General features: G+C 70.3%; 54 protein-coding genes, 2 pseudogenes and 1 riboswitch (1 of these 57 running past the window's edge). Of the genes and pseudogenes, 25 read left to right on the plus strand and 31 right to left on the minus strand.

Annotated elements, in window-relative coordinates; translation table 11 throughout:
* The 5 genes and pseudogenes from RUMESO_RS16770 to RUMESO_RS16790 form a co-directional block, all read left to right on the plus strand.
* A protein-coding gene (locus RUMESO_RS16770; protein WP_051521414.1) for a hypothetical protein crosses the window boundary here: on the plus strand, positions 1–126 show its 3' end. The gene continues 675 nt to the left of window position 1, outside the view; the window shows 126 of its 801 coding nt (coding positions 676–801); its start codon lies beyond the left edge, outside the window; its stop codon occupies positions 124–126.
* Positions 127–190: 64 nt separating this feature from the next.
* The gene (locus RUMESO_RS16775; protein WP_156362993.1) at positions 191–370 is read left to right on the plus strand and encodes a ribosome modulation factor; all 180 of its coding nucleotides are present in this window, start codon (positions 191–193) and stop codon (positions 368–370) included.
* Between the two features lie 121 nt (positions 371–491).
* Complete coding sequence (gene rpmB / locus RUMESO_RS16780) at positions 492–788, plus strand: 50S ribosomal protein L28 (RefSeq protein WP_037281712.1); 297 nt, start codon at positions 492–494, stop codon at positions 786–788.
* A gap of 98 nt (positions 789–886) precedes the next feature.
* Entirely contained in the window at positions 887–1,237 is a 351-nt protein-coding gene (locus RUMESO_RS16785; RefSeq protein ID WP_037281714.1) for an MmcQ/YjbR family DNA-binding protein, read from the plus strand.
* Positions 1,238–1,256: 19 nt separating this feature from the next.
* Positions 1,257–1,594: pseudogene (locus RUMESO_RS16790) on the plus strand (YnfA family protein).
* A gap of 47 nt (positions 1,595–1,641) precedes the next feature.
* Here the strand turns inward: RUMESO_RS16790 and purD are convergent.
* The gene (gene purD, locus RUMESO_RS16795) at positions 1,642–2,892 is read right to left on the minus strand and encodes a phosphoribosylamine--glycine ligase (RefSeq protein ID WP_037281715.1); all 1,251 of its coding nucleotides are present in this window, start codon (positions 2,890–2,892) and stop codon (positions 1,642–1,644) included.
* Positions 2,893–2,964: 72 nt separating this feature from the next.
* Here purD and xseA point away from each other — a divergent pair, with 72 nt between their 5' ends.
* A complete protein-coding gene (xseA, locus tag RUMESO_RS16800; protein ID WP_037281716.1) occupies positions 2,965–4,581 on the plus strand; it encodes an exodeoxyribonuclease VII large subunit in 1,617 nt (538 codons plus the stop codon).
* A gap of 136 nt (positions 4,582–4,717) precedes the next feature.
* Here the strand turns inward: xseA and RUMESO_RS16805 are convergent, their stop codons facing one another.
* The gene (locus RUMESO_RS16805; RefSeq protein WP_051521415.1) at positions 4,718–5,113 is read right to left on the minus strand and encodes a hypothetical protein; all 396 of its coding nucleotides are present in this window, start codon (positions 5,111–5,113) and stop codon (positions 4,718–4,720) included.
* Positions 5,110–5,511, minus strand: a complete 402-nt coding sequence (locus tag RUMESO_RS16810; RefSeq protein WP_037281717.1) for a hypothetical protein — start codon at positions 5,509–5,511, stop codon at positions 5,110–5,112. Before RUMESO_RS16810 ends, RUMESO_RS16805 begins: the two co-directional genes overlap by 4 nt.
* Positions 5,512–5,592: 81 nt before the next feature.
* On the opposite strand from RUMESO_RS16810, the gene ftsY reads away from it, so the two are divergent.
* A complete protein-coding gene (gene ftsY, locus RUMESO_RS16815; protein ID WP_037281719.1) occupies positions 5,593–6,717 on the plus strand; it encodes a signal recognition particle-docking protein FtsY in 1,125 nt (374 codons plus the stop codon).
* On the opposite strand, the gene RUMESO_RS16820 is transcribed toward ftsY, so the two are convergent.
* A complete protein-coding gene (locus RUMESO_RS16820) occupies positions 6,714–7,196 on the minus strand; it encodes an MgtC/SapB family protein (RefSeq protein WP_037281795.1) in 483 nt (160 codons plus the stop codon). The two genes, ftsY and RUMESO_RS16820, sit on opposite strands and share 4 nt — an antisense overlap.
* 107 nt (positions 7,197–7,303) lie before the next feature.
* Between RUMESO_RS16820 and RUMESO_RS16825 the strand changes: the two genes are divergently transcribed.
* Entirely contained in the window at positions 7,304–7,909 is a 606-nt protein-coding gene (locus tag RUMESO_RS16825) for an inner membrane-spanning protein YciB (protein ID WP_037281721.1), read from the plus strand.
* A gap of 1 nt (position 7,910) precedes the next feature.
* On the opposite strand, the gene RUMESO_RS16830 is transcribed toward RUMESO_RS16825, so the two are convergent.
* Positions 7,911–8,492, minus strand: a complete 582-nt coding sequence (locus RUMESO_RS16830; RefSeq protein ID WP_037281722.1) for a chorismate--pyruvate lyase family protein — start codon at positions 8,490–8,492, stop codon at positions 7,911–7,913.
* Between the two features lie 53 nt (positions 8,493–8,545).
* A complete protein-coding gene (locus RUMESO_RS16835; RefSeq protein WP_037281723.1) occupies positions 8,546–9,259 on the minus strand; it encodes a glutathione S-transferase N-terminal domain-containing protein in 714 nt (237 codons plus the stop codon).
* 88 nt (positions 9,260–9,347) lie between these two features.
* Positions 9,348–9,424: riboswitch (SAM riboswitch) on the plus strand.
* 33 nt (positions 9,425–9,457) lie between these two features.
* Between RUMESO_RS16835 and metZ the strand changes: the two genes are divergently transcribed.
* Both metZ and folE2 read left to right on the plus strand, forming a co-directional pair.
* Positions 9,458–10,666: an O-succinylhomoserine sulfhydrylase gene (metZ, locus tag RUMESO_RS16840; RefSeq protein ID WP_037281724.1), complete on the plus strand. Its 1,209-nt coding sequence runs from the start codon at positions 9,458–9,460 to the stop codon at positions 10,664–10,666.
* Positions 10,667–10,736: 70 nt separating this feature from the next.
* A complete protein-coding gene (folE2, locus tag RUMESO_RS16845; RefSeq protein WP_037281725.1) occupies positions 10,737–11,840 on the plus strand; it encodes a GTP cyclohydrolase FolE2 in 1,104 nt (367 codons plus the stop codon).
* Positions 11,841–11,925: 85 nt separating this feature from the next.
* Here the strand turns inward: folE2 and RUMESO_RS16850 are convergent, their stop codons facing one another.
* Positions 11,926–13,665 carry a trypsin-like peptidase domain-containing protein gene (locus RUMESO_RS16850; protein WP_037281726.1) on the minus strand — a complete coding sequence of 580 codons (1,740 nt, stop codon included), beginning with the start codon at positions 13,663–13,665 and terminating at the stop codon, positions 11,926–11,928.
* 162 nt (positions 13,666–13,827) lie between these two features.
* Here RUMESO_RS16850 and RUMESO_RS16855 point away from each other — a divergent pair, with 162 nt between their 5' ends.
* Genes RUMESO_RS16855 through glyS form a run of 3 tightly spaced genes read left to right on the plus strand, consistent with a single transcriptional unit; the run spans position 13,828 to position 17,596 of the window.
* A complete protein-coding gene (locus RUMESO_RS16855; RefSeq protein WP_037281728.1) occupies positions 13,828–14,760 on the plus strand; it encodes a glycine--tRNA ligase subunit alpha in 933 nt (310 codons plus the stop codon).
* Positions 14,757–15,290 carry a DUF6446 family protein gene (locus RUMESO_RS16860; protein WP_037281730.1) on the plus strand — a complete coding sequence of 178 codons (534 nt, stop codon included), beginning with the start codon at positions 14,757–14,759 and terminating at the stop codon, positions 15,288–15,290. Before RUMESO_RS16855 ends, RUMESO_RS16860 begins: the two co-directional genes overlap by 4 nt.
* Positions 15,290–17,596: a glycine--tRNA ligase subunit beta gene (gene glyS, locus RUMESO_RS16865; protein ID WP_037281797.1), complete on the plus strand. Its 2,307-nt coding sequence runs from the start codon at positions 15,290–15,292 to the stop codon at positions 17,594–17,596. The genes RUMESO_RS16860 and glyS overlap by 1 nt, the downstream gene beginning before the upstream one ends.
* A 316-nt stretch (positions 17,597–17,912) precedes the next feature.
* Here the strand turns inward: glyS and RUMESO_RS16870 are convergent, their stop codons facing one another.
* Complete coding sequence (locus RUMESO_RS16870; protein WP_037281732.1) at positions 17,913–18,536, minus strand: hypothetical protein; 624 nt, start codon at positions 18,534–18,536, stop codon at positions 17,913–17,915.
* The gene (locus RUMESO_RS16875; protein WP_037281734.1) at positions 18,533–19,990 is read right to left on the minus strand and encodes a DEAD/DEAH box helicase; all 1,458 of its coding nucleotides are present in this window, start codon (positions 19,988–19,990) and stop codon (positions 18,533–18,535) included. Before RUMESO_RS16875 ends, RUMESO_RS16870 begins: the two co-directional genes overlap by 4 nt.
* Before the next feature lie 187 nt (positions 19,991–20,177).
* Here RUMESO_RS16875 and RUMESO_RS16880 point away from each other — a divergent pair, with 187 nt between their 5' ends.
* Together RUMESO_RS16880 and RUMESO_RS16885 are read left to right on the plus strand one after the other, a co-directional pair.
* Positions 20,178–20,609, plus strand: a complete 432-nt coding sequence (locus tag RUMESO_RS16880; protein WP_037281735.1) for an OsmC family peroxiredoxin — start codon at positions 20,178–20,180, stop codon at positions 20,607–20,609.
* Positions 20,610–21,597: 988 nt separating this feature from the next.
* Positions 21,598–21,927, plus strand: coding sequence for a hypothetical protein (locus RUMESO_RS16885; RefSeq protein ID WP_037281736.1), 330 nt, complete (start codon positions 21,598–21,600; stop codon positions 21,925–21,927).
* A gap of 173 nt (positions 21,928–22,100) precedes the next feature.
* Here the strand turns inward: RUMESO_RS16885 and RUMESO_RS16890 are convergent, their stop codons facing one another.
* Together RUMESO_RS16890 and RUMESO_RS16895 are read right to left on the minus strand one after the other, a co-directional pair.
* Positions 22,101–22,601 (minus strand): nucleoside deaminase, encoded by a 501-nt coding sequence (locus tag RUMESO_RS16890; RefSeq protein ID WP_051521416.1) that lies wholly within the window; start codon positions 22,599–22,601, stop codon positions 22,101–22,103.
* A gap of 219 nt (positions 22,602–22,820) precedes the next feature.
* A complete protein-coding gene (locus RUMESO_RS16895; protein ID WP_037281737.1) occupies positions 22,821–24,422 on the minus strand; it encodes a peptide chain release factor 3 in 1,602 nt (533 codons plus the stop codon).
* Positions 24,423–24,545: 123 nt separating this feature from the next.
* On the opposite strand from RUMESO_RS16895, the gene RUMESO_RS16900 reads away from it, so the two are divergent.
* The 3 genes and pseudogenes from RUMESO_RS16900 to RUMESO_RS16910 all read left to right on the plus strand — a co-directional run bounded on the left by RUMESO_RS16900 (position 24,546) and on the right by RUMESO_RS16910 (position 27,126).
* A complete protein-coding gene (locus tag RUMESO_RS16900; RefSeq protein ID WP_156362994.1) occupies positions 24,546–25,130 on the plus strand; it encodes a HupA family protein in 585 nt (194 codons plus the stop codon).
* A 62-nt stretch (positions 25,131–25,192) separates the two neighbouring features.
* Positions 25,193–25,972, plus strand: a complete 780-nt coding sequence (locus tag RUMESO_RS16905) for an SDR family oxidoreductase (protein ID WP_037281739.1) — start codon at positions 25,193–25,195, stop codon at positions 25,970–25,972.
* A 52-nt stretch (positions 25,973–26,024) separates the two neighbouring features.
* Positions 26,025–27,126: pseudogene (locus RUMESO_RS16910) on the plus strand (ABC transporter ATP-binding protein).
* On the opposite strand, the gene RUMESO_RS16915 reads toward RUMESO_RS16910, so the two are convergent.
* Positions 27,108–27,776 (minus strand): helix-turn-helix transcriptional regulator, encoded by a 669-nt coding sequence (locus RUMESO_RS16915; protein ID WP_037281740.1) that lies wholly within the window; start codon positions 27,774–27,776, stop codon positions 27,108–27,110. The pseudogene RUMESO_RS16910 and the gene RUMESO_RS16915 overlap by 19 nt on opposite strands.
* A gap of 133 nt (positions 27,777–27,909) precedes the next feature.
* Here RUMESO_RS16915 and RUMESO_RS16920 point away from each other — a divergent pair, with 133 nt between their 5' ends.
* The 4 genes from RUMESO_RS16920 to RUMESO_RS16935 are packed head-to-tail and all read left to right on the plus strand — an operon-like array spanning position 27,910 to position 30,390.
* Entirely contained in the window at positions 27,910–28,125 is a 216-nt protein-coding gene (locus RUMESO_RS16920) for a twin-arginine translocase TatA/TatE family subunit (RefSeq protein ID WP_037281800.1), read from the plus strand.
* A 26-nt stretch (positions 28,126–28,151) separates the two neighbouring features.
* The gene (gene tatB / locus RUMESO_RS16925) at positions 28,152–28,661 is read left to right on the plus strand and encodes a Sec-independent protein translocase protein TatB (RefSeq protein WP_037281741.1); all 510 of its coding nucleotides are present in this window, start codon (positions 28,152–28,154) and stop codon (positions 28,659–28,661) included.
* Positions 28,658–29,542 (plus strand): twin-arginine translocase subunit TatC, encoded by an 885-nt coding sequence (gene tatC, locus RUMESO_RS16930; RefSeq protein WP_037281742.1) that lies wholly within the window; start codon positions 28,658–28,660, stop codon positions 29,540–29,542. Before tatB ends, tatC begins: the two co-directional genes overlap by 4 nt.
* Positions 29,539–30,390 (plus strand): ATP-binding protein, encoded by an 852-nt coding sequence (locus RUMESO_RS16935; protein WP_037281743.1) that lies wholly within the window; start codon positions 29,539–29,541, stop codon positions 30,388–30,390. The genes tatC and RUMESO_RS16935 overlap by 4 nt, the downstream gene beginning before the upstream one ends.
* 81 nt (positions 30,391–30,471) lie before the next feature.
* On the opposite strand, the gene RUMESO_RS16940 is transcribed toward RUMESO_RS16935, so the two are convergent.
* The 15 genes from RUMESO_RS16940 to RUMESO_RS17010 all read right to left on the minus strand — a co-directional run bounded on the left by RUMESO_RS16940 (position 30,472) and on the right by RUMESO_RS17010 (position 44,832).
* Positions 30,472–31,671 (minus strand): M23 family metallopeptidase, encoded by a 1,200-nt coding sequence (locus tag RUMESO_RS16940; RefSeq protein WP_037281744.1) that lies wholly within the window; start codon positions 31,669–31,671, stop codon positions 30,472–30,474.
* 53 nt (positions 31,672–31,724) lie between these two features.
* Positions 31,725–32,369, minus strand: a complete 645-nt coding sequence (locus tag RUMESO_RS16945; protein ID WP_037281745.1) for a protein-L-isoaspartate(D-aspartate) O-methyltransferase — start codon at positions 32,367–32,369, stop codon at positions 31,725–31,727.
* Positions 32,366–33,157: a 5'/3'-nucleotidase SurE gene (surE, locus tag RUMESO_RS16950; RefSeq protein WP_037281747.1), complete on the minus strand. Its 792-nt coding sequence runs from the start codon at positions 33,155–33,157 to the stop codon at positions 32,366–32,368. Before surE ends, RUMESO_RS16945 begins: the two co-directional genes overlap by 4 nt.
* Before the next feature lie 61 nt (positions 33,158–33,218).
* Positions 33,219–33,857, minus strand: a complete 639-nt coding sequence (locus tag RUMESO_RS16955) for an SDR family NAD(P)-dependent oxidoreductase (protein WP_037281748.1) — start codon at positions 33,855–33,857, stop codon at positions 33,219–33,221.
* A 73-nt stretch (positions 33,858–33,930) separates the two neighbouring features.
* Positions 33,931–34,296, minus strand: coding sequence for a hypothetical protein (locus tag RUMESO_RS16960; protein WP_037281749.1), 366 nt, complete (start codon positions 34,294–34,296; stop codon positions 33,931–33,933).
* Positions 34,297–34,495: 199 nt separating this feature from the next.
* Positions 34,496–35,716, minus strand: a complete 1,221-nt coding sequence (locus RUMESO_RS16965) for a hypothetical protein (protein WP_037281751.1) — start codon at positions 35,714–35,716, stop codon at positions 34,496–34,498.
* Positions 35,717–35,786: 70 nt separating this feature from the next.
* Positions 35,787–37,259 (minus strand): amidophosphoribosyltransferase, encoded by a 1,473-nt coding sequence (purF, locus tag RUMESO_RS16970; RefSeq protein WP_037281753.1) that lies wholly within the window; start codon positions 37,257–37,259, stop codon positions 35,787–35,789.
* Between the two features lie 107 nt (positions 37,260–37,366).
* The gene (locus RUMESO_RS16975; protein ID WP_037281755.1) at positions 37,367–37,963 is read right to left on the minus strand and encodes a CvpA family protein; all 597 of its coding nucleotides are present in this window, start codon (positions 37,961–37,963) and stop codon (positions 37,367–37,369) included.
* Between the two features lie 15 nt (positions 37,964–37,978).
* Entirely contained in the window at positions 37,979–39,334 is a 1,356-nt protein-coding gene (gene radA / locus RUMESO_RS16980) for a DNA repair protein RadA (RefSeq protein WP_037281801.1), read from the minus strand.
* A gap of 63 nt (positions 39,335–39,397) precedes the next feature.
* On the minus strand, positions 39,398–40,198 hold the full coding sequence (locus RUMESO_RS16985; RefSeq protein WP_211262908.1) for a DNA repair protein: 801 nt from the start codon (positions 40,196–40,198) through the stop codon (positions 39,398–39,400).
* 158 nt (positions 40,199–40,356) lie between these two features.
* Positions 40,357–41,097 (minus strand): ABC transporter ATP-binding protein, encoded by a 741-nt coding sequence (locus RUMESO_RS16990; RefSeq protein WP_037281756.1) that lies wholly within the window; start codon positions 41,095–41,097, stop codon positions 40,357–40,359.
* On the minus strand, positions 41,094–41,876 hold the full coding sequence (locus tag RUMESO_RS16995) for an MlaE family ABC transporter permease (RefSeq protein ID WP_037281757.1): 783 nt from the start codon (positions 41,874–41,876) through the stop codon (positions 41,094–41,096). Before RUMESO_RS16995 ends, RUMESO_RS16990 begins: the two co-directional genes overlap by 4 nt.
* Positions 41,873–42,907, minus strand: coding sequence for an alanine racemase (gene alr / locus RUMESO_RS17000; RefSeq protein WP_037281758.1), 1,035 nt, complete (start codon positions 42,905–42,907; stop codon positions 41,873–41,875). The genes RUMESO_RS16995 and alr overlap by 4 nt, the downstream gene beginning before the upstream one ends.
* Before the next feature lie 132 nt (positions 42,908–43,039).
* The gene (locus RUMESO_RS17005; protein WP_037281760.1) at positions 43,040–43,249 is read right to left on the minus strand and encodes a hypothetical protein; all 210 of its coding nucleotides are present in this window, start codon (positions 43,247–43,249) and stop codon (positions 43,040–43,042) included.
* A gap of 92 nt (positions 43,250–43,341) precedes the next feature.
* Entirely contained in the window at positions 43,342–44,832 is a 1,491-nt protein-coding gene (locus RUMESO_RS17010) for a replicative DNA helicase (protein ID WP_037281762.1), read from the minus strand.
* Positions 44,833–45,238: 406 nt separating this feature from the next.
* Here RUMESO_RS17010 and RUMESO_RS17015 point away from each other — a divergent pair, with 406 nt between their 5' ends.
* On the plus strand, positions 45,239–46,558 hold the full coding sequence (locus RUMESO_RS17015; RefSeq protein WP_169791192.1) for a glycosyltransferase family 61 protein: 1,320 nt from the start codon (positions 45,239–45,241) through the stop codon (positions 46,556–46,558).
* Between the two features lie 16 nt (positions 46,559–46,574).
* On the opposite strand, the gene RUMESO_RS17020 is transcribed toward RUMESO_RS17015, so the two are convergent.
* From RUMESO_RS17020 to RUMESO_RS17035, 4 genes are all read right to left on the minus strand, one after another.
* Positions 46,575–47,243 carry an orotate phosphoribosyltransferase gene (locus RUMESO_RS17020; protein ID WP_037281764.1) on the minus strand — a complete coding sequence of 223 codons (669 nt, stop codon included), beginning with the start codon at positions 47,241–47,243 and terminating at the stop codon, positions 46,575–46,577.
* A gap of 161 nt (positions 47,244–47,404) precedes the next feature.
* Positions 47,405–48,511 (minus strand): dihydroorotase, encoded by a 1,107-nt coding sequence (gene pyrC, locus RUMESO_RS17025; protein WP_051521418.1) that lies wholly within the window; start codon positions 48,509–48,511, stop codon positions 47,405–47,407.
* A 57-nt stretch (positions 48,512–48,568) separates the two neighbouring features.
* Positions 48,569–49,507, minus strand: coding sequence for a hypothetical protein (locus tag RUMESO_RS17030; RefSeq protein ID WP_037281765.1), 939 nt, complete (start codon positions 49,505–49,507; stop codon positions 48,569–48,571).
* A 115-nt stretch (positions 49,508–49,622) separates the two neighbouring features.
* Entirely contained in the window at positions 49,623–50,852 is a 1,230-nt protein-coding gene (locus RUMESO_RS17035) for an acyl-CoA dehydrogenase (RefSeq protein ID WP_037281766.1), read from the minus strand.
* Positions 50,853–51,046: 194 nt separating this feature from the next.
* Here RUMESO_RS17035 and RUMESO_RS17040 point away from each other — a divergent pair, with 194 nt between their 5' ends.
* Positions 51,047–51,496 carry a peptidase S1 gene (locus tag RUMESO_RS17040; protein ID WP_037281767.1) on the plus strand — a complete coding sequence of 150 codons (450 nt, stop codon included), beginning with the start codon at positions 51,047–51,049 and terminating at the stop codon, positions 51,494–51,496.
* A gap of 206 nt (positions 51,497–51,702) precedes the next feature.
* The coding region (locus RUMESO_RS25300) for a hypothetical protein (protein ID WP_211262909.1) at positions 51,703–52,601 on the plus strand (899 nt) is incomplete at its 3' end.

Genomic DNA, 52,601 nt, shown 5'->3' on the forward strand with positions numbered 1-52,601 from the left:
GAGTCGAAGGGATGGTGGACCCGTCTGGCGGGTCGTGCCGGGGCGGGCCACCGGGCTCTGGCGAGCAGGGCCCGCGACGTCGCGGCGCGGCTGCCGGAGCGGGCGGGAGACCTCGATGGGCCTTGAGGGCTGCTGAACCCGGGCCCGACCCGTGCTATGCTTGCGTCCAGCATCAGGGGAGGGCATGGCCATGGGGCCGAGACGCGGCGATCCCACCGAGGAGGGGCGCATCGCCTGCGAGGACGGCGTGCCCCGATCGGACTGCCCCTATCGCCTCGACACGCCGGAATACCGGGCCTGGATGGAGGGCTGGGACGAGGCCGAGGAGGTCAAGGTCGTCGGGGGCGAGGAGGAGGGGGAGGAGCCCTGACCGGCTTGACCCGGCGCGAGAATCCCCCTAGAGGCTGCGGACCCGAATTGGGCGCCCCTGGGCGGGGTGCCGCTCATGACGCGCCGCGCGCCCCGCGGCCAGAAGCCAAAGGACGAACGCCATGTCGCGCAAGTGCGAACTGACCGGGAAGGGCCCGATGGTGGGCCACAACGTTTCCCACGCCAACAACAAGACCAAGCGCCGTTTCCTGCCGAACCTGCAGGACGTGACCCTCGAATCCGAGGCGCTGGGCCGTTCCTTCCGCCTGCGGATCTCGAACCACGCCCTGCGGTCGGTGGACCACCGCGGCGGGCTCGACGCCTTCCTCGCCAAGGCCCGGGACGAGGAGCTGTCCTCGGACGCGCTGGCGATCAAGAAGGAGATCGCGAAGCTGCAGGCCGCCGCTCCGGCCGCCTGAGGGTTTCGGGACGAGTTTTGCAGGGGCCTCGCCGTCGGCGGGGCCTTTTGCGTCACAAGAGGGTTCTCCGACTCGGCGGGGCGTGCCAGCCTGGGCTCATGGGCCGTGAGCTGGTGAATGCGATCTGCGCGGGGCTGCCGGGGGCGGAGGTGTCCGATCCCTGGGGCGGCGGGCACGACTGCTGGAAGGTCGGCGGCAAGATGTTCGCGGTGGTCGGGGCGCGGCTGGCGGGCGTCTCGGTCAAGACGGACGGGATCGAGACGGCGGAGATGCTGATCGCGGCGGGCGTGGCGGAACGGGCGGCGTATCTGCACCGGTCCTGGGTGCGGCTGCCCGAGGCTGCGCCGGCGGACGAGGTGCGGCATCGGCTGGTCACGAGCTACCGGCTGGTGCGGGCCGGACTGCCGAGAAAGGTGCAGGCGGCGCTGGGAGCGGTGGACGAGGCGTAAGGGCCATGTCGCGGCGGCGTTGGCCGAGGTCGCGGGCTGTTGTTGCGTCTGGGTCTGGCTGCGGCTTGGGGCGTCGGGCTATGGCTGATGGCGGGGCTCCTGTCGCTGGCGGGCTTCGCTGGGGCGTTGGTGCTGAGCCCGGCGGATCAGGCGGGGCGAGCCTGTGCGGCCGGTGGGGCCGTCCACATCGCAGCGTCGCTGCTCTGGCTCTGGGCCGTGAGGGGGGCGGCCGGACGGGGTGGGACTCGCTGGCCGGGGCTATGCTTCTTGGGAGCGGCGGTGATCCTCTGCGCCGCGCGGGGGATGAGGGTCGAGATGCGTAGGGGGGTTCACCCTACCATGGAGTCGTTCCCCTAGGATCGCCCTGGACGGTGGGGTGAAAGCCCCAACCTGCGAGGTGGCCTTCAGAGGGCCCGCCAGCCGATGTCGCGCCGGCAGAAGAGGCCGGGCGCGTCGATGCGGTCCACCATGGCATAGGCGCGGTCGCGGGCCTCCTGAAGGGTCTCGCCACGGGCGGTGACGTTAAGGACCCGGCCGCCGTTGGCGACGAGCTGGCGCTCGCGCTCGGCGGTGCCGGCATGGAAAACCATCTCGGAGGAGGTCTCGGGAAGGGCGTCGAGGCCGCGGATCGGTGTGCCCTTCTCCGGCGTGCCGGGATAGCCGTTGCCGGCGAGGACCACGGTCAGGGCATGGTCGTCGGCCCAGTGGGCCTGGACCTGCGCGAGGCGGCCCTCGGCGCAGGCCTGAATGAGGTCGAGCACCTGGCCGCCGAGGCGCATCATCAGAACCTGGCACTCGGGGTCGCCGAAGCGGACGTTGTATTCGATGAGCTTGGGGGCGCCGTTTTCGATCATCAGGCCGGCGTAGAGGACGCCCTGGTAGGGGGTGCCCCGACGGGCCATCTCGGCCAGCGTAGGGGCGACGATCTCGTCGAGGGCGCGCTTCTGGACGGCGTCGGAGAGGACGGGGGCGGGCGAGTAGGCGCCCATGCCGCCGGTGTTGGGGCCGGTGTCGCCCTCGCCCACGCGCTTGTGGTCCTGGGCAGTGCCGAGGGGGAGCATGGCGGTGCCGTCGCAGAGGACGAAGAACGAGGCCTCTTCGCCGGTCAGGCATTCCTCGATGACGACGCTGCCTTGGCCGTCGGAGAACACCGCGTCGAGCGCGGCGAGCGCCTCCTCGACGGACTGGGCCACGGTCACGCCCTTGCCGGCGGCGAGGCCGTCGGCCTTGACGACGATGGGGGCGCCCTCGCGCCGCACATGGGCGCGGGCCTCGGCGAGGTCCGAGAAGGCAGCCCATGCGGCGGTTGGGGCGCCGCAGGCATCGCAGACATCCTTGGTGAAGGCCTTGGACGCCTCCAGCTTGGCGGCCTCCTGCGAGGGGCCGAAGACGAGGACGCCGGCGTCGCGGAGGCGGTCGGCGACCCCGGCGGCGAGGGGGGCCTCGGGGCCGACGATGACGAGGTCCACCGCGTTCTCGCCGCAGAAGAGCGCCACCGCGTCGCCGTCGAGGATGTCGAGGTCGGCGCATTCGGCGATCCGGGCGATGCCGGGGTTGCCGGGCGCGGCGATGAGGCGGTCGCATTTCGGGTTCTGCTTGACCGCCCAGGCAAGCGCGTGCTCTCGGCCGCCGGAGCCGAGGATCAGGACGTTCATGGCGGCGACTCCGGTTGGCCTTGTTCGCGAGGCGTTCTAAGGTCACGCACCCGACCCCGCAAGGATGCGCCGATGGACCTCCTCGACGACGATGACGCCCCGCCACGTCGGTCCAACGCGCCGGAGTTCTCGGTGTCGGAGATCTCGGGCGCCGTGAAGCGCATGGTGGAGGGGGAGTTCGCCTTCGTCCGGGTGCGGGGCGAGATCGGGCGGGTGTCGCGACCGCCCTCGGGGCACATCTACTTCGACCTCAAGGACGGGAACGCGGTGCTGGCCGCCGTGAGCTGGAAGGGGCAGGCGGCGCGCCTGACCGCCCGGCCGGAGGAGGGGCTGGAGATGGTGGCCGTGGGGCGGCTGACCACCTTTCCGGGGCAGTCCAAGTATCAGATGATCGTGGACGACTTGGTGCCCGCCGGGGCCGGGGCGTTGATGGCGCAGCTCGAGGCGCGGCGGAAGAAGCTGGCCGGCGAGGGGCTGTTCGATCCGGCGCGGAAGAAGCCGATTCCGTATCTGCCGGAGGTGATCGGGGTCGTGACCTCGCCCTCGGGGGCGGTGATCCGGGATATCCTCCATCGACTGCGGGACCGCTTTCCGCGCCGAGTGATCGTCTGGCCGGTCGCCGTTCAGGGGCAGAACTGCGCGCCCGAGGTGTCGCGTGCCGTGATGGGGTTCAATGCGTTGCCCGAAGGGGGGCCGATCCCGAGGCCGGACCTGCTGATCGTGGCGCGGGGCGGGGGGTCGATCGAGGACCTCTGGGGCTTCAACGAGGAGATCGTGGTGCGGGCCGTCGCTGGGTCGCGCATCCCCGTCATCTCGGCCGTGGGGCACGAGACGGACACGACGCTCTGCGACTTCGCGGCGGACCTGCGGGCGCCGACGCCGACCGCCGCCGCCGAGATGGCGGTGCCGGTCAGGGCGGAACTGGTGGAGAGGGTGGCGACGCTGGGCGCGCGGGGCTCGCGGGCGCTGCGGCTGGGCGTGGATCGGCGGCGGCAGAGGCTTGGGGATCTGGCGCGGGCGCTGCCAAGGGGGGACGCGATCCTCGCGGGCGTGCAGCAGCGAGTGGACTTCCTGTCGGCCCGGCTGCCCGCCGCGCTGAGGGGGGTCACGTCCCGGCAACGGGTGAAGCTCGCGGACCTGCGGATCGGTACGGGGGTGCTCCAGCGGTCCTTGCAGGATGGCAAGAGGCGGGTGGCGGAGGCGGAGCGGAGCCTGGGGCCGGCGCTGGCGCGGGTGGCGCGGGATGCGGGGCGGGAGCTGCAGGACCTCTCGGGGCGGCTGGAGCTCGCGCGGGATCGGCGGGTCGCGGGGGCGGGGGAGGCGCTGGCGCGGCTCGGACCCCGGCTCGATCCGCTGGCGGCGCGGGCGGCGGCGGAGGGGCGGGAGGACTTCGCGCGGGTGGCCCGGCGGTTCACGGCGGAGCTGCCGCTCGGCCGGATCGGGCGGCTGCGGGACGCCCTGGCGGCGCTCGACCGGTTGAACGAGTCGCTGAGCTACAAGAGCGCGCTGGAGCGGGGCTTCGCGGTGGTGAGGAGCGAGGGGCAGGTAGTGACGCGGGCCGAGGCGGCGGCGCGGGCGGCGAGCCTGGAGATCGAGTTCGCCGATGGGCGGGTCATGGTGGGGAACCGGCCTGCTGCCCCCAAGAAGCCAGGGGCCGAGCCACCGCCGGAGCAGGGAAGCTTGCTCTAGGACATTGGCCGAGCAGGTCGGATCGGCGCAGGGGGGCTTCAGCCCGCCAACCTCCATCGTCCGACGCCGTGCCCATGTCAGACGGGGCATGGTGCGCTGAAGCCCACCCTACGGGTCCGTCCTGGCCCGACCCGGTTCACACCCCCAGCCAGGCGCAGCCGAAGTTCGCGACGTCGAGGGGCGCGTCGGTGGAGGTCTCGGGCTCGCTGCCGTCGGGGTTGGTGGAGAGGATCGAATCCCCGTCGTGGTAGTAGAGGAAGCAGAAGGGATCGGGCTCGCCGTCGTAGGAGAAGCAGATCTGCGGGCCCTTGGGATACCAGCGGCCTTCCATGCAGGTACCGTCGGGCTCGGCCCAGGTAACGCGGCGGTCGGAGTAGTAGCGCTCATAGCCGCGGGGCGGCTGGCCCTTCGCGCCATAGGTTAGGGTGCGGCCCTGGACCAGCGCCTCGAAGGCACTGCCCTTCAAGGCCTCCTGCGCAGGCGCGGGACAGGCTTGGGTCGCGAGGAGGAGCGCGAGGAGGACGGTCCTCATACGCCGACCCCGCCGCACACGAGGCCGTTCTCCTCATCCTTGAGCTCGTAGAGCGTCAGGCCCCCGCCCTCGCCCAGGAACTCGGCCCGGAGACCGTCGCCGTCGCGGAAGAAGCGCCAGCACTGCGGGCCCAGGTCGTCCTCGTAGTCGAAGCAGATGGCGGGGGACTCGGGCGGGCCCTTGGCGTGCCAAGTGCCTTCGAGGCAGTCGTCGCTGCCCAGGAAGGCCCAGATGACGCGGCGGTTGGGGAAGTAGTGCTCGATCCCGTAGGGCGGCTGGCCGGGGGCGCCGTAGGTGAGGGTCCGGCCCTCCACGTGGGCCTGGAACTCGTCGGCGGTGATGGCGTCCTGCGCCCGGACGGGCGTGGCGAGCGTGAGGAGGAGAAGGAGCGCGCGCATTCGGGCAGCCTGCCCGCGAGGGGGCGCCTTTGCAAGCCGAGTGGAAAGGCTTACCTGAGGGCCACGCAACTCGGGGGTTCCATGTCCTTCTTCGGCAAGCTCAAGGACCGGCTGTTCAAGACCTCGTCGAAGCTCGACGAGGGGCTGGCCGACATCGTGGGGCAGGGCGAGGCCGCGCCGCCGGAGGAGGAGGCGCGGACGCCGGAGCCTCAGCCGACGCTAATGACGCCCGCTCCGGTGCCGCCGGCGCCGGTTGCGCCGCCTCCTGCAGCAGCGCCGACCGCTCCTGCCACTCGGGAACCCGCGCCGCAGCGGGGGGGACTCTTCGGGCGGCTCTTCGGGCGAGAGGGCGAGGTCACGATCGAGGGCCCGCGCCGGACGCTGGATGACGCGATGCTGGAGGAGATCGAGGACCTGCTGGTCGCCTCGGACATGGGGGTCGACACGGCGCTGCGGGTGACGGCGAACCTCGCCGAAGGGCGGATGGGGCGGCGGCTCTCGGTGCCGGAGATCAAGGGCATCCTGTCCGCCGAGGTCGCGCGGATCATGGAAGGCGTGGCGCGGCCGATGCCGCTGTTCCCCAGGAAGCCGCAGGTCGTGCTGGTCGTGGGCGTGAACGGGTCTGGGAAGACCACGACCATCGGCAAGCTCGCCTCGCAGTTCCGCGCCGCCGGCAAGTCGGTGGTGATCGCGGCCGGCGACACGTTCCGGGCGGCGGCGGTGGAGCAGCTTCAGGTCTGGGGGCAACGCGCGGGCGTGCCGGTGATGACGGCGGCGCAGGGGTCGGACCCGGCGAGCCTCGCCTTCGACGCGATGGAGCGGGCGGGGCGGGAGGGGGCGGACCTGCTGCTGATCGACACGGCCGGCAGGCTCCAGAACCGTCAGGACCTGATGGAGGAGCTGGCCAAGATCGTCCGGGTGATCCGCAAGAAGGACCCCACGGCGCCGCACAACACGATCCTGGTGCTGGACGCGACGACGGGGCAGAACGCGCTGCAGCAGGTGGAGATCTTCCGCAGGATCGCGGACGTGACCGGGCTGGTGATGACCAAGCTCGACGGGACGGCGAAGGGCGGCGTCCTGGTGGCGCTGGCCGACAAGTTCGGGCTGCCGATCCACGCCATCGGCGTGGGCGAGCAGATCGACGACCTGTCGCCCTTCGACCCGGAGGAGTTCGCGCGCGCCCTGACGGGGGCCGAGGCCTAGTCGTCGTTGCGCTGCACCACCGAGGCGAGCCCCATCATCACCACCAGCACCACCACCGTCGTGAGCGCGGCGAGCGGGATCTGGCCCGCCCCGCAGGCCAGCCCGATGGCGCCCGCGAGCCAGAGCGACGCGCCGGTCGTGACGTTCAGCACCTTCCCGCCCGAGGTGATGACGATGCCGGCGACGAGGAAGGCCACCCCGGCGGTGACGGCCTCGATCAAGTGGATGGGGTCGACGCGCATCTCGCCCCGCGCGCCCACGAAGTCGACGTTCACGAGCTCGCGCCCGACGATCACGTAGAGGCAGGCGGCTAGCGAGACGAGCATATGCGTGCGCAGGCCCGCGGGCTTGCGGCGCCATTCGCGCTCGGCGCCGACCAGGCCGGCGAGGATGACGGCCGAGAGGATCCGCAGGAAAGCCACGGGGAAGGGCACCGCCCGGAAGGTGTCGCGCAGCTCGTGGACGATCAGCTCGGTCACGGTCACTCCATCTTGTATTCACGAGTCCTTGTGCGGGCGACGTCGCGGCGCCACACTGTCCCGTCCGTCTAGAATGGCGGCAGTCCCGAAACTGTTCCGAAGCCGCCATGAGCCCCAGACCCATCAACCCCGTCCTGAAGCAGGCATTGGAGCTCGGGCCGACGATCCTGTTCTTCGTGATCTACCTGCGCCTCAAGGAGCGGAGCTTCGAGATCGGGGGGACGACCTATTCGGGCTTCATCGTCGCGACGCTGGTGCTCGTGCCCTTGCTGCTGGCGGCGATGGCGGCCTTGTGGTGGCTGACGGGACGGCTGTCGCGGATGCAGGTCTTCACGGCGCTGATGGTCGTGGTGTTCGGCGGGCTGACGGCGTGGTTCAACGACGAGAGCTTCTTCAAGATGAAGACGACGATCGTCTATGGGACCTTCGCGGCGCTGCTGGGCGGTGGCCTCCTCTGGGGCACGAGCACGCTGGAATGGGTGATGGGCGAGCTCCTGCCGATGCGGCACGAGGGATGGATGATCCTGACCCGGCGGCTCGCGGCGATGTTCGCGGTGCTCGCGGTCGCCAACGAGGCGATCTGGCGGACGCAGAGCACGGAGCTCTGGGTCACTTTGGAGACCTTCGCCTTCCCGGCGGCCCTGGTGCTGTTCCTCTGGGTGCAGATCATGGCGCTCCAGGCGCACATGATCGAGGACACGCCGCCGAAGTGACCTAGCCCGCGCGACGGGTCCGCTCGGGGGGCGGTTCCGTTCGGGCCGCGGCGAGGTGGACCAGCTCGGGCAGCAGGACCTCGGTCACGAGGAGCGGCTCGCCGAAGAGGCGATAGAGCGTCCGGCGAGCCCAGTAGCCGCCCGCGATCCCCGGGTGTCTTTGGCGGACCAGGCCAAACAGCGGCGCCCCGGGTCCGAGCAGGGCGACCTGGCGGGCGGTCCAGGCCGGCGGGCCATCGACGAACAGGAGCGAGCCCAGGGCGCGGGTGCCGAGGTTCCGGATCGTCGGATGGGCCTGGAGCCTCCGGGAGGTCAGGACCGTCCGGGCCACGAGCAGCGGGCGGCCCCGGACCGAGAGGCAGACCTCCCGCACCGTGGCGGGGCCGATCGCGCCGGGGAAGAAGTGGCGCTCGTCGGGAAGGAGGCGACCGGGACCCTGGCGGAGCACCTCCACGTCCACGGGCCCGCCGGCGGCGAGGGCGACCTGCGCGGTCATGGAGCTCCCGAGCGCGAGCCAGTCGCGGATGCGCGGCGGAAGCGCCAGCCGCGTGCGGCCGTCGAGGTCGTGCCAGGCTTCAGTCACTCGGGATCCTCGATTGGCGGGCGGAGCCTCCATGTCCCGCCGTCGCGGCGGGATCAAGGGCGGGCGGCCTGCCCGAAGAGGATGCGCTGGGCATCACGGTCCATGGCGGCGTTGCTCCGCGCCTCGGCACCTACGGCGAGGCCGCGCTGGACGGCGGGGCGCGACGCCATCTCGTCGAGCCAGCGTCGCATGTGGGGCTTGTCGTCGAGGGCCTGCTCCTGCGTCTCCCAGCCCTTGGCCCAGGGATAGATCGCCATGTCGGCGATGGTCATCTCGTCCAGGGCGACGAAGCGGCTGTCGGCGAGGCGGCGGTCGAGCACGCCGTAAAGACGGCCGACCTCGCGGCGGTAGCGGTCCTGCGCGTAGGGGAGGACCTGCGGCGGGTCCATCTGCGGAGCGTAGCGGAGGAAGTGGTTGGCCTGGCCCGCCATGGGGCCGACGCCGCCCATCTGCCAGAAGAGCCACTGGTCCACGGCGACGCGTTCGCGCTCCGTCTTGCCGTAGAACATGCCGGTCTTGCGAGCGAGGTACTGGAGGATCGCCCCCGACTCGAAGACGGAGATCGGCTGGCCGTCCGGCCCCTGCGGGTCCACGATGGCCGGCATCCGGTTGTTGGGTGCGATGCGGAGGAAGTCGGGCTCGAACTGCTCGCCCTTGTTGATGTTCACGAGGCGGACCTCGTAGGGCAGCCCCATCTCCTCGAGCGCGATGCTGATCTTGTGGCCGTTGGGCGTGGGCCAGTAATGAAGCTCGATGGGCGCGGGCATGGGCTCTCCTCGGGTCGGGTCGGGCGCTAGGATGGCGCGGCGTTCGGCGAGGGCAAGGGCGCCTTGACCCTGCGCGGGGGGAGGCGTAGTGCGGCCCCGTGGCGATTTGGGCGACCCTGATTGCGGGCCACGTTAAATAATCCGCTAAAGTGGGGACCGTCCCCCATTTGCCGCCGCTGCTAGGAGTGGGGAACGACCATGACCGACTGGAAGAAGCGCACAAAGGCCGTCCATGCAGGCGTCCGCCGGAGCCAGTACAACGAGGTGAGCGAGGCGATCTTCCTCACCCAGGGTTTCGTCTACGACACCGCCGAGGACGCCGAGGCGCGGTTCATCCAGGCCGGGCCGGACGAGTTCATCTATGCCCGCTACGGCAATCCCACGACCTCCATGTTCGAGCAGCGGATGGCCGTGCTGGAAGGGACCGAGGACGCCTTCGCGACGGCCTCGGGGATGGCGGCGGTGTCCGGCGCGCTGACCTCGATGCTGCGGGCGGGGGACCACGTGGTCAGCTCGCGCGCGCTGTTCGGGTCCTGCCTCTACATCCTCGAGGAGGTGCTGCGGCGCTACGGGGTCGAGGTGACCTTCGTGGACGGGTGCGACCTCGACCAGTGGCGGGCGGCGGTGCGGCCGGGGACGAAGGCCGTGTTCTTCGAGACCGTCTCGAACCCGACGCTGGAGGTCATCGACATCGCGGGCGTGGCCGAGATCGCCCATGCGGCCGGCGCGGTTGTGATCGCGGACAACGTCTTCGCCACGCCGGTGTTCAGCCGGGCGGCGGAGCTCGGCGCCGACGTGGTGGTCTATTCGACGACGAAGCACGTGGACGGGCAGGGGCGGGCGCTGGGCGGCATCGTGCTGGGGACGAAGCAGTTCGTCCGCAAGACCCTGGAACCCTACATGAAGCACACGGGCGGGGCGATGTCGCCCTTCACGTCGTGGATCATGCTCAAGGGGCTGGAGACGATGGACCTGCGGGTGCGGGCGCAGGCGGCGACGGCGCTCGCGCTCGCGAAGGCGCTGGAGGGGCATCCCCAGCTTGCCCGCGTGATCTATCCGGGGCTTGAGAGCCATCCGCAGCACGCGGTCGCCATGGCGCAGACGGGCTCGGGCGGGACGGTGCTGAGCTTCGACGTCGGCTCGCGCGAGGCGGCCTTCGCGTTCCTCAACGCCTTGGAGATAGCGGTGATCTCGAACAACCTGGGCGACGCCAAGACCATCGCCACGCACCCGGCCTCGACCACGCACCAGCGGCTCCCCGACGAGCAGAAGGCGAAGCTGGGCATCACGCCGGGGCTGATCCGGTTCTCCTGCGGGATCGAGGACACCGACGACCTGATCGCCGACGTGATGGGGGCGCTGGACGCCGCGCAGGCGTCGCGTTCGGCGCGGGACGCAGCCGAGTAAGAGGCTATCGTTGCGCCGGCGTTACACAGGCCCCATATGTGGGGCCTGCGTGACCTAGGGGGAAGCGCTCATGAACGTCCACTCGCCCGAACTCGACCGGGATCCCGCGCGGTCCGACGCCGCCGAGGCCCTGGCTCTGCTGCGCCGCTGGGCGGCCCGGGCCACGCCCGAGGAGGTCGCCGACCTCGACCCCGCCGTCGCCCGGCTCCTGCCGGGGCGCGAGGTGTCGAACTATCCCGACCTCGCCCGCGCCTATCCCGACGAGTTCGCGCCCGACGCGCTCTATCGCGCGACGCTGCCGGACCTGCAGAACGGGCCGGAATCGCTGATCCGGGGCGCCAGGGCGCCGATCCAGCACGTCGGCATCTCGGGCTTCAGGCTGCCGATCCGGTTCCACAGCCGCGACAACGGGGACGTGACGCTCGAGACCTCCGTCACCGGGACCGTGAGCCTGGAGGCGGGGAAGAAGGGCATCAACATGTCCCGGCTGATGCGCAGTTTCTACCGCTTCGCGGAGGAGACCTTCTCCTTCGACGTGATGGAGCGGGCGCTGGACAGCTACAAGGCCGACCTCGGGTCCTGCGACGCCCGCATCCAGATGCGCTTCCGCTTCCCGCTCAAGGTGGAGTCGCTCCGGTCGGGGCTCTGGGGTTACCAGTACTACGACATCGCCCTCGAGCTCGTGGACCAGGAGGGGCTCAGGAAGAAGATCTTCCACCTCGACTACGTCTACGCCTCGACCTGCCCCTGCTCGCTGGAGCTTTCGGAGCACGCGCGCCAGACCCGGGGGCAGCTCGCCGTGCCGCACGCCCAGCGCTCGGTGGCGCGGCTGTCGGTGGAGGTCGTGCCCGGCCAGGGGAAGCTCTGGTTCGAGGACCTGATCGACATGGCCCGCCGCGCGGTTCCGACCGAGACGCAGGTCATGGTCAAGCGCGAGGACGAGCAGGCCTTCGCGGAGCTGAACGCCGCGCATCCGATCTTCGTGGAGGACGCGGCCCGGCTCTTCGCGGCGGAGTTCCTGAGCGATTCGCGGATCGGCGACTTCCGGGTGGTGGCGAGCCACCAGGAGAGCCTGCACAGCCACGACGCCGTCAGCCTGCTGATCGAGGGCGAGACCTTCCGGGCGGAAAGCCTCGACCCGCGCCTCTTCGCGTCGCTGGTGCACCTGCCGTAAGGTGGGGTTCATCCCCCGCTCACGGGTTTCCCCGTGAGGCGGTCGGGTGGCGCTCCAGGCTACGGGACCCTGCGAGGCAGGGTCGTCACCAGCAGCTCACCAGCACGGTCAGGCCCGCCACGTCGCGGGTGAGCTTCTCGGCGCCGAGGCTGGCCGTGTCCTCGGAGACGCTCCCGGTGATGCCGGCCTGCGCGAGCTCGGCCTGGATCGTCTGGGCGTCGAGGGCGTAGCTCACGTCATCGGGCAGGACCTGGGCGCCGGTCCCGCGCGGCAGGAGCATCCCGATCACCGCGCCGGATTCGTCCAGGACCGGACCGCCGGCGTCGCCTGCCTGCGCCGACAGGTCGAGCCGGCGCACGGCCTCCTCGCCATTCAGGCCGCGCACGTCGGCCAGGGTCCCGAAGGTCAGCGCCGGAAGCGCGAGGGCGCCGCCGTAGGGGTAGCCAGCGACGGCGACCTCGGTGCCGATGCGTGGGATCGTGGCGCGGAAGCCCGCGACGACGCGCGGCGCGAGGGCCGACTGCGGCTGCAGGACGGCGAGGTTCAGCGCGGGATCGGTGCCGAGGACCCGGGCCGGGGTGGCCTCGTCCAGCGTGATCTCGGAGCATTGGCCCACGGCGTCGGCGGTGGTGACCACGGTGCCCTGGGCGTCCACGTAGAAGCCCGTTGCCGTCCGCTGCGGCTGGCGCACCTGGAGGCCCGAGACGAGATCCGCGGCCTGATCCTCGCCCGGGTCGCCAGCGGCGGGGTCGAGCACGCCGGGCAGGCGCCGGAAGCTCGCCCGCATGGTGTCCACGAGGCGGGCGCGCCGGTCCTCGTCCCCCGCGGGCCAGACCAAGGTGAAGCCCTTGATCTGCCCGTCCACCAGCCAGGCGTAGGTGGTGGAGTGGATGCTGGTGTCCTGGCCCTCGATCATGAAGGCCTCGTCCGTCCGCTCGCGCGGGCCTTCCTCGGGGACGACCTCCAGGGTCTGCATGATCTCGTAGAGGCCGGCGAGGCGGCTCTGGTCGCCTGGCTGGGAGATCAGGACGACCTGTGCGGGCGAGCCGTCGGTGGCGGCGTAGCGGACGAAGGGCGCCTCGGTCATCGGCGCGCCGAGGAGCGCCATCGGCAGCTCGATCTCGATGCCCGCCGTCTCGTCGCGGACGGTCTCCAGGCCCATGTCGTCGAGGATCGCGTTGTAGGCGCCCAGGAGCTCGGCCCGCTGGCGGGAATCGAGGACCCCGGTGGGCTGGTGGCCGTTCTGCGACTGCCAGGCCGACATGGCGGCGCGGGTGCCGGAGCCGAAGGCGCCGTCGATGCCGCCCTGGTAGACGCCCGCCCATTGCAGGGCGGCCTGGAGCTGCTCTTTCTCGCCGCGCGAGAGGGCGGCCTCGCTGGCCTGCGCCTCGGCGAAGCTCTCCTCGGGGATGGCGACGGGGGCGGTCGGCGCGGCCGGGAGGGCGGCGGGGTCCTGGGCCTCGGCGTTGTCCGAGGAGGCCGCGACGCCGGTGCTCGGGGCGTTGGCGGGCCAGAACTGCTGCTGGAACTGCGAGCCGTCGGCGAGGGTCGAATCGCCGGGGATCAGCCCTTCGGCCTTGAGGTTCTCGAGCACCGCCTCGCCCTCCTCGGGCGTGTAGGGGCCGAGCGCCACGGCGTACCAGCCGGAGCCGATGTAGTAACCGGCGACGTCGGGGAGCTGCTCGGAGTAGCCCTCGGCCGAGAGGCGGGCGCGGTCGATCGTGGGCAGCGCCTCGACCTGGACCCAGACCTGGCCATCCTGCGCCGCGAGGGCCCCCGCCATCGCCACCCAGAGCGCGAGCCCCGCCACCGTCCGTCTCAACATCGCGCAAACCCCTCGCTGCCGTCGCCCGCGTGATTTGCCGCGAGCGCGCGCGAGGCGCAGCACAATTCCGCGTGTCCGGGCGTCGGGACGCCGGGACCGTGGCCCCCTTGCCCCGCCTTGGGGTGGCGACTAGGAGGGGGCGTCCTCTCAAGGGGGTGCCCGATGGCCGACCTTCCGCGTTCCTTCCAGGAGATCATCCTGCGGCTCCAGAGCTACTGGGCGTCGAAGGGCTGCGCGATCCTGCAGCCCTACGACATGGAGGTCGGCGCCGGGACCTTCCATCCGGCGACGACGCTGCGGGCGCTGGGGACGAAGTCCTGGGCCGCGGCCTACGTGCAGCCCTCGCGCCGTCCGACCGACGGGCGGTATGGGGAGAACCCGAACCGGCTCCAGCACTACTACCAGTATCAGGTGCTCATCAAACCGTCGCCGCCGGACCTTCAGGACCTCTACCTCGGCTCTCTGGACGCCATCGGCATCGACACCAGGATGCACGACATCCGCTTCGTCGAGGACGACTGGGAGAGCCCGACGCTAGGCGCCTGGGGCCTGGGCTGGGAGGTGTGGTGCGACGGGATGGAGGTCTCGCAGTTCACCTACTTCCAGCAGGTCGGCGGGCACGATTGCCGCCCCGTGTCGGGCGAGCTGACCTATGGGTTGGAGCGGCTGGCGATGTATGTCCTTGGCCTCGCGCATGTCATGGAGATGCCGTTCAACGACCCGCAGACGCCGATCCCGCTGACCTACGGCGACATCTTCCGGCAGACGGAGGAGGAATACTCGCGCCACAACTTCGATGCAGCGGACACCGAGCGGCTGCTGAGGCATTTCGAGGATGCGGAGACCGAGTGCCGGAAGCTGCTGGCGGTCGAGGACGTGGACCCGAAGACGGGCAAGCGGATCATCCTCGCCCATCCGGCCTATGACCAGTGCATCAAGGCCTCGCACCTGTTCAACCTGCTCGACGCGCGCGGCGTCATCTCCGTGACCGAGCGGCAGGCCTATATCGGGCGGGTGCGGGCGCTGGCCAAGCTCTGCGCCGACGCCTTCGTGCGGACCGAGGCTGGGGGCCACGTCGAGGGCGCGGCGGCGTGAGAGCCGGGCGGATCATCATCGTGGCGCTGCTGCTGACGGCCCTCGCGATGGGGGTCGGGATGTGGTGGCTGCAGGTCTACGCCTATTACGACGAGCTGACGCCCGAGCAGGCGGGGCCGGTGACGCTGGTCCTGAAGGGCAACGAGGGCGGGGAGACGATCGCGGCATCGGACCTCAGGGCCATCGACAGCGAGTCGTCGCCCATCCGGTTCCGCGAGTGCTTCACGACCTCGGAGCCGCTTGACGCCTTGGCGCAGAAGTTCGAGGCCTATGAGGAGCCGACGCCACTCAACGCGCCGGGCTGGTTCGACTGCTTCGACGCGGAAGCCATTGGCGACGCGCTGGAATCCGGCGAGGGTCGCGCCTTCCTGTCCGTCAAGGACATCCGCTATGGCATCGACCGCGTGGTCGCCGTCCTGCCGGACGGGCGCGGCTTTGCCTGGCAGCAGATCAACGCCTGCGGCGAGGTCGTCTTCAACGGCGAGCCCGCGCCCGAGGGCTGTCCCCCCGTTCCCGAAAGACTCGAATGATGCCCGATTTGCTGATCGAACTCTTCTCGGAAGAGATCCCCGCCCGGATGCAGGCCAAGGCGGCCGAGGACCTGCGGACGCTGATGACCGACGGTCTGGTCGAGGCCGGGCTGACCTATTCGGGCGCGGCGGCGTTCTCGACGCCCCGGCGGCTGGTGCTGGCGGTCGAGGGGCTCTCGGACCAGAGCCGCGCGGTGCGCGAGGAGCGTAAGGGACCGAGGACCGATGCGCCCGAGGCGGCGGTGCAGGGGTTCCTTCGGTCCACGGGGCTGGCGCTGGAGCAGTTGGAACGGCGGGCGGAGAAGAAGGGCGAGGTTTTCTTCGCCGTCATCGAGAAGCCGGGACGGGCGGCGGCGGAGATCGTGGCCGAGGTGCTCGGGCGGGTGATCCGCGAGTTCCCGTGGCCCAAGTCGATGCGCTGGGGCTCGGGGTCGCTGCGCTGGGTGCGGCCGCTGCACTCGATCCTGTGCCTGCTGGTGCGGGAGGACGGCGCGGAGGTCGTGCCGTTCGAGATCGAGGGGATCACGGCGGGGAACACGACGCGGGGGCATCGCTTCCATGCGCCGGAGGCGTTTTCCGTCGTGTCCTTCGAGGATTACGAGGCGAAGCTGAAGCGGGCCCATGTGGTGCTGCGGGCCGAGGAGCGGCGGGAGCGCATCCGGCACGACGCGGCGACGCTCGCCTTTGCACGGGGGCTGGAGATCGTCGAGGACGAGGGGCTGCTGGCCGAGGTCGCGGGGCTCGTGGAGTGGCCGGTGACGCTGATGGGCGCCATCGAGGAGCAGTTCCTGGAACTGCCGGCGGAAGTGCTCCAGACTTCCATGAAGGAGCACCAGAAGTTCTTCTCGGTGCGGAACCCCGGGACGGGGCGGATCGAGGGCTTCGTCACGGTCGCGAACATCGAGACGCCGGATGACGGGGCGACGATCCTCGCCGGGAACGCCAAGGTGCTGAGGGCGCGGCTCTCGGACGCGCGGTTCTTCTGGGAGAACGACCTGCGGGTCGCGACGTCGGGCATGGAGGAGTGGAAGGAGGGGCTGAGGCACGTCACCTTCCACAACAAGCTCGGGTCCCAGTGGGAACGGGTGGAGCGCATCCGGGCGCTTTCGCAGGAGATCGCGCCGTTCGTGGGGGCGGACCCGGAGTTGGCCGCGCAGGCGGCTGAGGTGGCGAAGCTCGACCTGCGGTCCTCGATGGTGGGGGAGTTCCCGGAGCTTCAAGGACTTATGGGGCGGTATTACGCTGGTGCCGCAGGATTGCCGCCGGAGGTAGCAGTAGCGGCTGAGGAGCATTACTCGCCGCTCGGGCCGAACGACGAGGTGCCGAACGCGCCGGTCTCGGTGGCCGTGGCGCTGGCGGACAAGATCGACACGCTGACCGGGTTCTGGGCCATAGACGAGAAGCCGACGGGGAGCAAGGATCCGTTTGCGCTGCGGCGGGCGGCGCTGGGGGTGATTAGGTTGCTCCTAACCGGTGAACACCGGCTAAGGATCGTAGACGCCTATATGAGTTCTGTAGGGGAATTTTCAGAGAGATATGCGGCCAGATTCCGTGCGGACGCTCGTACGGAGATCATGCAGGCTTATGAACATTATAGAACCCTGAAAGGGACTTTAGCTCATCTTGCACAGAGTTCTTCCATCTATTCCTTTTTACTCCAGGATTATAGCTCTTTGGTTGAGGAGGATGTGCGAGAAGAGAACGAACAGATTTCCAAACTTATCGAGTCCGCAGTGAAGTTCGCTGTAGGCAGATACCACTCTTCGCTTAGCAAGAAGTTTCCAGACCTCCTCTCCTTCCTCCACGACCGCCTGAAGGTTCACCTCCGCGACCAGGGCATCCGGCACGACGTCATCGACGCCTGCCTTGCCATGCCGGGGAACGACGACCTCGTGCTGCTCGTGCGGCGGGCGGAGGCGCTGGCGGCGTTCCTCAAGACCGAGGACGGGGAGAACCTGCTCCAGGGCTTCAAGCGGGCGGCGAACCTGCTCGCGCAGGCGGAGGCCAAGGACGGGGTCGAATACTCCTTCGGCGCGGACCCGAAATGGGCGGAGTACGACGAGGAGCGGGCGATCTTCGCGGCGCTCGACGCGGCCGAGGCGCGCATCCGGCCGGCGATGGAGCGGGAGGACTTTGGCGAGGCCATGTCGGCGCTCGCAGCGCTGCGGGCCCCGCTCGATGCGTTCCTGACAGCGGCGCAGGTGAACACCCCGAACCAGGTGGTGCGGCGGAACCGGCTGAACCTGCTCTCGCGCATCCGGCGGCTGTGCCTGGAAGTGGCGGACCTGACGAAGATCGAGGGATGAGGCGCGCCCGGAGGACCGTCCTCAGCGCCGAACGAGGGGCCGCTAGGCCCGGCGGCCACAACGTCTGAAGTTTGATCCTATCGGTTGGCGCCGCATGGTGGGGTGAATCCCCATCCTACAACCAGCGTAGGGTGGGCTTCGGCCCGCCAGCCCCGCTCTGAGACGGTGCGCCGTTGGAGCCGTGGCGTGGCGGGCTGAAGTCCGCCCTACAGGTGTGTAGGGTGGTGGAACCCATGCGTTGCGGACGCTCGCGCGAAGCTGGTGAGCGTCGAGCGGCTTTCCAGCGTGAACCGCGTGGGTTTCACCCACCCTACGGTCACTCCGAGCAGAGGTAGACCGCGCTGCCGACCCCGATGAGCGTCACGGCGGCGGCGCTCGCCGCGGCGGGGGTGCTCAGGGCGGTGCCAAGGGTGGCCGCCGCCTGGCCGAGGCTCGTGGAGACCGCCGAGGCCTGGCCGGTGACGAGGACGGCGCCGGTGCCGTGGGCGACGGCCGTCACCGCGTCGGCGCCGGTCTCGACCTCGCGGCCGGTGGTGAGACCGACCATGGCCCGGCCGAGCGCGCCCATGCCGCCGGCCACGACGTTCACCCGGTCGCAGACCGTCTTGACGCAACGGCCGCGATAGTTGGCCTCGCCCGGCACGAGGAGCCAGCCCTGCGCGTCGTCGGCGGCGAGGCAGTAGCCCTCGGTCTGGTCGAGTTGCATGGTGGTGGCGAGGAAGTGCGTGATCGTGGCGCTGTCGCAGTCCACCCGCTCGCCCCAGGCGCGGTCCCAGGTGCGGGACGGCCACATCCTCAGGCGCTCGCGCATGGAGGGCGCGGGCGCGCCCATCGCCTCGGGGACGATGATGAGCTCCTGCGCGTTGACGCGGGCCACGCAGCTCTGGGCTGCCGCGCCACTGGCGAGGCAGGCGAGCAGGATCGAAAGAAGCAGCCTCACCCGGCCCGACGCTCCGCGAAGCTCATGCGGATGAAGGAGGGCACGTCGTCGCCCATGCCGACGACCTTCTCGTCGCGCGGCTCGCCCCTCGGGCGACGGTCCTCGCGGCGGGGACGCTCCTCGCGCTGGGGACGCTCGGCGCGCTCGGGGCGGGGGGCCTCGGCGACCTCGACGGGGGCGGCCTCGACGAACACGGGCTCGGGTTGGCGCGGCTCGCGCTGCGGACGGTCCTCGCGGCGGTCGCGGCGGCCCCGCTTCTCGGCCTTCTCCTCGCGCCGGGGATGCTCCTCGCGGGGCGGCGCGTCCTTGAGCGGGTTCTCGACGCGCGGGATCTCCTTGCGGACGAGGGCCTCGATGGCGGTCAGATACTTCTCGTCGCGGGGCGAGCAAATCGTGAGCGCCTTGCCCGAGCGGCCGGCTCGGCCGGTGCGGCCGATGCGGTGGACGTAATCCTCGGCGTGGGAGGGGACATCGAAGTTGAAGACGTGGCTGACCGCCGGGATGTCGAGGCCGCGCGCGGCGACGTCTGAGGCGATCAGGAGGCGGAGCTTGCCGTCGCGGAAGGCGTCGAGGGTGCGCATCCGCTGGCTCTGCTCGAGGTCGCCGTGGATCGCCTCGGCGTTGTAGCCGTATTTCTTGAGGCTCTTGGCGACGATGTCGACGTCGATCTTGCGGTTGCAGAAGATGATCGCGTTCGAGCAGGCCTCGCCCTCGCCGTCGATCAGGGCGCGGAGGACGGCGCGCTTCTCGCTGGCCTCGTTCTCGCGCCGGTGCGGCTTGAAGACGACGACGCCCTGCTCGATGTTCTCGCCCGTCGTGGCGGCGCGGGCGACCTCGACCTTGGCGGGGTTCGACAGGAAGGTCTTGGTGATCCGCTCGATCTCGGGCGCCATGGTGGCGGAGAAGAACAGGGTCTGGCGGGTGAAGGGCGTCAGGCCGAAGATGCGCTCGATATCGGGGATGAAGCCCATGTCGAGCATCCGGTCGGCCTCGTCCACCACCATGATCTGAACGCCGGTGAGGAGGAGCTTGCCCCGCTCGAAGTGGTCGAGGAGGCGGCCAGGGGTGGCGATGAGGACGTCCACGCCGCGGTCGATCAGCGCGTCCTGGTCCTTGAAGCTGACGCCGCCGATGAGGAGCGCCTTGGTGAGCTTCACGTGCTTGGCGTACTTGTCGAAGTTCTCGGCCACCTGGGCCGCGAGCTCGCGCGTCGGGCAGAGGACGAGGGAGCGCGGCATCCGGGCGCGGGCGCGGCCCTGGGCCAGCCGGGTGATCATGGGGAGCACGAAGCCCGCCGTCTTGCCGGTGCCGGTCTGGGCGATGCCGAGCACGTCGCGGCCTTCGAGCGCCGGGGGGATGGCGCCGGCCTGGATGGGCGTCGGGGTCTGGTAGTTGGCGTCGGCGAGGGCCTGGAGAACGCGGGGGTCGAGGTTGAGGTCGGAGAACTGAGTCAATGGCTATCCTAGCGAGGAGGGGTGTTGCGGCGACGTGGCCGCATCCTTCTCGCGCGGCCGGCCCGGCCGGATTGCCGGGGCTATCGTGAAACGCCTTGGGCGTTACGGGAAATCGCCCGCAGGGTCAAGGGCTGGCGGCTGCGGCAGGGTGCCCTAGCTCGCTAGGGCGGACAGAAGGGAGATCGAGATGATCCAGAAATACGGGAACGCGAGCTGGCAGGGCGGGCTGCGCGACGGGACGGGGCAGGTCTCGACCGAGACGGGGGTGCTGTCGAAGCAGGACTACAGCTTTGCCAAGCGGTTCGGTGACGTGAAGGGCACGAACCCCGAGGAGCTGATCGGCGCGGCCCATGCGGCCTGCTTCGCCATGGCGCTGAGCGGGGACCTGGAGAAGGCGGGGCTCAAGGCGGACAATATCGACGCGAGGAGCACGGTGAACCTGGACATGAGCTCGGGGGCGCCGACGGTGAACCGGATCCACGTGGACGTGTCGGCGACGGTGCCGGGCGCCTCGGAGGAGCAGTTCCGGCAGATCGCGGAGGGGACCAAGCAGAACTGTCCGATCTCGCGGCTGCTGGCGGGGTCGGCGCAGATCGACATGACGGCGAAGCTGGCCTGACGGACCCGGCGTTCAGCGGCGAAGGAGGCGCTTGAGGACGAGCGCGACGGCGGCCTTGAGGAGAAGTTTCTTCATCGGGGTCTCCGGTTGGGGTGAGTCGCATATGGGGACTGTGGCGGGCCCGTCCAAGGGCCTGCTCCTTGTGCCGATGCGGAGCGCCGGGCATTTGCGCCGGCATGGGTCGGGGAGACGGCTGTCCGCAGCGTGGCTCGGGAATCCAGCCGGGCTGGCGGGCGCGGGGCGCGGACAAGGTTCGAGGGTCCGCGCCCCGCCACGCGCGCAGGGGTCCCGGCCGTTACAGACGGCGCGTGGAGAGCCACGCCGCCCGTCGTGCCGGGAGGCCGCGACGGCCCGGGTTGCGAGGCCGGTCGGTCGCGGGGACGCGTGCTCGACGCGCGGCGGCTGGGTCTTTGCGGGGTCGCCTGTGCCCCTCCCAGTGAGGTCGGGCCTCGACCTCTCAAAAAGCTCTCGCCCGGCAGCCTCCACCGGGTCGCAGACGGTCGTGAGAGAGTACGCCCGGGGCGCGGCTGGCCGTCGAAGCCTCGTCCGGGTGAGCGCGGCTCCCTCGCGAGCCCGATCCCGACGCAAGCGCCCTCCTGCTCTGAGGTCCTGGGCGGGCCGGGAGACGGGGCGCGGGGGTGCGCTCCTGGTCTCTGGGGAGGAGGGTGCGGCAGGCGGGTTAACGGGCGGTTAACGGGGCGTTCGATGGGGGGTGGGGCGACGCAACACCTTGAAGGCAAGTATCTGATTGCAAATGATTATATGTCAAGACGGGGTGTTGCGTCGCCCTGTCCGCCTCGTTCTCGCCTTGGCTGCCTGCGCGACCGAATCGCCGCGACCGCTGTGACGCCTTGAAGCGTCTTGCCACGAAAAGACCGTCGCCGGGCCACGAGGGTGTCACGGGGGCCGTGGGATGAGGCGGGCGGAACGGCCCGGTTCGCTGGACTTGCGGGGCGGGCCCCGTGTCGCTCATGGAAGGATGACTCAGATGACGTATGCGCGCCTTGTCGCGGCGGCCGTGCTGGCCGTGGTGGCGGTCCCGGCCCTGGCCGAGGACGTGGCCTATCAGGTGGTCAACGACAGCAGCTCGACGCTGGTCGGCTTCTACACCTCGCCGTTGTCGGACCCGAACTGGAGCGGAAACCTCGTGACCGAAGGCAACGCGCTGGGCTCGGGGGAGAGCGGAACGGTCTCGATCACGGACGGCAGCGACGCGTGCGACTACGACGTGAAGTTCGAGTTCGAGGACGGGTCGGAGCTGACCGATCAGGTCAACGTGTGCGACGTGGCGACGTATACGTTGAGCGACGGGGAGTGAGGGACGGGGCGCGGGGGCTTGGGTCCCCGCGCCGCAACCTCGTAACTGGCCGGAGATCGAGGTCCGGCGTTCACGCCGTTGGTCGGGCCCTGACGCCCCACCTGCGTATATTGGTCCAACATCGGCGGTCGTGGGCAGCCCTTGCACCGTCCACGCCGAATTGCGACGTGCCGTTACCAGAAATCCCTGTGGGCACGGGCAATTTCTGCATCGAGTTCGAGGATCGGCCCGACGACCTCGACCTTGCGGCGACCGGCTGCGAAGACCTCGCGGCACGGAAGGGCGAGCGTCATGTTCTCTGGGTGATCGCCGGTGATCTCACCCAAGCGGTGCTCCGTCATGCCGAAGACGACTCGTCCGATCCCGGCCCAGTAGGTCCCTCCGGCGCACATGGCGCAGGGCTCGACGGAGGTGACGAGCGTGCAGCCGGCCAGGAACTCTGGAGAGTACCGTCGCGCGGCCTCTCGGGCCACGTTCAACTCGACATGACCGAGCCTGTCGGTCGAATAGGTGTTCTCGGCGCGGATCAGGATTTCGCCATCGGGGCCTGCAAGCAAGGCACCGAACGGGTGATTGCCGGAGTCGAGGCTCGCCTGTGCCAAGCGCATGGCCTCACGGACAAGTTCGACGTCGGCCCCGGTCGGCTGGCGCTCGGCTTGGACGGCAGAGTCCATCTTCGCCCCCTCGTGGTGTCCTCGAACAGGCCTTGAGACTGACTCCCGCCTGATCCGAGTTGGTCCGTTGCTCCATGACCGTTCAGCGAGACTCCGGCAGGCGCCGGGCCAGCACCGGAGCTATTGCCTCAGGAAACAAGGTAACAGCTCTGAACGGTGCGGCCAGGATAGGCCAACTCAGGCGAAAAGTCCACGAACGTGGACCTCTTGGAGCCCGGCTCACGCCGCCGCCATCATCTCCTTGGTCGCCGTCAGGCGCACCTGCGGGTGATCCCGGACGACCCGGTCGATGTCCCACTGGAGCCTCGTCAGGAACACCACGTCGCCGTCGTTGTCGTGGGCGATGTGCTGCTTGTTCTTCGACACGAGGTCCTCGACCGCATCCTTGGGGCCGGAGACCCAGCGGGCGCTGTTGAACTGCGTGGACTCGAAGCGGACGGGGAGGCCGTATTCGAGCTCGATGCGGCTCGCCAGCACCTCGAACTGGAGCTGGCCCACGACGCCCACGATGAAGCCCGAGCCGATCATCGGCTTGAAGACCTTGGCGGCGCCCTCCTCGGCGAACTGCATGAGGGCCTTCTCGAGGTGCTTGGCCTTCAGGGGGTCGCCCGCGCGGACGGTCTGGAGGAGCTCGGGGGCGAAGCTCGGGATGCCGGTGACGCGGAGGGGCTCGCCCTCGGTCAGGGTGTCGCCGATGCGAAGCTGGCCGTGGTTCGGGATGCCGATGATGTCGCCGGCCCAGGCCTCCTCGGCCAGCTCGCGGTCGGCGGCGAGGAAGAGGACGGGGTTGGTGATCGACATGGGCTTGCCGGCGCGGACGTGGTGGAGCTTCATGCCGCGCTCGAAGTGGCCCGAGGCGAGGCGGACGAAGGCCACGCGGTCGCGGTGCTTGGGGTCCATGTTGGCCTGGACCTTGAAGACGAAGCCGGCGACCGAGGGCTCCTCGGGCGAGACCTCGCGGGGCTCGGCGCGCTGGGGCTGGGGCTCGGGGCCGTATTCGCCGATGCCGTCCATCAGCTCCTTGACGCCGAAGCTGTTGATGGCGCTGCCGAACCAGATGGGCGTCATGTGGCCTTCAAGGATCGACTGGCGGTCGAAGGCGGGGAGGAGGCCGCGCGCCATCTCCACCTCCTCGCGCAAGCGGGCGAGGAGGTCGGCGGGGACGTACTGCTCGATCCTGGGGTCGTCGAGGCCGTCGATCTGGATGGACTCGGCCACGCGGTTGCGGTCGGCGCGGTCCATGAGCTCGATGCGGTCGTGGAGGAGGTCGTAGGCGCCCAAGAAATCGCGGCCAGTGCCGATGGGCCAGCTTGCGGGCGTCACGTCGATGGCGAGGTTCTCCTGGATCTCCGAGACGATCTCGAAGGTGTCGCGGGATTCGCGGTCCATCTTGTTGCAGAAGGTCAGGATGGGGAGGTCGCGGAGGCGGCAGACCTCGAAGAGCTTGCGGGTCTGGGACTCCACGCCCTTGGCGCCGTCGATGACCATGACGGCGGCGTCCACGGCGGTCAGCGTGCGATAGGTGTCCTCGGAGAAGTCCGAGTGGCCGGGCGTGTCCACGAGGTTGAAGCGGTAGCGCTTGTAGTCGAAGGACATCGCGGAGGCGGAGACGGAGATGCCGCGCTCCTTCTCCATCTGCATGAAGTCCGAGCGGGTGCGCCGCGCCTCTCCCTTGGCGCGCACCTGCCCGGCCATCTGGATGGCGCCCCCGAAGAGGAGGAACTTCTCGGTCAGCGTGGTCTTGCCGGCGTCGGGGTGCGAGATGATCGCGAAGGTCCGGCGGCGCTGGATCTCGGGCGGCAACGTGGGGCGATTTGTCATGGCGCCCAGATAAGGGGACCCTTGCGCAAGGGCAATCGGCTGCGCTGACTTGACGCCGGACCCTGTTCCACGAATCGGCGCGGGGCCGAATTGCAAAGGTGCGAAATGAGGAAGTCGTTACCCGTGGCCGTCGCGTTGATGGGATTGGCGGGGTGCGAGACGCAGTCCCATATGGAAGCGGCCGGGAATGCCGCCGCCAAGGCGCTCTTCGATGAGGCGCACGAGTCCAACGGGGTGCTGACCGAGCGCGTCCTCGACATGCCGGTCACGGACGTGGCCGATCTGCCGACGACCGGAGCGGCTGTCTACGACGGCTATGCGGGCCTTGGCATGGGCACGACGCGGAACACCGCGCTGGTGGGCGAGGCCTCGCTGACGGCGGACTTCCGGCAGGGGACGGTGACGGGAACGCTCGACAACTTCGTGGGTCAGGTGGACGGGGGCTCCTACAAGGCGTTCGACGGGAGCCTGGATGTCCGGCGCGGGCACGTCGGCGGGGCCGCCGGGAACGGCTTCGCGGCCGACGTCTCGGGCGAGCTGTCGCGTGGCGTGGACCATGTGGTCGTGGATGGCGGCCTGATCGGTGACTTCCACAGCCGGGGCGGGGACGAGGCCGTCGCGCTGCGAGGCATGACGACGCCGGAGACGGTGTTCACCTTGAACGGGACCGACTATGCCGGAGGCATGACGGTCGTCGGCACGCGGTGAGATCGTCCGCCCTGGTCCGGGATCATCCGGGTCGGGGCGGATTCGCGGGAGTGGAGCACGGGATGGACCTGGGGATACGCGGGCGACGGGCGCTGGTGACGGGCGCGTCGAAGGGGCTTGGGCACGGCTGCGCGGAGGCGCTGGCCGAGGCGGGGGTCGACCTGGTGATCGCGGCGCGCGGGGCGGAGGCGCTGGAGGCGGCCGCGAGCGCCCTGCGCGAGGCGCATGGGGTGGAGGTCGTGGCAGTGGCGGCGGACCTCGTGACGGTAGAGGGGCAGGCGAGGGTGCTGGAGGCGGCCGAGGGGGCGGACATCCTCGTGACCAACGTGGGCGGGCCGCCGCCGGGGCAGTGGCGCGACTGGGGGCGGGAGGAGTTCCAGAGGGCGCTGGATGCGAACATGCTGGCGCCCATTGCTTTGATGCAGGCGCTTCTGCCGGGGATGTGCGACCGGGGGTGGGGGCGGGTGGTCAACATCACCTCGACCTCGGTCAAGGCGCCCATCGCCACGCTGGGGTTGAGCAATGCGGCGCGGACGGGGCTGACGGGGTATGTCGCGGGAACCGCGCGGGCGGTGGCGCGGTTCGGGGTGACGATCAACAACCTCCTGCCGGGGAGCCACGACACCGACCGCATCCGGTCGCTGGACGAGATCGCCATGAAGCGGGACGGGGCGACCAAGGAGGAGTTGGTGGCGCGGCGGCTCGCGACGATCCCGGCGGGGCGGATGGGGACGCCCGAGGAGTTCGGGGCGATGTGCGCGTTCCTGTGCTCGGTTCATGCGGGATACATCGTGGGCCAGAACATCGCCCTGGACGGAGGGTCCACGAACCTGACGCTCTGACGCTTGTGCCTGCCGGCCCATGGGCTTAGATGCCCGAATGTTTCAGTCGGGAATGAAGATCATGGAGCCGCGCCTCCGCATCGAGGGGCTGACGCGCCGGTTCGGCGGGCGCGAGGTGGTCCGCGACGTGTCCCTCTCCATTGAGGCGGGGCAGGTGAGTTGTCTCCTCGGGCCGTCGGGCTGCGGGAAGTCGACGACGCTGCGGCTGATCGCGGGCGTGGACTGGCCCGACGCGGGTTCGATCCATGTGGATGGGGCTCCGATCGTGGACGGCCGCGCGCGGGTGCCGCCGGAGGAGCGGGGCATCGGCCTCATGTTCCAGGACTTCGCGCTGTTCCCGCACCTGACGGTGGCGCAGAACGTGGCATTCGGCCTGCCGCGCAAGGCGGCCGGGCGGGACGAGCGGGTGAGGGAGCTCCTGGGACGCGTGGGGATGACCCGACACGCCGAGAAGCACCCGCACGAGCTGTCGGGCGGGGAGCAGCAGCGGGTGGCGCTGGCGCGGGCTCTGGCGCCGCGGCCGCGGATCATGCTGATGGACGAGCCGTTCTCGGGGCTCGACGACCGGCTGCGCGACGACATCCGGGACGAGACCTTGGCGGTGCTCAAGGCCGAGGGGACGGCGGTGCTGCTGGTAACGCACGAGCCGACCGAGGCCATGCGGATGGCGGACGAGATCCTGCTCATGCGGGACGGGCGCATCGTGCAGGCCGGCGCGCCCTACACGATCTACAACAACCCGGTGGACCTGCCGGCGGCGGCCTTCTTCAGCGACCTCAACGTGATCCGGGGCGGCGTCGAGGGGGCGGCTGACGGCGACGCCCTTCGGACCGTTTCTGGTACCGGGCGTGCCGGACGGGACCGAGGTGGACATCGCGATCCGGCCGCAGCACCTCGCCATCGACTTCGACCGGGCGGGGCGGGGGCCACGCTCCACCGACACGCATGGCGAGGCCGCGCGAGGCGTCGTGGAGCGGGCACGATTCATGGGGTCGGAGAGCCTGGTGGAGTTCCGGATGGACTTCGACGGGTCGATCCTCAAGGCGCACGTGCCCTGGGTCTTCCTGCCGAAGACGGGAACGCCGCTGTGGCTCATGTTCCGGCGGGACCGCTGCTTCGTCTTCCCGCGCGAGGGTCAGCCCAGGGTCGCCTGATAGTCGGCCAGGGTCCGGCCGGGCTCGTCCACGAAGAGCTGCGGCAGGACGGCAACCTCCTCGATCAGGTCGACGCGGAAGAGCTTGAAGCCGGCGGTGGTCTCGTCCCAGCAGGTGACCGTCCAGACGCGGCCCCAGTAGTCGAGGCGGAGCGGGCGCACGATGCGGCGCGGGACCGGGTCGGTGGGCAGCATCAGGCGGAGCTTCTGGCGGGCGCGGATGGCGGCGCGGATCGTCGGCATATGGCGGAACCCGCGCGAGGCCTCGGCGAAGGCGTGGGTCGCGAATCCGAAGGTGGCGCCGCGCGTGGAACGGTCCTCGGGCAGCACGGCCTCGATCTTCTCCGACAGAGTGCGGGCGGCGTGCTTGAGCTCCTCATCGCCCGCTTCGCCCACCACGGCGAGGCCGAGGTGCAGGGCCTCGAGCTCGGGGAGGGAGAGGTTCAGCGGGGGCAGGGTGATCGCGGCGGTGGCGGCGTAGCCGAGGCCGCGCTCGCCCGCGATGGGGACGCCGGAGGCCACCAGCGTGTCCATGTCCCGGTAGATCGTCCGCTGCGAGACGCCCAGGCGCCGCGCGAGGTCCTCGGCCCGGTGGAGGCGGCCGTCGGACAGGAGGCGCACGAGGTCGAGGAGGCGGTCGTTGCGGGGCATCGGCTAAGCTACTGACAGGATCGTGTCACAAATTGCGACGGGACGCGGCGGATTTCCAGGGCGGACGGGTTCTGCGGGGCGACGCGCCCGTGTACAAGGAGGCGCTGCATAAGATGTCCGGATGGAGGGACAGATGCTCAACAATATCGGCCCGATGGGCTTTCTGCTGATCGCGATCGTCGTGCTCGTGCTGTTCGGGCGCGGCAAGATCTCGGGGATGATGGGCGAGGTGGGCAAGGGCATCACCGCGTTCAAGCGCGGCATCGACGACGGCAAGCGCGAGATCGAGGAGGCGAACGCCGCCGCCGCGCGCGACGTGACCCCCGCCGAGGAGCGCGACCGGGTCTGATCCCGGCGACCTGAGAGGAGCCGGGCATGTTCGACCTGGGCTGGAGCGAGATGATGCTCGTGGGCGTCGTCGCGCTGATCGTGGTGGGCCCCAAGGAGCTGCCGACGCTGTTCAAAGGCGTGGGGCAGGCCGTGGGCAAGGCGCGCGGCATGGCGCGGGAGTTCTCGCGCGCCATGGAGGCGGCCGCGGACGAGTCGGGAGTGAAGGAGATCGACCGCCAGATCCGTGCGGCGACCCGGCCCGTGCAGTTCGCGACCGACCGGCTGAAGGAGAGCGCGCTGAAGCCGGCCGCGAAGCCGGCGACCTCGGCAGCCTCGCCCCTGGTCCTGAAGGACACTGCGCCGGGGCCCGCCACCGCCGCCCTTTCGGCCGAACGGGTCGAGGACCAGGCGCGCATTCGGGCCGAGGCGGCGCAACGCGCGCTGGAGAAGGCGCAGCGGGATGCCGAGTCGGCGCTCAAGGCGCTCCGGGACGCGCAGCGCCCGCGCGAGGAGGCCGCCGTTTCCACTGACACCAGCGCAGGTTCGCCGACATGACCGCGAAACCCTCCCTTGCCTCTGAGTCCGTGGACGAGGTGGAGGCCTCCTCGGCCCCCCTGGTCGAGCATCTGGCCGAGCTTCGGAATCGGCTGATCTGGTCGCTCTTGGCCTTCGTGGTCGCCATGACGGCCTGCTTCACCTTCTGGCGGCCGATCTACGACTACCTGACCGTGCCGCTCTGCACGGCGCTGGAGAACCACGGGCAGGCCTGCGAGCTGGTGTTCCTGTCGCTGCAGGAAGGCTTCTTCCTGGCCTTCTCGATCTCGATGATGGCGGGCTTGGTGCTGTCCTTCCCCGTCATCTCGTACCAGCTTTGGCGCTTCGTGGCGCCGGGGCTCTACAAGAACGAGAAGCGGGCCTTCCTGCCGTTCATGCTGGCCTCGCCCATCATGTTCATCGGCGGCGCGGCTTTCGCCTACTACGTCATCGCGCCGATGGCCTTCGACTTCTTCCTGAACTTCCAGACGGCGGAGACGCTGACGGGAGCGGAGAAGCTGGGGCCGGGCGAGGCGTCCATCGTCTTCCAGGGGAGCGCCAAGGCCTACCTGTCGCTGACGATGGCGTTCATCGTGTCCTTCGGGCTCTGCTTCCAGCTTCCGGTGCTGCTGACGCTGCTGGGCCGGGCGGGGATCGTGACGGCGGCGGGCCTCGGGCGGATGCGGAAGTATGCGCTGGTCGGCATCCTCATCATGGCCGCCATCGCCACGCCGGGACCGGACGTGATGAGCCAGGTGATCCTCTTCGCGGCGATCTACCCGCTCTACGAAATCTCGATCTGGCTGGTGCGGCGCCACGAGAGGAACGTCCAGGCGCGGATGCGGGCCGAAGGGACGCTGGGCGAGAACGAGACCCTCTACGGGGACGAGGAGGCGACGTGAGCTTCGACGGACCGGCGGCGGACCCTCTCCGCCGAATCGCCGAGGCGCTGGAGCGCCTCGCCCCGCCACCGCCCCCCGCCCCGGACTTCCGGGGCGTGGCCTTTTCCTGGCACCCCGACCCGGACCGGCTGGTCCCGGTGGAGCGGGTGAGCCGGGTGGAGCTGGACCTGCTGGTCGGCGTGGACCGGGCGCGGGACACGCTGCTCGCCAACACGCGGGCCTTCGCGCAGGGGTTCCCGGCGAACAACGCGCTCCTCTGGGGCGCGCGGGGGATGGGGAAGTCGAGCCTCGTCAAGGCCGTGCACGCCGCCGTGGAGGCGGAGACTCCGGGGCTCAAGATCGTCGAGGTGAACCGGGAGGACCTCGGCAGCATCGGGCGGTGCCTGGGACTCCTGCGGGACGCGCCGGGGCGGTTCATCCTGTTCTGCGACGACCTGTCGTTCTCGCACGACGACGCGCACTACAAGTCGCTGAAGGCGGTGCTCGACGGCGGGATCGAGGGGCGGCCAGGGAACGTGGTGCTCTATGCGACCTCGAACCGGCGGCACCTGATGCCGCGCGACATGATCGAGAACGAGCGGTCCTCCGCCATCAACCCCTCCGAGGCGGTGGAGGAGAAGGTCTCCCTGTCGGACCGCTTCGGGCTCTGGCTCGGGTTCCACCCCTGCACGCAGGATGAATACCTGTCGATGATCCGGGGCTACTGCGACGCCTTCGGCATCGAGATCGACGACCAGACGCTCTGGGCCGAGGCGATCGAGTGGCAGGCCACGCGCGGCGCCCGGTCGGGGCGGGTGGCGTGGCAGTACGTCACGGATCTGGCGGGGCGGCGGGGCGTCCGGCTCTAGGACCGCATGTCGAGTCTGTTGTGAGACGCCGGTCTCCTTTGGAGGCCGGCGTCGTCATGTCAGGCCTGAGCAAGCCGGCCGCTATGGCAGGAAGTCGGTCGGGTCCTGGCTTTCCATGCCGCGCCGGACCTCGAAGTGGAGGAAGGCCGGATCGCCGGCGCGGACCTTGCCGATGACCTGCCCGCGCGACACGCGGTCGTCCTTGGAGACGGTCAGGCTGTCGAGGTGCGTGTAGACGGTCAGCAGGTCGTTCGAGTGCTTGATGACGACGATCTGCACGCCGTCGGTGTTGGTGGTGATCGCCGCCACGGTGCCCGCGTCGGCCGCCTTGACGTCGGAACCGGCCGTGGCGCCGATGTCGATGCCTTCGTTGCGGCCGGGCGAATAGGCGCGGATGATGGAGCCCGAGACGGGCATGACGAGCTGCGCCGAGGCCGTCGCGGTCTGCTGTTCGCCCAGGTTCTGGGGAACGGGAGCGGGATCGGGCGTCGCCTGCGCCTCGGCGGCGGGGGGCACGTCCTCCTCGGGCAGCGGCTCGGAGGCGCTGGGCGGGACGGGCGTGGGGCTGCCGGCTCCGGGTGGGGTCGTGGATGCCGGGCTGGCGGAGGCGGTGGTCGGGGGCACGAGGAGATACTGGCCCTCGCGCACGGTCAGGTCCGGGCCGAGGCCGTTCCATTGGGCGATGGTGCTGACCGGGACGCCGTAGAGTCGCGCGATCGAATAGGCCGTCTCGCCGCGCGCGACCTGATGGCGGACCGGCTCAACCCCGGCGGGAACGCCCAGGGCGGCCGTGGCCGGGCGGGGAGTCGCGGGGCCGGGGCTCGCGGCGGGCGCGGCGACCGGGGCGAGGGCGGTGGTCGTGACCGGCGCAGCGGAGGCCGGGGCGACGGTGACGGGGGCGAAGCCACCGCCGGGGTTGGCGGGCGCCACGGGCTCGGCCACGCGGGAGGGGAGGGCGACGATCTCCTCGGCTCGTAGTCGGGCGTCCGGGCTGAGGCCGTTGTAGGCGGCGAGCTGGGCGGGATCGACCCCGGCCCGAGCGGCAACGGAGGCGACGGTGTCCCCCTCGCGGGCGACCGCGACTTGGTAGTTGGGGTAGGAGATGACGCCGCGAGGATCCGGGTCGGGCCGTTCCAGCGCGCCGAGGGCAGCGTCGGTGGTCGAGAAGCCGTCGCCCAGGTTGCGCAGGTCCATGTCGAGCGGCCTCTGGCAGGCCGAGAGGGCCCCCAGCGCCAGCATCGCGCAGGCCGCATGTGTCGTGCCCATGAGTCGGATGCCCATCGTCCCTGTCCCCATCTTCCGCCCCGGGCCTGTTCCCGGCCCCTTGGTGCCCGTCATTCCGGTCCGATCCCCTCGACGAGGGGGACGAAGCGGACGGGGCGCAGCTCGTCGTAGTCGAAGCCCTTGTCCCCGGTGCGCGTCACGCGGAGAAGGGTCTGCACCGTGTCGCTTTGCCCGACCGGCAGGACCATGATGCCACCGACGCGCAACTGCGCCAAGAGGGGGCCGGGCGGGTCCTCGGCGGCGGCCGTGACGAGGATGCGGTCGAAGGGCGCCTGGTCGGGGAGGCCGTGGCTCCCGTCGGCGGCGAAGGCGGTGATGTTGTGGAGGCCGAGGGACTGGAACACCTCGCGCGCCTGGGACACGAGGCTGCGGAAGCGGTCCACCGTGTAGACGCGGCGGGCGAGGAGCGAGAGGATCGCAGCCTGGTAGCCCGAGCCGGTGCCGATCTCGAGCACCTTGTCGCGGGGCTGGATGTCCAGCGCCTGGGTCATCAGGCCCACCACCGAGGGCTGGCTGATGGTCTGGCCGCAGGGGATGGGGAGCGGCACGTCCTCGTGCGCGCGGGCGGCGAAGTGGCCGCGCACGAAGCGGCCACGGTCGATCCGCTCCATCGCGGAAAGGACGCGGGGGTCGGTGACGCCCGCGCTGCGAAGCGCGTAGAGGACCTGCATGACGTGCTCGGCGCTTCGGCTCATCCGTCCGCCAGCGCGCGGGCCAGCGCGTCGAGGGCATCGTGCGCCGTCAGGTCGGCGCGGCAGGGCTGGATCGAGATGAGGCCGTCGAGGTTGGCCTCCACGTCCGTGCCGGGACCGGTGCGGATGTCCTGCCGCCCGCCCTTGACCCAGAGGAAGCGCCGCCCGGAGGGGGCGACGGTCGGCTCCACGCCGTGCTGGGTGAAGCTGCGGAATCCCTGGCGGGTGGCGGCGAGGCCGGTGACCTCGGGCCCGGCCACGGGCGGGAAGTTGACGTTGTAGAAGAGGCGATAGGGGCCGTCGTCCCAGATGCCGCGTTCGAGGAGGAGGCGCACCACGCGGGCGCCATGCTGGGCGGCGGCGTCGAAGGGGTCGGGGAGCTCGGCCGTGCGGGGACCCATGAACTGGGAGAGCGCGATGGCGGGAAGGCCCTGGAGCGCGGCCTCCATGGCGCCGCCGAGGGTGCCGGAATACATCGCGTTCTCGCCCGCGTTGTTGCCCCGGTTCACGCCCGACAGGACGAGGTCGGGCCTGGCGTCCACCAGCACGTCGTGGATGCCGGCCAGGACGCAGTCGGCGGGCGAGCCCTCGGCGGCGAAGCGACGGTCGGCCAGCTTCACGATCATCGTGGGGTGGGTGTAGCTGATGCAGTGGGCGACGCCCGACTGCTCGAAGGCGGGGGCGACGGTCCAGACCTCGCCTTCGTCGCCGGCGATCTCGGTGGCGATGGCGTGCAGGATCTCGAGACCCGGCGCGTTGATGCCGTCGTCGTTGGTGATGAGGATGCGCATCGGGGCCCCGCCTTGTTGCGGCCTTCCTAGGCCAGCGGGCGGGGGCGGGCAAGCGGAGGGGTCAGCCGAGGATCGAGGGAAGGAGGCGCTGTGCCTCCTCGGTCGGGGTGGCGAGCGCGGCGCGGTCCTCGCCAGGGAAGAAGCGGCCTCGGGTGGCGGTGGACATGGGCCGGGGCTGGAGGATCAGGACGCGGGGGCCGATCCGCTCGCCCTCGGCCTGCCAGCTTTGCGCGAGGGCGATCTGCGCGGCCTTGGTGGAGCCGTAGTGGCCGAAGAACTTCTCGCCGCCGCGCGGGTCGTCGAAGAAGACGGCGCGGCCGGACTCGCCCAGGAGTGGGGAGAGGACGCCGATCAGGTCGGCGGTGGCGCGAAGGTTGATGGCGATGGACTTGTCGAGGTCCTTGGCCATGAGGTGCCCGGCTGGGGCGAGTGGACCTGCGTGGATCGCCGTATGGACCCAGAGGTCGAGCCGGTTCCAGCGGTCGTAGATCGAGCGGGCGAGCTGGCGCATCGCCTCGGGCACGGTGATGTCCATGGGCGCGAGGGTGGCCTGGCCGCCCTGAGCCTGGATGCGGTCGTCGAGCTCCTCCAGCCCGCCCACGGTCCGGGCGACGGCGATGACGTGATGCGTGGGGGCGAGGGCCAGCGCAAGGGCGTGGCCAAAGCCACGCGAGGCGCCGGTCACGAGGGCGGTAGGCATGGGCGGGTCTTCCTGTCGCGGGCCTTCGGGTGGCGGCCTTCTGCCCGGTCGCGAGACGAGCCGCAAGCGGGCGTCAGCTCGGCATGGTCAGGACGATCTCGCGGCCATCCTTCTGGAGCCGGAGGCCCTCCTGGCCGATCGCCGTGACGCGGCCGCCGTCCACCGACTCTCCCGCGGCTACCTTGACCACCGAGCCGGATGGCAGGCGGAGGAGGGCGGAGCTGCCGTCCGGGCCATGGAAGAGGCCGATCAGCGCCGTTCGATCCAGGGGGATCGCCTCGGGAAGGGTCGCGTCGGCCTGCACCGCGCTCGGGACGGCGCCATGGTCCTCCATGCCGAGGTCGGTCGGGCGCTCGTGCGGGCGAAGCGGCTCGGGCACGAGGTCGTCCGGGCGGGCGTGAGGGCGGAAGGGCTCGGGAAGGTCCCAGGTATCGGCCATGCTCGGGTCTGCCTCTGTTGGGCACGGTCTGGTGCCGCGCGTCCAGCGGGGGCAGATGGCACGGTCGGGTCCCGAGCGGAAATGAAGCGTCCGTGAGCGGCGCGAGTGCGCGAGGCCTTGCCCGTCGGCGGTCGCGGGAAGGCGGAAACCTGCCTGTCGGGGCCAGGCGGATGCTGGCGGCGCGACGAGCCTTCGACGATCAGCGCGGCTCGAGCGCGGCCTCGCCGATCATCACCTCGGCTCCGGTGCTGAAGGCGAGCTGCCGTTCGTCGGGTGAACCGTCGGCCGGGTGGAGGATCACGGTGCCGTCGCGGACCTCGTAGGAGCCACCCGGAGGCGTGGCGGAGCTCGCTGCCGCGAAGCTGCCGGTCACGTTGCCGTCCAGGTCGGCAAAGTTGCCGAAGGCGGCCTGACCACCCTCGCTCTCGTAATGTCCGTCCGGGAAGAGCGAGATCGATGTCGAGGAGCTGAAACCGCCTTCCAGACCGGAGCCGGGAACGAAGCCCGAGTGGAAGAAGGTTGAGACGGTGCCGTCGAGGGACGTGCCGTCGGGGAGCGGCTCGACGCGGGCAAGCGTGCGGCTACCGTCGCTGAGGCCGTCGCTGAGGCCGTCGCTGGTGGCGGCGAGGGTCTCGAGGCGGCCGTCGGCGAAGCTGAGGGAAAGGGTGGGGCCGTCCTCGCGGTAGGTCCCCCAGTCGGGGTCGGCCGAATCGGTGAGCGCGGTGGCATCGAGCTCGCCGAGGCCGCTGGGTGGGGTGCCGTCGTAGAAATGGCCGTCCGGCCAGAAGACGAGGGTGCGGTAGTCCATCTCCGTGTGGACCTGCCCGTCCAGACCGAAGGTCGGTGCCATGGTCCAACCCCACCAGAGGCCGGAGAGGGAGCCCGGCTGGGCCCTGGGGAGGAGTGGCGCGGCACCCTCGGAGACATATCGGAAGGCGTCGACGACCGGGGCGACATCACGTTGGTAGAAGGCGAGGCTTCGGGCGGCCTCGGCCTGATCGTAGGCTCCGCCCTGGAAGCCGAGGAGTTGGAAGCGGTCGCCGACCTGCAGGGCCATGGCGGCAAGGAGGCCGCCGTTCGCGGCGACGCCCATGACGGCGGTGGGACGGGAGGCGGTCGGGTCGAGGCCGGCTGGCTGGACGATCTGGGCACCTGAGCGAGAGGAGGGGTTGAGGAGCGTCAGGCCATCTCGGGCAAGGAAGTCCTCCAGCGTCCCCTCAGCAGGCGCGCTGGGGCCGAGGTAAAGGTAGCAGAAGCCGCAGCGGTCGTCGTGGAAGAGGACGACCTGCACGGACCTCTCGCGATTGCCGAGGGACCACGATGCGGGCAGGTCGAAGATGACGTTGCCGTGCTGGCGCGGCTCGGCCACGGCAGGGGTGGCCAGGGCGAGTGCGAGGAGGACCAGGAAAAGCACGCGCATGAAAGGGCTCCGTCGAAATGACGGGCGACGATATGCACGGGTGGCCGGAAAGCGGGGAGTGGGGAGTTCCCTACTCCGCCGCCGTCTTCATCTCGAAGCCCTGCTCCAGCATATCGGCTGGGGCCACGGGGTATTCGCCCGAGAAGCAGGCGTCGCAGAAGCGGGGCGCGTGTGGGTCGCGGCCCTTGGCCTCGCCGACGGCGCGGTAGAGGCCATCGAGCGAGATGAATCGGAGGGAGTCGACGCCGAGGTGCTGGCGCATCTCCTCCTCGGACATCGTGGCGGCGAGGAGCTTCTCGCGGTTGGGCGTATCGACGCCGTAGAAGCAGGGCCACGCGGTCGGCGGGGAGGCGATGCGGAAGTGGACCTCGCGGGCGCCGGCGTCGAGAACCATCTCCTTGATCTTGCGCGAGGTCGTGCCGCGCACCACCGAGTCGTCCACCAGGATCACCCGCTTGCCCCGGATCAGCGCGCGGTTGACGTTGAGCTTGAGCCGGACGCCCATGTTGCGGATCTGGTCGGTCGGCTCGATGAAGGTGCGGCCGACATACTGGTTGCGGATGATTCCCATGCCGAAGGGGATGCCCGATTCGCGCGCGTAGCCGATGGCGGCGGGCGTGCCCGAATCGGGGACCGGGCAGACGAGGTCGGCTTCGACCGGCGTCTCGCGGGCGAGCTCGCGGCCGATGGCTTCGCGCGTCTCATAGACGGAGCGGCCGGCGATCAGGCTGTCGGGGCGCGAGAAGTAGACGTGCTCGAAGATGCAGAAGCGCGGCTTGCGGGGGCGGAAGGGGAAGAAGCTCTCAACTCCGGCCTCGGCGGAGATGACGACCATCTCGCCGGGCTCGATCTCGCGCAGAAACTCGGCGCCAACGATGTCGAGGGCGCAGGTCTCGCTCGCCAGCACCCAGCCCGCGCCGAGCTTGCCTAGGACGAGGGGACGGATGCCCAGGGGGTCGCGGACGCCGACGAGCTTGGTCCGCGTCATGGCGACGATGGAGAAGGCGCCCTCGACCTTGCGGAGCGCGTCTTCCATGCGGTCCACCAGGGTCCGGCCCATGGAGCGGGCCATCAGGTGGATGATGCATTCCGTGTCCGAGGAGGACTGGAAGATGGACCCGCGCTCGATCAGCTCGCGACGCAGCGCGACGGCGTTGGTCAGGTTGCCGTTGTGGGCGATGGCCGCGCCGCCGATGGCGAACTCGCCGAAGAAGGGCTGGACGTTGCGGATGACCGCCGGGCCCTTGTCGCCCGAGGTCGAGTAGCGGACATGGCCCACGCCGATGGCGCCGGGGAGCGTGTCGATCACCTCGCGCGAGGTGAAGTTGTCGCGGACGTAGCCCATGCGGCGGGCCTGGTGGAAGCCACCCTCGGGGTTGTAGGTGACGATGCCGCCAGCCTCCTGGCCCCGGTGCTGGAGCGCGTGAAGGCCCAAGGCCACGAAGCTCGCGGCATCCGCCACGCCGATGACGCCGAAGACGCCGCACTCCTCCCTCAGCTTGTCGTCGTCGAAGGGATGGGCGTAGTGGACCTTGTCGGTCATGTGTCCGGCTCCGTGGGGACGGCGGGGGCGCGCGGCGCCCTCTTAGACCCGAAGCGCCGGGGTGTCACGGCCCTCGCGACGTGGCCCGCACGGGGACGTGACCGGGCTCAGCCCGCGTCGGTCGGCGCGGCGGCCTCGGGCGTGGCGTCCGGGGCGCCGCAGGTGCCGACGAGCTGCTCGTATTGCTGCGTGACCCAGCCGAGCGCGGCCTCCGGGTCCTGCTCGGCGATGCGGTCGGTCAGGCGGGCGAAGACGGCGGCGGCGCGGCTGTTCTCGACCTGGGGAATGTCCTGCCCGGCGAGCACCGTCTGGTAGACGAAGAAGGCCACGGCGACGAGGAGGACGCCCCGGAGCACGCCGAAGAGGAAGCCCAGGCCCTGGTCGAGGCCACCCAGCGCCGAGCGCTGCACCACGCCCGAGAAGAGCGGCGTGAAGATCGAGAAGACCACGAGGGCCACGGCGAAGACGGCGGCGAAGGAGGCGATGATGCTGAGTTCGCAGCTATCGCCGATGTAGTCGCCCAGCATGGGGATCTGCTGCACCAGCGGCTGCGCCTGGTCGGCGAAGATGAAGGCCAGGATCGTGGCCCCGATCCATCCGGCGATGGCCAGGACCTCGCGCACGAAGCCCCGGCTGTAGGCCAGGAGCGCCGACACGACGATCACGACCGCGACGATGCCGTCGATGATGGTGAAGCCTTGCATGATCCCTCGTTCTTGTCAGTCCTGGCCCATCTGGTCGGCCACGGCGGTCGCCAGATCGGGCTTTTCGCGCAAGGCGAGGCCCGAGCCGGCCGCGCGCTTGGGCAGGACGGGCAGGATCGCCGTCGAGAAACCAAGTTTTTGCGCCTCCTTCAACCGGTTTTCGGTCTGGGCGACGGAGCGGAGCGCTCCGCTGAGGCTGATTTCCCCGAAGACCACGGTCTGCGGGTCGAGCGGGCGCTGGCTCTGGGCGGAGACGAGGGCCATGGCGACGGCTAGGTCGGCGGCGGGCTCGGTGATCCTCAGGCCGCCGGCGACGTTCAGGTACACGTCGGTGCCGGCGAAGCTCAGGCCGGCGCGGGCGTCGAGGACGGCGAGGATCATGGCGAGGCGTCCGCCGTCCCAGCCGACGACCGACCGGCGGGTCTGGCCCGGGGCGGCGGGGGCGACGAGGGCCTGGATCTCGCAGAGGATCGGGCGCGTCCCCTCGATCCCCGCGAAGACCACCGAACCCGGGACGGGGGTGCCCCGGTCGGCGAGGAAGAGCGCCGAGGGATTCTTGACCTCGATCAGGCCCTTGTTGGTCATCTCGAAGACGCCGATCTCGTCCGCCGGGCCGAATCGGTTCTTGACCGCGCGCAGGATGCGGAACTGGTGGCCTCGGTCGCCCTCGAAGTAGAGGACGGTGTCCACCATGTGCTCGATCACGCGGGGGCCGGCGATGGCGCCCTCCTTGGTGACGTGGCCGACCATGACCACGGCGATGCCGCGCCGCTTGGCGAAGGCGGTGAGCTCGTGCGCGGCGGCGCGGACCTGGGAGACGGAGCCAGGGGCGGATTCGACCGTGTCGAGCCACATCGTCTGGATCGAGTCGATGATCGCGAGCTGGGGCTGCTCGGCCTCCAGGGTCGCGAGGATATCGCGCAGGCTGGTGTGGGCGGCGAGCTTGACGGGGCTCTCGGTCAGGCCGAGCCGCTGGGCGCGCATCTGGACCTGGCCGGCGGATTCCTCGCCCGTCACGTAGACGACCTTGAGGCCGTTGCGGGCGAAGCGTGCTGCCGCTTGCAGGAGGAGGGTGGACTTGCCGATGCCGGGGTCGCCGCCCACGAGGATGGCGGAGGCGGCGACGAGGCCGCCGCCGAGGACGCGGTCGAGCTCGGCCACGCCGGCCTCGGTGCGGGGCGGCGGCGGCTCGGCGGTGGCGAGGTCGGTGAGGGTCAGGGTCGCGCCGCGCTTGGGCGCCTTGCCGGGGCCAGTCGAGAGGGAGACGTCCTCGACGATCGTGTTCCAGGCACCGCAGGCGTCGCAGCGGCCGGACCACTTGGATTGCGAGGCCCCGCAGGCCGTGCAGGTGAAGATCTGTTCGCGTCCCATGTTCCCGATTTGGACCATGGGACGCGATTGCGCAAGGAGTCGGGGATCAGGCCCTGGCTGGCGTCATTCCGCCGCGTGACGCTCGCCCATCGGGACGATGTTGTCGGGGCGCGTGACGCTCGGGCCGTGATGGACGGCCTCGGGTTCCCTCGTGCCTTCGAGGCTGTAGCCGAGGGCGGGCAGGGCGGCCTGGAGCTGCTCGTCGAGCTGCTGGAGCTGGCTCGCCACCATGGCCTCGTCGAGCTCCACCTGGCTGTTCCAGCGCATGATCTCGCGGCAGACCTTGAGCGCCTCGCCGATGCGGGCCTGCTGCTCCTCGGCCTCGGCCTGCCGCTGGGTGAGGAAGTCGCGGGCGCGGGCGACCCGCTGCTCGTTGTAGACTTCGGCCAGGCGATGGGACTGCTGGGACATCTGGGCGGCGAGGGTCAGGATGTCGGCTTCGAGGAGCTTCAGGTCGGGGTGCTGGCGCAGGTAGTCGATCCGCTCGCGCACCTGGTCGAACTCGGACGACAGGGTGAAGACGCCCTTGCGGTCCGCGACATGCGCGGTGTGGTAGGCCTCGGCCACGTCCTGCATCGAAAGCTTGAAATCCCGGTGGCTCTTTTCCAGCGCGAGGACGCGGACCGAGGAGGGAAAGAACCCGGCGATCATTGCAAGAAGGGCAGTGAGGCCGATCTGCGCGATCATGCCCGCATTCGGGGAAACGGCATCGCCGAAGCCGGCCTGGAGCGTGAGCCAAGGCAGGACGCCGAGCGCCGAAAGCGCTGTCGCGACCACCATCGCCAGGGCGGCGAGGCCTAGCACGTAAAGTGAGACGACGTGCAGGATCCGCACGGTTTGCTGCATGGTGGCGCTCAACGTCATCGAGGCCCTCCTCATATCCGATGTGCAAAATTCCGCCCAAGCGCGGTATTGGAAAAGCAATGATTTGACATTCGGGAAAGTTCCCGAGCTTGGACCCATGATAACACTGTTTCGGACTTAAGGCCGATGATTCTCGTGTGGCGGCGGTGAGGTTTACGTTACCTCAACGGCGCGATCGGCCCTTCGGCGCGGCCGTGGATGAACTGCTCCACATAGGGGTCGCCGGAACGGTCGAGGTCGTCCGCCGGGCCGATCCAGCGAAGGAGCCCGTCGTGGAGGAGGCCCACGCGGTCGGCCACCGTGCGGACGGTGGTCATGTCGTGGGTGATGGTGATGGCGGTGGCGCCCAGATGGGTCACGGCTTCGCGGATCAGCTTGTTGATGACGCCGGCCATGATCGGGTCGAGGCCGGCGGTGGGCTCGTCGAAGAAGATCACCTGAGGATCGGCGGCGATGGCGCGGGCGAGGGCGGCGCGCTTCTGCATCCCGCCCGAGAGCTCGGCCGGGTAGAGGTCGGCGGTGCGGGCGGGGAGGCCCACGCGGGCGAGGGTCTCGATGGCGCGGGTCCTGGCCTCGGCGCGGGGCACCCGGTCCTTGAGGTGACGAAAGGCCACGTTCTGCCAGACGGGGAGCGAGTCGAAGAGCGCGCCGCCCTGGAAGAGCATCCCGAAGCGGCTGAGGAAGGCGTCACGGGGGATGTGGGTCACGTCCTGCCCGTCGAGGCGGATCGTGCCGGCGTCGGGCTCGATGAGGCCCAAGACGCACTTGAGCAGCACCGACTTGCCAGTGCCGGAGCCACCGATGACCACGAGGCTTTCCCCGGTGGCGACATCGAGGTCGATGCCGGCGAGGACCCGGTTCGCGCCGAAGGACTTGGCCAGGCCACGCAGCTCGATCATCGGGAGAAGAAGGCCTCGGTCAGGGCCATGTTGGCAGCGAGGATGGCGACAGCGGCGGCGACGACGGCGGACTTGGTCGCCCGGCCCACGCCCATCGCGCCCCGGCCGGAGTTGAGGCCGAACCAGCAGCCCATCAGCGCCGAGAGGACGCCGAAGGCGGCGCCCTTGGTGAGGGAGGACACGATGTCCAACGGCTCTAGGAAGTTGATGGTGTTGCGGAGGTAAGGCGTCGAGACGAAGCCCAGCGTCTGCGTCGAGACGAACCAGCCCCCAAGGATGCCGATCACGTCACCGACCGCGACGAGCAGAGGCACCGAGACCGTCGCCGCGAGGAGGCGGGGCAGGACGAGATACTTCATCGGGTCGGTCGAGAGCGTCACCAGCGCGTCGATCTGCTCGGTCACCTTCATGGTCGCGATCTCGGCCGCGATGGAGGAGGTGACGCGGGCGGCGATCATCAGGCCGACGAGGACCGGGCCGAGCTCCCTCACCATGCCGATGGCGACGATCTGGGGGACGACCTCTTCCGCTCCGAAGCGGTTGCCGCCGGCGTAGATCTGGAGCGCGAGGGCGCCGCCGGTGAAGATGGCGGTCAGGCCGACGACGGGGAGTGAGAGCCAGCCGATCTGGAGGAGCGAGAGGGCGATCTCGCGCCCGTGGAAGGGCGGACGGAGGGCGTGGCTTAGCGCGTGGACGGTGAAGGCGGCGAAGCGGCCGAGCGCGGCGAGGAGCCCGAGGATCCGAGCGCCGAGGCGCGCGAGCGCCGAGACGGCAATCATTCGACGTGGCTGCGGGCGTAACGCGGTCCGAGCGAGGTCAGGACCTCGTAGCCGATGGTGCCGGCGGCCTGGGCAAGCTGGTCCACCGTCTGCTGCGGCCCGAGGAGGGTGAGGGCCTGCGGGTCCTCGGCAAGGTCGGTCACGTCGGCGATGATGAGGTCCATCGAGACGCGGCCCACGGCGGGGATGGGGGTGTCACCGTGCCAGAGGGTCAGCTTGTGGCTGGCGCTGCGGAGGATGCCGTCGGCGTAGCCGGCCGAGACGGTGGCGAGGCGCGAGGGGCGAGTGGCCTGCCAGGTGTTGCCGTAGCCGGCGACCTCGCCGGGCTGGAGGTCGCGGAACTGGATCACGGGGAGGTCGAGCCGCACAACGGGGCGGGCGTGCTCGAAGGGGAGGCCGCCGAAGAGGCCGACGCCGGGGCGCACGAGGTCGAAGTGGTAGTCCGGCCCGAGGAGGATGCCACCCGTCGCGGCCAGCGACCGGGGCACGTTCAGCCCGTCCGTCATCTGCCGGAAGAGGTCGAGCTGGTAGGCGTTCATCGGGTGGTCGGCCTCGTCAGCGCAGGCGAGATGGCTCATCAGCAGGACGGGGGCTTGGGCCAGCGCGATCTCGGCGACGGCGGCCCATTCGGACCACTCCATCCCGAGGCGGTTCATGCCGGTGTCGAGTTGGATGCCGAAGGGCTGGCCCGGCAGCGACTCGAGGTGCCGCATGAGTTGGTCCACCGAGTTCAGCATGGGCGTCAGGCTGGCCTCGCCGATGGCGCGGGCGTCGCCGTCCATGTGGCCGGAGAGGACGTTGATCTGGGGACCGGGACCGAGGGCGCGGCGGAGGGCCTGACCCTCCTCGGCGTAGGCAACGAAGAACGTGCGGGCGCCGGCGTTGGCGAGGGCGCGCGCGACCGGGGCGATGCCCAGGCCGTAGGCGTCGGCCTTGACGACCGGGGCGGAGTCGACGCGGGCGAGCGCGGAGAGCGCCTGCCAGTTGGCGACGATGGCGGAAAGGTCGATGGAGAGACGTCCGGTGGCCATGCGGGGCGTCATGGCAGGAGCGAAGCGGCGCGGCAAGAGGGGTGAGGCGCGCCCGGACGACCGTCCAGTGGACGGTTTTCAGCGCCGCACCCCCTTCCGCGAGGACGGGCAGTGCCGGGAGCCGCTTGGCGCTCAGTCCTTCACGTCCTCCGCGTCGGTGACGCCGTCCGAATCCTCGTGCCCTTCGCCGGCGTTCAGCGACACCGCGTCGCGCGCGAAGTGGGCCGCCGAGGCGCCCGTGCCGATGTCGGGGAGTCCCTTCATCGCCGTCTCGGACGGTACGTCGGCGTTGACGACGTTGCGGCCCTTGGTGCGCGGGGGCGTGGTCGGGCGGTCGGTCACGGGCGCGGCTCCTGATGGGGGGTGCCGGGCACAACCATCGAGCGGCGCCGTCGTTCCGTCACGAGGATAGGGCCGTCGGAGCCGCGTCCGGCCTAGCGGTCGTCCCCTTGCCAAGCCTTTGCGAGGTTGCCGAACCGGGTGAACCTGCCCTCGAAGCTGAGCTCCACGGTGCCGATGGGGCCGTGGCGCTGCTTGCCGATGATGACCTCGGCCTTGCCGTGGAGGCGCTCCATCTCCTCCTGCCACTTGGCCATCTTGTCGAGCTCGTGCTCGCCGGGCTTCTCGCGCTCCTTGTAGTACTCCTCGCGGAACACGAACATCACGACGTCGGCGTCCTGCTCGATCGAGCCCGATTCGCGAAGGTCGGAGAGCTGGGGGCGCTTGTCCTCCCGGTTCTCGACTTGGCGGGAGAGCTGGGAGAGCGCGATGACGGGGATGTCGAGCTCCTTGGCGATGGCCTTGAGGCCTTGCGTGATCTCGGAGACCTCGTTGACGCGGCTGTCCTTGGCGGTCGCGGGGCGGACGAGCTGGAGGTAGTCCACCATCAGCACGTCGAGGCCGTGGGTCCGCTTGAGGCGGCGGGCGCGGGCGGCGAGCTGGTTGATCGGGATGGCGGCCGTGTCGTCGATGAAGAGGGGGCAGGCCTCGAGATCCTTGGCGGCCTCCACGAAGCGGCGGAACTCGCCCTCGGTCATGTCGCCGCGGCGGATCTGTTCGCTCGGCACTTCCGAGGCTTCGGAAAGGACGCGGGCGGCGAGCTGCTCGGCGCTCATCTCCAGGGAGAAGAAGCCGACGACGCCGCCGTTCACGGTTCCTTCGGTGCCGTCGGGCTTGCGGCCGCGACGGTAGGCCTTGGCGATGTTGAAGGCGATGTTCGTGGCGAGCGAGGTTTTCCCCATGGAGGGGCGGCCGGCGAGGATCAGGAGGTCGGAGGGGTGCAACCCGCCGAGCTTCTTGTCCATGTCGATCAGGCCCGTCGAGATGCCGGAAAGCTGGCCGTCCCGCTGGTAGGCGGCATTGGCGCTCTGCACGGCGTCGGTGACGGCGCGGAGGAAGGACTGGAAGCCGCTCTCGGACTTGCCCTGCTCGGCCATCTTGTAGAGCGCCGATTCGGCCTCGATGATCTGCTCGGAGGGCGGGCTGTCCACGTCCACCTGCGCGGCCTTGTCGGAGATGTTGCGGCCGAGCTGGATCAATTCGCGCCGGATGGCGAGGTCGTGGATGAGCTGGGCGTAGTCCTTGGCCGCGAAGGCGGAGATCGCGGCGCCGGCGAGCTTCACGAGATAAGCGGGGCCGCCGAGCTCCTGCAGCCCCTCGTCGCCTTCGAGGAAGGCCTTGAGGGTCACGGGCGAGGCCAGCGCGTTCTTGAGGATGCGCGAGCGGGCGACCTCGTAGATGCGGGCGTGGACCTGGTCGTAGAAATGCTCGGGCCCGATGACGGCGGAGACGCGGTCGAAGATGTCGTTGTTCGTCAGGATGGCGCCGAGGATCTGCTGCTCCGCCTCGATGCTGTGGGGCATCGCCTCCTGGACGGGAGGCTCGGTGGGCAGAGGACGCGGCCGGAAGGGCGCGACTTCGGTCATGGGACTCGGGCCTCGTGTTCGCTTTCTGTTTTTCTAGAACCTACGCGGGCCGCGTCACGGGCACAAACGATGAATCCTGGGGATGGGGCTGTGGACAAGTCGGAGGGGTCTGTTGACAACAGGCGACACCGAGCCCGACGGCTTCGCTCGCCTAGCACCGATCAGTCGTCCAGGCCGATCCTGACCGCTGGACCGCTCGGGAAGCCAAGGGGAGCGGAGTCGACCGGACACCCGCTGGCGTAAGTTTAAGCCACGCGCCGTCGCCGGCTCGAGCTGCGCTTCGGGAGCGTCTGCCGACCGAGTCCGTTGGGCTGGACAGTTGGCGCCGGTCATGGAACCTGTCGCCGTCGCACGCCGGAGCCGGCCGGGGCGCAAGGCGCGGGAACAGCGCCGATTGGGAGCAGCAATGGGACTTATGCGGGACTACGTGCTCGAGCTCGGCGCCAGGGTTCTCTGGCCGAGGACGAGGACCGTTCTGACCGAGAAGTACCTCTCCGATCTCGATGCGGGTGACCTTTCGCTCCAGCCCGGCGCCAGCGACCGGGCGATCCTGCTCGATGACGGGACCTTCACGGGCAAGGACCCCTTCTGCAGGACCGAGCGCTCCCCCTATGTCGTCCAGCTCGCGGACTGCACGCTCTATCCGGCGCACACGATCCGCCTCGCGAGCAGGGGGCCTGAGGCGTCGCGAGGCGGATCGCCGGGCCGAAAGGCGGCGGATCGCTTCGTCCGAAAGCCCGGCAACCTGATCGTCACGCGCGACGGCGGGATCACCTGCGGGTCCCTCTCGCGCGATGGGACGCTGCCGCCCATCGTCCGGCCTGCTCCGGGGGCTGGGGCCTGGGAGGCGGACCTGCCCAAGGCGGTGGACCAGATCGACGAGCCGGTCGTGTTCATCGACCTCATCTGCGGCCAGTTCGGCCATGCCCTCGTGGATACGCCGTCCCGGCTGTGGTACCGGCTGGAGCCATCCCTCGAGCTGCTCCGCGGACTGCCGGTGGTCGGGTTCGGAACCCACGGGATCGGTCTCCACCTGGGGCGGCGGAAGCCGTCGGGTTGGCCGAGCTATCTGCGGCTCGTCCTCGCCGCCTTGGGAGTCGAGCCGGAGAAGGTCAGGGTCGTGACGGCGCCCACAAGGTGCCGGTCGGTATTCATTCCCAAGCGGCTCTCCCCCTACTGGGGGAAGTATGGCTATTCCCATCGCTATCTCGACGCCATGCAGGCGGCCGGGGATGCCCTTGCCAGGAGCAGCGAGGCGCGAACGACGCCGCGGCGCGTCTATCTCAGCCGGTCCAAGCTGGACAGGGCCTCCCGCAGGCTGATGGACGGCCAGGAGCTGCAGATCGAGGAAATCTTCCGCCAGCACGGCTTCGAGATCGTCCACCCCCAGATGCTGAGCCTGCCGGAGCAGATCCGGACGGTCCGCGACGCAGACCACGTCGCCGGGTGCGTGGGGTCGCAGATGCATCTGCTGGCGTTCGCCCGCTGCGAGGGCAAGCGCGTGCTGCGGATCGCCCCGAGCTTCTTCGACACGCCGATCGACCGGATCATGGTGGAGAGTGGCGGGGGGGAATACTCCGAGTTCGTGGTGGAGAGGGATGCGAAGGCCGGAACCAAGCCCAGCGAGACGCCATGGCGACTGACGGAGGAGGACCTGACGCGGCTGCGGCGCCAGGTGGGAGGCTGGGTGGACGGAGCGACGGGTCCGGCCATGGGGCCCGACTGAGGCGCCCTGGGGAAGGTCAGGCGGGGACCCAGCCCTCCGGGTCGCGGAGGTAGGCCTCGACGGCCGACAGCGTCTCGACGTCGAAGGCGGACCGGCGGCGGGCCTCGGCGAGGACGTCCCACCAGGTGCAGAGGGAATGGAGCGTCACGCCTTCGGCCGCAAGGCGCGAGTGCATCTCGGGGAAGATGCCGTAGGCAAAGATGACGGCGGTGTGCGCGCAGGTGGCTCCGGTGTCGCGGATCGCCTGGACGAAGGAGAGCTTGCTGCCGCCGTCGGTGGCGAGGTCCTCGACGAGGAGGACGCGGCTCCCCTCGGTCATGACGCCCTCGATCCGCGCATTGCGGCCGTAGCCCTTGGGCTTCTTGCGGACATAGGTCATGGGGAGCGCGAGGCGGTCCGCGACGAGGGCGGCGAAGGGGATGCCCGCCGTCTCGCCCCCGGCGATGTTGTCGAAGGCCTCGAGCCCGGCTTCGCGCATCACCGTCACGCAGAGGAAGTCCATCAGCGCCGCGCGGATGCGGGGGAAGGAGATCAGGCGGCGGCAGTCGATGTAGGTCGGCGCCTTGCGGCCCGAGGCATGCGTGAAGGGCTCGCGCGAGTTGAAGTGGACGGCCTGCACCTCCAGGAGCATCGAGGCGGAGAGACGGGCGATCTCCTCCTTGGCGGGGAAGCTGGTCGGGATCATGGCGGCTCCTTCGACGGGTTGCCGGGACATAACGGGGCGAGGGCGCGCGCGGAAGGCCCTGGCGGCTCGATAGGGTGCCGGGACGTCGCGGCCGAGCGACGGGGGCACCGGATCCGGCAGCCCGCCGCCTCGGGACGGGCAAGGCCGCCTGGTGCGCCGCTCTAGGCCGTGTCGGATGGGCGCTCGGCGGAAGGTGACGCCCCACCGGCGGACTGTCCGGCTTCCACATGCCAGTGGAGCGGGAAGCCGGGGTCGAAGACCGTCACGGTTCCCTCGCCGGTGTCGATGCTCGCGGGCGGAGCCCAGGGGTCGCCCTTGGCGAGGGTGATCCGCTCCTCGTTCGCGGGAAGGCCGTAGAAGGCGGGGCCATTGAGCGAGGCGAAGGATTCAAGGCGGTCGAGTGCCTCGGCGGCCTCGAAGACCTCGGCCAGGATGGGGAGGGTCACGGGGGCGGTGAAGCAGCCGGCGCAGCCGCAGGGCTGGAGCTTGGCCGTGTCGAGGTGGGGTGCCGAGTCGGTGCCGAGGAAGAACCGCTCATCGCCGGAGATGGCGGCTTGGACGAGGGCGATGCGGTGCGTCTCGCGCTTGGCGACGGGCAGGCAGTAGTAGTGCGGCCGGATGCCGCCAGCGAGGATCGCGTTGCGGTTGATGACGAGGTGGTGGGCGGTGATCGTGGCGCCGACGCCGCGAGGGTGGTCGCGCACGAAGTCCACGCCGTGCTGGGTGGTCACGTGCTCCAGCACGATGCGAAGGTCGGGGATGCGGCGGCGGAGCGGCTTGAGGACGCGGTCGATGAAGACGGCCTCGCGGTCGAAGATGTCGACCTCCGGGTCGGTGACCTCGCCATGGATGCAGAGCGGCATCCCGATCTCGGCCATGCGTTCGAGGACGGGGCGGACCCTCTCCAGATCGCGGACGCCGGACTGGGAGTTGGTGGTGGCGCCGGCCGGGTAGAGCTTTACGGCCAGGGCGGTGCCGTCGAGGAAGGCATGGGCCACGTCGTCGGGGTCGGTCGACTCGGTGAGGTAGAGCGTCATCAGCGGCTGGAAGCGCCCCCCGTCCGGCAGGGCCGCGAGGATGCGGTCACGGTAGGCGGCCGCCTGCGCCCCGGTGACGACGGGGGGCACGAGGTTGGGCATGACGATGGCGCGGGCGAAGTCGCGCGCGGTGTGCGGCAGGACGGCCTGCAGCATGGCGCCGTCGCGCAGGTGCAGGTGCCAGTCGTCGGGACGGCGCAGGATGAGGCGGGTCGTGGCGCGGTAGGGCATGGGCCCGGTGCTAGCGCGTTCGGAGCCCCGGGACCAGTGGGCGTGCGGGCGCGAGGGTCATCCGGCCGCGCGACGCGCCGGGGCGCCGCCCAGTTCCGCAAGCTTGCGGGCGTAGAGGGGGCGATCGACGGTCCCGAGGCCGAAGCGGCAGAGACGGAGCGCAAGGTCGTCGCGTCCCATGGTTTCGAGCCGCTTCAGGAGGTTCCTGAGGTAGGGCCCGTGGCGCCGCCTCCCGCGCCAGAGCCGGGCGAAGCCGCGGGCGTCGAGGCTGCCGTCCATCGCGAGGTCGAGCAGGCGGGGCGTGGCGTGGATGCCCTCCAGCATCGCGTCGACGCGCATGCCGGTCATGCGGCATCGCAGGAGCGTGACGTTCGGGCGATGGAAGAGGGCGGCGTGCATGGCGTCCGGGACGTGGAGGGGATCGTGCACGACCCAGACCTGCCGCGCCGCGTCGATCATGCCGGGAGCGAAGCCGTAGCGCGAGCTCCAGTCCAGTCGGCGCTGGCCGAGATGGCGGCGATCCCAGCCCGCGATGGCGGGGTCGAGCGTGGCATAGGGGCGCATGGCCATGACGCGCGCGCCGGGCGCGGCGACCGAGTAGGCAGCGGCGGCATAGCCCCCGGGCCCGGCGCCGGTGAAGAGGACGGCGCGGAAATCCTCGAAGAAGCCGTCGTCGGTGAGGCGGTCGAAGTGGCGCCAGACGGCGGGGTCGCGGTACCAGGTCTCCCCCCGGGACAGGACGGTGAGCACGGACCAGTTGTTGCGCGTCACCTGGTCCAGCGCGCGGGGCAAGCCGTTCGGGGCCCGGCGCGAGCCGGAGACGGTGTCGAAGCTGACCAGCAGGGATGGGCCGGATTCCACGAAGAGGGAAAGGTGGCGCTCTCCCAGACGCTCGAAGAAGCCGTGGTCGTCGCCCAGGGCGTCGAGGCGCGCGACCCATTCGCCCTCGGGCAGGTAGCCGAGGTCGAGGTCGAGGTCGGGCGTGCTGGTCGGCATGAAGGGACCTTGGCGATTCTGGGCTACCGTACATTCGCACGGCTTTGCGGCCAAAACAGCCGGATCGTTAGACAACCGTTTGTTTTCTTGGCGCTTTATTAGCGCCGAAGTGATATCATTGGAAGGCTTGCAGGCCGGTTTGTGCACGCCCGAGGATCAATGCGTGAACATCATGGGTCCCCTCGTAGGTGTTGACCGTCTCGAGGTTGATCATGTGCCGCATGACGGGGAAGGCATCGGAGATGCCGTTGCCGCCCAGCATGTCGCGGGAGGCGCGGGCTACGTCGAGCGCCTTGCCGCAGTTGTTGCGCTTCATCAGCGAGATGGCCTCGGGCGAGGCGGTGCCGGCTTCCATCATGCGCCCCAAGGCGAGCGCACCTTGAAGGCCGAGGGCGATCTCGGTCTGCATGTCGGCCAGCTTCCTCTGGAAGAGCTGGTTGGCGGCGAGCGGCTTGCCGAACTGCTTGCGGTCGAGACCGTACTGGCGGGCGGTGTGCCAGCAGGCCTCGGCCGCGCCCATCACGCCCCAGGAAATGCCGAAGCGCGCGCGGTTGAGGCAGCCGAAGGGGCCCTTGAGGCCTTCCACGCCGGGGAGGAGCGCGTCCTCCGGAACCTCCACGTCCTCCATGACGATCTGGCCCGTGACGGAGGCGCGCAGCGAGAGCTTGCCGCCGATCTTGGGCGCGGAAAGGCCGTTTGCGCCCTTGTCGAGGACGAAGCCCCTGATCTTGCCGCCGTGCGCCTCGGACTTGGCCCAGACGACGAAGACGTCGGCGAGGGGAGCGTTGCTGATCCAGGTCTTGGTGCCGTTGAGGAGGTAGCCGCCGGCGGTCCTCCGTGCGGTGGTGCGCATCCCGCCGGGGTCGGAGCCGGCGTCGGGCTCGGTCAGGCCGAAGCAGCCGATGAGCTCGCCCGAGGCGAGGCCGGGGAGGTAGCGGGCGCGGTGGGCGTCCGAGCCGTAGGCGTGGATCGGATACATCACCAGCGACGACTGCACCGACATCATGGAACGGTAGCCAGAGTCCACCCGCTCCACCTCGCGGGCGACAAGGCCGTAGGAGACATATCCCGCGCCGAGGCCGCCGTGCTCCTCGGGGATGGTGACGCCGAGGAGGCCGGCCTCGCCCATCTCGCGGAAGATCGAGGGGTCGGCGGTCTCCTCGTGGTAGGCCTCGCGGACGCGGGGGGCAAGACGCGATTCGGCGAACTGCCGCGCGGCGTCCCGGAGCATCCGCTCGTCCTCGGTGAGCTGGTCCTCGAGGCGGAGCGGGTCGGCCCAGTCGAAGGCGGAGAGGCCGGGGCCGTGGCCGGTTGAATCGGCGGTGATCCGGGTGGCCTCGTTCATGGTCGTCCTCCTTCGTGCGGCGCAGCAAGCGTAGGGCCTCGCGACGGTCGCCGCAATGGCGCGGGAGCGCCGCAAAATGGTCGGGTTTTCCTGACCAACATCACGAAATCGTTGACAGAAGGGGGGGTCGTGGAAAATGGATCGAGTGACCGACGACGGGAAGGAACGTCACGGCATTTCAAGGAGGCATTGACATGATGAAGCAATTTCTCGCTGCGGCCGCGATTGTCACGGGGATGGCCGCCCCCGCGCTCGCCTGCCCCGACTGGCAGGCCAACCCGTCCTTCGGGCAGATCGATCTCTACGCCGGCTTCATGCCCGACCCTTACGTGCGCAACATCACGGCGGGCGGGCGCTACGACCTGGCCGGCTGCTTCGGCAGCAACGGCTGGGGTGGCTCGGTCGCCTCGAAGCCGGACTTCGACCTCTACTGGTCGGGTTCCTCGGCGCAGATGACCATCGCCGTGAACTCGGGCTCCGACGTGGTGCTGTTGATCAACGCCCCGGACGGGCAGTGGTACTTCAGCGACGATCCGGCGGCGATCACCTTCTCGAACCCGCAGCAGGGCCTCTACGACATCTGGATCGGTGCCTACGGTGGCGGACGCGGCCTTCCGGGCCAGCTCGTCATCACGGAGCGCTGAGCCGGGCCCCTGGTGGGGCCGACCTTTGGGGGCGCGGGTCTATGGGCCCGCGCCTTTGCTTTTCGGGCTCCGCGCCTTCTGGTTATGGGCTTTGGTCCGGTTGTTATTGCCTAGCGCCGCCCTGGAAACCATGTCCCGGGCCATGCGTTGAAGCGGACCTGCGCCTGGCCCCGGTCGGGTGGCGTCCGCACCGGAGGAACGAATCCATGATCCCACGATCCATTCGCGCCAGCACGGCGCTCGTTGCGACGCTCTCGCTGTTCCTGCCCGAGTTGACCCAAGTCTCGGCGGCTTGGGCGCAGGGGGCGCCGCAGCAGGGCGACAGGATGCGGCTCTGCCTGGGAGAGGGCTCCATCGACCAGCGCCAGCCGCCCTGCCCACGGGGCGAGCCGCGGCGTGGCACAGTGCATGTGTTCCGGGACGGTCAATGGGTCCCCCGCCCGCGCGGCCAGCAGAACCGCGCGGAGGCCGAGGCCGAGGGCGAGGACGTCGCGCCGGACGAGTCGCAGGCCGAGGACCAGCAGGCGGCGGAAGCCGAGGCCCGGGCGCAAGCGGAGGCCGATGCCCAAGCCGAGGCGGATCGGCAGGCTCGCCGCGACGCCCGGCAGCGCGCGCAGGCGGAGGAGGAGGCCCAGGCGCGTGCCGAGGAGGAGGCCCGAGCGCAGGCCGAAGCCGATGCCCAGGTCGAGGCCGACCGGCAGGCTCGCCGCGATGCCCGGCAACGTGCCCGGGCCCAGGCCGATGCGGAAGCGCAGGCGCAGGCCGATGCGGAAGCGGAGGCGCAAGCACAGGCCGACCGCGAGGCCCGGCAACGTGCCCGCGCCGAAGCCCAGGCGGCGGAAGAAGCCCAAGCCGAGGCCGAGCGCCAGGCTCGCCGCGAGGCGCGCGCCCGGCAGGAGGCCGAAGCGCAGGCCCAGGCGGATGAGGAGGCGCGCGCCCAGGCCGAGGCTGAGGCCGAAGCGGCTCGACAGGCGCTTCGGGAAGAACGGCAGCGCCTTCGGGCGCAGGCCCGGGAGGCCGAGAACGAGAGCCAGGCCGCGCGTCGCGAGGCCCGCGCCCGGGCGCGGGCCCAGGCCGACGCCGAGGCCGCCGCCGCGCTGCAGGA

The sequence above is a fragment of the Rubellimicrobium mesophilum DSM 19309 genome (assembly GCF_000600335.2).
In the GTDB taxonomy this organism is placed as follows: Bacteria; Pseudomonadota; Alphaproteobacteria; order Rhodobacterales; family Rhodobacteraceae; genus Rubellimicrobium; species Rubellimicrobium mesophilum.

What these genes read in the sequence shown, in the direction of transcription:
- RUMESO_RS16775 (WP_156362993.1), top strand. Translation starts at nt 191, where the DNA reads ATGGGGCCGAGACGCGGCGATCCCACCGAGGAGGGGCGCATCGCCTGC.
- rpmB (WP_037281712.1), top strand. Translation starts at nt 492, where the DNA reads ATGTCGCGCAAGTGCGAACTGACCGGGAAGGGCCCGATGGTGGGCCAC.
- RUMESO_RS16785 (WP_037281714.1), top strand. Translation starts at nt 887, where the DNA reads ATGGGCCGTGAGCTGGTGAATGCGATCTGCGCGGGGCTGCCGGGGGCG.
- purD (WP_037281715.1), bottom strand. Translation starts at nt 2,892, where the DNA reads ATGAACGTCCTGATCCTCGGCTCCGGCGGCCGAGAGCACGCGCTTGCC.
- xseA (WP_037281716.1), top strand. Translation starts at nt 2,965, where the DNA reads ATGGACCTCCTCGACGACGATGACGCCCCGCCACGTCGGTCCAACGCG.
- RUMESO_RS16805 (WP_051521415.1), bottom strand. Translation starts at nt 5,113, where the DNA reads ATGAGGACCGTCCTCCTCGCGCTCCTCCTCGCGACCCAAGCCTGTCCC.
- RUMESO_RS16810 (WP_037281717.1), bottom strand. Translation starts at nt 5,511, where the DNA reads ATGCGCGCGCTCCTTCTCCTCCTCACGCTCGCCACGCCCGTCCGGGCG.
- ftsY (WP_037281719.1), top strand. Translation starts at nt 5,593, where the DNA reads ATGTCCTTCTTCGGCAAGCTCAAGGACCGGCTGTTCAAGACCTCGTCG.
- RUMESO_RS16825 (WP_037281721.1), top strand. Translation starts at nt 7,304, where the DNA reads ATGAGCCCCAGACCCATCAACCCCGTCCTGAAGCAGGCATTGGAGCTC.
- RUMESO_RS16835 (WP_037281723.1), bottom strand. Translation starts at nt 9,259, where the DNA reads ATGCCCGCGCCCATCGAGCTTCATTACTGGCCCACGCCCAACGGCCAC.
- metZ (WP_037281724.1), top strand. Translation starts at nt 9,458, where the DNA reads ATGACCGACTGGAAGAAGCGCACAAAGGCCGTCCATGCAGGCGTCCGC.
- folE2 (WP_037281725.1), top strand. Translation starts at nt 10,737, where the DNA reads ATGAACGTCCACTCGCCCGAACTCGACCGGGATCCCGCGCGGTCCGAC.
- RUMESO_RS16850 (WP_037281726.1), bottom strand. Translation starts at nt 13,665, where the DNA reads ATGTTGAGACGGACGGTGGCGGGGCTCGCGCTCTGGGTGGCGATGGCG.
- RUMESO_RS16855 (WP_037281728.1), top strand. Translation starts at nt 13,828, where the DNA reads ATGGCCGACCTTCCGCGTTCCTTCCAGGAGATCATCCTGCGGCTCCAG.
- glyS (WP_037281797.1), top strand. Translation starts at nt 15,290, where the DNA reads ATGCCCGATTTGCTGATCGAACTCTTCTCGGAAGAGATCCCCGCCCGG.
- RUMESO_RS16880 (WP_037281735.1), top strand. Translation starts at nt 20,178, where the DNA reads ATGATCCAGAAATACGGGAACGCGAGCTGGCAGGGCGGGCTGCGCGAC.
- RUMESO_RS16885 (WP_037281736.1), top strand. Translation starts at nt 21,598, where the DNA reads ATGACGTATGCGCGCCTTGTCGCGGCGGCCGTGCTGGCCGTGGTGGCG.
- RUMESO_RS16890 (WP_051521416.1), bottom strand. Translation starts at nt 22,601, where the DNA reads ATGGACTCTGCCGTCCAAGCCGAGCGCCAGCCGACCGGGGCCGACGTC.
- RUMESO_RS16895 (WP_037281737.1), bottom strand. Translation starts at nt 24,422, where the DNA reads ATGACAAATCGCCCCACGTTGCCGCCCGAGATCCAGCGCCGCCGGACC.
- RUMESO_RS16905 (WP_037281739.1), top strand. Translation starts at nt 25,193, where the DNA reads ATGGACCTGGGGATACGCGGGCGACGGGCGCTGGTGACGGGCGCGTCG.
- RUMESO_RS16915 (WP_037281740.1), bottom strand. Translation starts at nt 27,776, where the DNA reads ATGCCCCGCAACGACCGCCTCCTCGACCTCGTGCGCCTCCTGTCCGAC.
- RUMESO_RS16920 (WP_037281800.1), top strand. Translation starts at nt 27,910, where the DNA reads ATGCTCAACAATATCGGCCCGATGGGCTTTCTGCTGATCGCGATCGTC.
- tatB (WP_037281741.1), top strand. Translation starts at nt 28,152, where the DNA reads ATGTTCGACCTGGGCTGGAGCGAGATGATGCTCGTGGGCGTCGTCGCG.
- tatC (WP_037281742.1), top strand. Translation starts at nt 28,658, where the DNA reads ATGACCGCGAAACCCTCCCTTGCCTCTGAGTCCGTGGACGAGGTGGAG.
- RUMESO_RS16940 (WP_037281744.1), bottom strand. Translation starts at nt 31,671, where the DNA reads ATGGGCATCCGACTCATGGGCACGACACATGCGGCCTGCGCGATGCTG.
- RUMESO_RS16945 (WP_037281745.1), bottom strand. Translation starts at nt 32,369, where the DNA reads ATGAGCCGAAGCGCCGAGCACGTCATGCAGGTCCTCTACGCGCTTCGC.
- surE (WP_037281747.1), bottom strand. Translation starts at nt 33,157, where the DNA reads ATGCGCATCCTCATCACCAACGACGACGGCATCAACGCGCCGGGTCTC.
- RUMESO_RS16955 (WP_037281748.1), bottom strand. Translation starts at nt 33,857, where the DNA reads ATGCCTACCGCCCTCGTGACCGGCGCCTCGCGTGGCTTTGGCCACGCC.
- RUMESO_RS16960 (WP_037281749.1), bottom strand. Translation starts at nt 34,296, where the DNA reads ATGGCCGATACCTGGGACCTTCCCGAGCCCTTCCGCCCTCACGCCCGC.
- RUMESO_RS16965 (WP_037281751.1), bottom strand. Translation starts at nt 35,716, where the DNA reads ATGCGCGTGCTTTTCCTGGTCCTCCTCGCACTCGCCCTGGCCACCCCT.
- purF (WP_037281753.1), bottom strand. Translation starts at nt 37,259, where the DNA reads ATGACCGACAAGGTCCACTACGCCCATCCCTTCGACGACGACAAGCTG.
- RUMESO_RS16975 (WP_037281755.1), bottom strand. Translation starts at nt 37,963, where the DNA reads ATGCAAGGCTTCACCATCATCGACGGCATCGTCGCGGTCGTGATCGTC.
- radA (WP_037281801.1), bottom strand. Translation starts at nt 39,334, where the DNA reads ATGGGACGCGAACAGATCTTCACCTGCACGGCCTGCGGGGCCTCGCAA.
- RUMESO_RS16985 (WP_211262908.1), bottom strand. Translation starts at nt 40,198, where the DNA reads ATGACGTTGAGCGCCACCATGCAGCAAACCGTGCGGATCCTGCACGTC.
- RUMESO_RS16990 (WP_037281756.1), bottom strand. Translation starts at nt 41,097, where the DNA reads ATGATCGAGCTGCGTGGCCTGGCCAAGTCCTTCGGCGCGAACCGGGTC.
- RUMESO_RS16995 (WP_037281757.1), bottom strand. Translation starts at nt 41,876, where the DNA reads ATGATTGCCGTCTCGGCGCTCGCGCGCCTCGGCGCTCGGATCCTCGGG.
- alr (WP_037281758.1), bottom strand. Translation starts at nt 42,907, where the DNA reads ATGGCCACCGGACGTCTCTCCATCGACCTTTCCGCCATCGTCGCCAAC.
- RUMESO_RS17010 (WP_037281762.1), bottom strand. Translation starts at nt 44,832, where the DNA reads ATGACCGAAGTCGCGCCCTTCCGGCCGCGTCCTCTGCCCACCGAGCCT.
- RUMESO_RS17015 (WP_169791192.1), top strand. Translation starts at nt 45,239, where the DNA reads ATGGGACTTATGCGGGACTACGTGCTCGAGCTCGGCGCCAGGGTTCTC.
- RUMESO_RS17020 (WP_037281764.1), bottom strand. Translation starts at nt 47,243, where the DNA reads ATGATCCCGACCAGCTTCCCCGCCAAGGAGGAGATCGCCCGTCTCTCC.
- pyrC (WP_051521418.1), bottom strand. Translation starts at nt 48,511, where the DNA reads ATGCCCTACCGCGCCACGACCCGCCTCATCCTGCGCCGTCCCGACGAC.
- RUMESO_RS17030 (WP_037281765.1), bottom strand. Translation starts at nt 49,507, where the DNA reads ATGCCGACCAGCACGCCCGACCTCGACCTCGACCTCGGCTACCTGCCC.
- RUMESO_RS17035 (WP_037281766.1), bottom strand. Translation starts at nt 50,852, where the DNA reads ATGAACGAGGCCACCCGGATCACCGCCGATTCAACCGGCCACGGCCCC.
- RUMESO_RS17040 (WP_037281767.1), top strand. Translation starts at nt 51,047, where the DNA reads ATGATGAAGCAATTTCTCGCTGCGGCCGCGATTGTCACGGGGATGGCC.